We start from the raw sequence: 57,534 nt of genomic DNA, 5'->3' as shown, positions 1-57,534 counted from the left end.
ACGGCCTGATCCAATGTACCGGAGATTTCGTAAGGAATTCGTTTACCAAGAGTCGCCGCGAAAGCGGGCGCGGCCTCACCGATCAGATAGGCCTTGGCAATACGGTCGAAGAGCGGCTGCAGCGGTTCGATGCCGCCTGCCTTCGGCAGGCCGCCGGCGATCCAGTGGATCCTGTCGAAGCTTGCCAGCCCCGGTGCTGCCGCATCCGCATTGGTCGCCTTGGAATCGTTGATGAACAGGACCTCGCCCATATGGCCCACCTGTTCCATGCGGTGCGCCAGGCCCGGAAAGCTTTCGAGGCCGGACTGGATGTCATCGTCCGACATGCCGGCTGCCGACAGGGCGGCGATGGCGGCCGCCGCATTCTGGCCGTTGTGCCGGCCGCGCAGCGAGCCGATCCCGGCAATGCGGAACCGGCCGGACAGAAGGCCGCCCTCCCGCCGCAGAACATCCGTGCCGTCGAAGCAGAAATCGGCGCCCGGCTGCACCGTATGGGATATGCGCAGGACATGACGCCCCGCCGCCTTAAGCCGGTCGGCGATGGCCGCGCTGGCCGGATCGTCCATGCCGATCACGGCGGTCTCCGCCCCGGCGACCAGACGCTCCTTGACGGCCGCGTAGTGCTCCATCGTCCCGTGCCGGTCCAGATGATCGGGCGACAGGTTCAGGAGAAGACCCACCGAGGGGGCGAGTCCGGGTGCCAGATCGATCTGGTAGGAGGAGCATTCCACCACGTGGAAGCGGTCGTCATGCGGGGGCTCCAGCGACAGGACCGGAACACCGATATTGCCACCGAGCTGCGTATCGCGCCCGCTCGCCGCCAGGCAATGTGCGATCAGCGCCGTCGTCGTCGACTTGCCGTTGGTGCCGGTGATGGCGATGAAGGGTGCGTGTGGCGCGCGGCGCGCCCGCTCGCGGCAGAAGATCTCGATATCGCCGATCACCGGCACATTGTCTGCCTGTGCCCGTTCCACCGTCCAGTGCGGATGCGGATGGGTCAGCGGAACGCCGGGCGCCAGGACCAGGGCCGAAAGGCCGGACCAGTCGAGCGCTTTCAGATCGCCCGTGGCGATCCCCTCGCCCGCCGCAGCCTCGACGGCGGAGGGGTTGTCGTCATAGGCGGTCAGGACGGCGCCGCCGGCCTGCAGCGCGCGTGCAGTGGCAAGGCCGGATCCGCCCAGACCGAACAGGGCCACCCGCAGACCGTGAAAGGAGGACGCCGCGATCATGGGCTTACCGCAGCTTCAGGGTGGACAGGCCGATAAAGGCCAGAAGGAAGGCGATGATCCAGAAGCGCACGACGACCTGGCTTTCGGTCCAGCCCAGCTTCTCGAAATGATGGTGGATCGGCGCCATCAGGAAGACGCGCTTGCCCGTCAGCTTGAAGCTCGCGACCTGAATGATGACCGACAAGGCCTCGATCACGAAGAGCCCGCCGATGATCGCCAGCACCAGTTCGTGCTTGGTGGCCACGGCGACCGCGCCCGTCAGGCCGCCGAGGGCGAGCGAGCCGGTATCCCCCATGAAGATGGCGGCCGGTGGCGCGTTGAACCACAGGAAGCCGAGCCCGGCCCCGATGACCGCCCCGCACAGGACGGCGAGTTCGCCCGTTCCGAGGACGAAGTGGATCTGCAGATAATTCGCGAAATTGGCGTTGCCGGCCAGATAGGCGATGAGGCCTAAGGCCGCCGCTGCGATCATGATCGGCACGATGGCGAGCCCGTCGAGCCCGTCCGTCAGGTTGACTGCATTGCCGGCACCGACCATCACGAAGGCCGCGAAACCGACGTAGAAAATACCGATATCGAGCAGAAACTGCTTGAAGAAGGGCACGGGGATGGATGTCGCCAGCGGGTCCGTCCCGGCATAGACGATGATCCCGGAGGCAATGCCCGCAATCACGAACTCGAGCGTCAGCCGCGCCTTGCCCGAAAATCCCTTATGGCTCTGTTTGGTGACCTTCAGGTAGTCGTCGTAGAAGCCGATGGCGCCGAAGCCGACTGTCACCAGAAGCACGGCCCAGACATAAAGGTTGGACAGGTCCGCCCAGAGCAGCGTGGCCGCGATCACCCCCGACAGGATCATCAGCCCGCCCATGGTGGGCGTTCCGGCCTTCTTGAAATGCGTCTGCGGTCCGTCCGCTCGGATCGGCTGGCCGCGCCCCTGGCGTATGCGCAGATTGGCGATGATGTAGGGGCCGAACAGGAAGACGAAGATGAACGAGGTGATCATCGCCGAGCCGGTGCGGAAAGTAATGTAACGGAAGACGTTGAAGACCTGCGCCTCCGGCGTCAGGGCGGCAAGATAGGTCAGCACGGTTAGGCGTCTCCGCTGACGGTGGCGCCATGGGGCGCCGCCGGTCCATGGTTCGGGGATTGCTGCGGACCGACGAGTTCGTCCACCAGCCGCGACAGGCCGATGCCGTTCGAGGCCTTGAACATGACCACGTCGCCGGGGCGCACGGCATCGAGGATGGCCTTGCGCAAGGTGGCAAGGTCGGGCAGCCATTGCACCTCTGCCCGCCCGGCCAAGGCATCGAGCAGCGGGCGTGACTGAGGCCCGGTCAGGAAGACCGCCTCGACGCCGGCGGCGAGAAGCGGTTCGGCAAGCGCGGCGTGCAAAGCGGCGCTGTCTTCGCCCAGTTCCAGCATATCGCCCAGCACGGCGATGCGCCGGCCGCCGCGTGGCTCGGTTCCGCCCAGGACGGCGATGGCCGCGCGCATGGATGCCGGGTTGGCGTTGTAGCTTTCGTCGATGACGCGCAAGGTGCCGCCCTGCGGCAGGGATACATCGTGACGCGCGCCACGCCCCTTGCCGACGCGCCAGTCGGACAGGGCGTCGGCCGCCGTGGCAAGATCGGCCCCGACCAGATCGACCGCACCCAGTACCGCCAGAAGGTTCTGTGCCAGATGCCGGCCGGCGTTGAACAGGCGAATATCGACATTGGTCCCGTCGATGCGCGCTTCCATATTGGCGCTGTCGTCGAGCTTCTGGAAGCGGATCAGCCGGTAGTCGGCCATCCCCGCTTCGCCGAAATGAGCAATGCGCGTCACCCCGGCCTCCCGGGCGCGGTCGGCCAGATGCGGGGCGTAGGGATCGTCCGCGTTGAGGACCGCCGTACCGCCGGCGACGACCCCCTCGAAGATCTCGGCCTTGGCATCGGCGATCTCCTCGAGGTCGCGGAAATGGCCCAGATGCGCCGGTGCGATCAGGGTGACGATGGCGACATGCGGCTGCACCAGCCGCGTCAAGGGCCGGATCTCGCCCGGATGGTTCATGCCGATTTCGAAGACGGCGTAATCGGCCGTCTCCGGCAGGCGGGCGAGCGACAGCGGCACACCCCAGTGATTGTTGAAGGAAGCGGCCGATGCATGAACTTCGCCACAGGCCGAAAGTGCATGGCGCAGCGCTTCCTTGGTCGTGGTCTTGCCGACACTTCCGGTAACGGCCACGACCTTGGCGCGGCTGCGCATGCGCGCCACGGCGGCAAGGCGCTCCAGCGCCTTCAGGACATCGTCCACCACCAGGAGCGGCCGGGTCAGGCGTTGCAGCGCCGGCAGCTTGCGCTCCGATACGACCAGCAGGCCGGCGCCCGCCGCCGCCGCCGCGGTCAGGAAGTCATGCCCGTCGAAGCGGTCGCCCTTGATGGCGAAGAAGGCTTCGCCCGGCGCCACGCTGCGCGAATCGATCGACAGTCCGTTCACCGAAGGGGGCAGCGTTCCCACCGGCCGCCCGCCGGTCGCCGCCAGCAATGCCTCGCCGGTCCAGAGCGGTTCCGTCATCCATTCACCTCCGCAACGGCCTTGGCCACTTCCTCGTGGTCGCTGAAATGATGCGTCGTATCGCCCACGGTCTGGCCGATCTCGTGCCCCTTGCCGGCCACCACGACCGTATCCCCACGCTCCGCCATACCAACCGCCGTGCGGATCGCCTCGCGGCGGTCACCGATTTCGGTGGCGCCGGGCGCCGCCGCCATGATCTCGGCCCGGATGGAGGCAGGTACTTCGGAGCGCGGATTGTCATCGGTGACGATCACGACATCCGCAAGGCGGGTCGCGATCTCTCCCATGATGGGGCGCTTGAGGCGGTCCCTGTCGCCGCCGCAGCCGAAGACAACGATGACCCGCCCCGTCGTGAAGGGACGCACGGCCGCAAGGACGTTTTCCAAAGCCTCCGGCTTGTGAGCATAGTCCACGAAGACGGGCACGCCGTCGGCGCGCGTGCCGGCAAGGTCGAGGCGGCCCGATGCGCCCCGCAGATGTTCCAGCGCGCCGAGCGCGGCCTCCACCGGCGTTCCGGTGGCGATGGCGAGCCCCGCGGCAACCAGCGCGTTGGCCATCTGGAATTCGCCGGCGAGCGGCAGGACGATCCGGTAGAGCCGGCCATCCGCCTCGATCTCGGCATTCTGGCGGGCGCGCTCGTGCTCGAGGCGCTTGAGCCGCAGCATATCCCCGCTCCGCCCGACGCGTCGCACGTCGAGCCCCGCAGCGGTCGCGGCCGCCACCGCCTGGGCGGACCAGGCATCGTCGGAAAAGATCACGGCCGGGCGGCCGGGCGAAAGAAGCGTATCGAAGAGCCGCATCTTGGATGCGAAGTAATGTTCGACCGTCGGGTGGTAGTCCATGTGGTCGCGGCCGAGATTGCTGAAGCCGGCCGCCGCAAGGCGGACCCCGTCCAGCCGGCGCTGCGACAAGCCATGGCTGGAAGCCTCCATCGATGCATGGGTAACGCCTTCATCGGCGAGCTCGGCCATCAGACGCGCCAGGGCGACCGGATCGGGCGTTGTCAGGGTGCCGTAATCGTCCCGCGTCGGGCTGACCACGCCCGTCGTGCCGATGGACGCGGCCGGCAGGCCCGCCCGCGTCCAGATCTGCCGGGTAAAGGTGGCGATCGAGGTCTTGCCGCTGGTTCCCGTGACGGCCACCACCGTTTCGGGCTGGCGGCCATAAAAGCGTGCGGCCATCACGGCCAGCGCATGGCGGGGATCGTCCGCCCGCAGCACCGGAAGGGCGCCGTCGGCCGGTGCGTCCGCGCCCGCCAGCACGGCCACGGCCCCGCGCGCCCTGGCATCCTCGACGAAGCTTGCGCCGTCACGCCGGCTGCCCGACAGGGCGGCGAAGAGGAAGCCCGGCTGGACCACTCGCGAATCGGCCGTCAGGCCATCGACATCGAGGTCTTTCGCATGCGCGGGCATTTCGGCCAGCCCGCTGGCAAGATCTGCGAGTTTCATGTCTTAGTCCGTGTCGGCATCGCTGGTTGCTTTTTCACGGGGCCGACCCATCCTGCAAGGTCGGCGCCGCGTATTTCGCCAGGACCATACACTCAGTAACTCACCAGAAGCTGTTTTTTGTCCTTCGGCGTTTCCGGCTCGACGCCCAGGAAGCCGGCTGTCCGCGCGATGATGGCGCCGGCCGTCGGGGCCGCGTTCCAGGCCGCCGTGGCATGCGCCTCTCCGGCTGCGGGCTTGGGCGCGTCCAGCATGACGAGCACCACGTAGCGCGGATCGTGCATGGGGAAGGCCGCCAGATAGGAGGTGCTTTGCGCCTTGCCGGTCGCGGACGCACCGTCGGCCAGCGTTCCCGTCTGACCGCCGACGTCGAGCCCCTCGACCAGCGAAGCCTTGCCCGAGCCATGGGCGGCGTTGGTCGCAAAGAGGTAGCGCATGCGCGCCGAGGTTTCCGCGCTGACCACGCGGCGCTTCAGCACCTCTGCCGTGCGTTCGGAGCGCGGCAGGAAAGTCGGCGTTACCAGGTAGCCGCCATTCAACAGGGCGGCAGCGGCGGCGGCCGTCTGCAACGGTGTGGTCGCAATGCCCCGCCCGATCGAGGCCGTGAGCGAGGACAGTTCCGTCCACTGCGACGGCGCCCGCGGCGCGGCGAGTTCGGGCAGTTCGGTGCGCAGCTGCGTCGTCAGGCCGAGCTTGGCCAGGAAGGCGCCATGCCCGGCCGGCCCAACGGCCTTGGCCTCCTGCGCCGCACCGGCCGCGGAAGAATAGACGAAGATTTCGGGCACCGTCATGGCCCGGCTGCGGACCGCACTTGCGCCATGGCTTGCGGTGAGCATCATGTTGCCGAGGCTGACCGGCCCCTGCGCATCGAAGGCGTCGGACAGGTCCACCTTGCCGCTGTCGAGCGCCATGGCCGTGGTGAAGGTGGTGGCCGTGGTGCCCAGCTCCGTGGCCTCTGCCGTCATGCGATTGTACCGATCGGGCTGCCGCGCCTGGACCGGATGGTTGGGATCGTAGTCCGGCAGCGACGCCATGGCGACGACTTCGCCCGTCGTCGCATCGAGCACGATGCCGCCGGCTGCCGCCGCCTCGTAGCGCCGCATGGCACCGGCGAGTTCGTCCCGCAGCGCGTGCTGGACCCGAAGGTCCAGCGACAGGCGGATATCCTGCGGCGCGCTGCGGCCAACGGCCTGCGCATGGCCGATGGCGGCATCGACATATTGCTCCATGCCCGCCATGCCGCGATTGGTATCGTCCACATGGCCGACCACATGCGCCGCGGTGCTGCCGCCCGGATAGTAGCGGCTGCGGTCGGTATCCACCCCGACACCCTCGACGTTCAGTGCCAGGATGGCCTGCATCTGCGCCGGCGCCACGTTGCGCTTCAGCCAGATGAGGTCCCCGCCCTTCGACAATTGCGCCGCAAGCCTCGCCGGATCGACTTCCGGCAGGACGCTGGCGATGAGCTCCGCCGCGCGGGCCGGATCGCCGATCCGGGCCGGCTGCGCATAGAGCGATGCGGTGCGGATGTCGGTGGCCAGAAGCCGCCCGTTCCGATCCAGAAGCGTCGGCCGCGGCGCGGCCGCTTCCTGCGCCGGGCGCGCCGCAGAAGGCTCTGCCCCCTCCACCGCACCCCAGGTGACGAGGCGGCCGCCGATCACGGCATAGACGCCGCAAAAGGCCAGCATGGCGATGGCGAAGCGCGGCTTGTTGCTTGGCGGCGCCTCGCCCGCCGGATGGCGGCGGAGTCTTGCGACGCGCCGGGCGCCGCGGCGCAGGCGGGAGCCTTCCTTCTCTGGCAGGGGATGGTGCGGGGTGCCGCTCATCTCAACACGCCCGCCGCATTGGCGGCAAGGTTGCCGGTGGCGAGCGGCTCTTCCGGCACAACCGGGACCGGCTCGGACGGCAGATCCGCGGGCGTGACGATCTGGCGGGGAACGATCGGCTTGAGCTGCAGCTCTTCAGCGAAAGTGTCGGCCAGACGCTGCAGACGATAGGGCTGGTTCAACAGGCTCCAGTCGGCTTCCAGCAGCGAGATCGTATCCCGCTCCATGGCGATATCGCGCTCGACGACGCGCAGGCGCTCCTCGATCGATTCCGCCTCGTGCTTGACGCCGAAGGTCCATGTCGCGGCCGCGAGCATGATGACGACGAGAATGATGTCCAGTGTCTTGTGCATCAGCGTCGGGCTCCGGATTGCGGCAGTTCCGCCAGGGCGGGAAGATCGAAGAAGCGAAAGGCCTGCGGACCGGTCGGCGCGGGGGCCGTCGTACGCACTGCCGCGCGCAGCTTGGCCGAACGCGCCCGTGGATTGGCTGCGATTTCCTCTGCCGAGCCGCCCTCGGCCTTGTTGCGCGTGGCGAATGTCGCCTCTTCATGGCTAAGATCCGGTAAATGCCGGGATTGCGACGCTGCCTGGGACCGATCACGCAGGAAGCGCTTCACGATCCGATCCTCGAGCGAGTGGAAGGTGACGACCACGAGCCGGCCACCGGGCTTCAAAATGGCCTCTGCCGCCACCAGCGCACGCATGAGCTCCCCCAGCTCGTCGTTCACGTAGATGCGCAGCGCCTGGAAGGTCCGGGTGGCGGGGTCGATCCGGTCCTGTGGCCGGCGGCCCAGCACGCGGCCGACCAGTTCCGCCAGGTCGGACGTGGTTTCGAACGGGTGCGTCGCCCGCCGCGCATCGATGGCCCGCGCGATGCGCCCGGCCTGCCGCTCCTCGCCCAGAAAGGACAGGACCCGTGCGAGATCGCCGACCTTCAACCGGTTGACGACGTCGGCGGCCGTCGGCCCGTCGGACCCCATCCGCATGTCCAGGGGGCCGTTCTTCTGGAAGGAAAAGCCGCGCTCGGGCGTGTCGATCTGCATGGAGGACACGCCGATATCGAGGACGACCCCGTCGATCCTGCCGTCCACATGGTCGGCCATGGTGGAAAAGCGGTCGCCCACAAGGCGCAGCGCCCCCGCAGAATCGCGGACCATGGCCTCTGCTGCGGCAATGGCGGTCGGATCGCGGTCCATGCCGATCACCCGGGCACCCGCACCCAACAGGGCGCGGCTGTAGCCGCCGGCACCGAACGTCCCGTCCAGGATCACCTCTCCGGGCGCGGGGGCCATGGCCGCCATCACCTCGGACAACAGAACCGGAAGATGCCGTTCGTCACTCATCGCGCCGCACCCCGCATGGACTGAAGGCGCTGACGCGCTTCGGCACGGTGCGCCTCGAACCGGGAGGGTTCCCAAAGCTGGAAGAAATCGTTGCGCCCCACGAAGACGACCTTGTCGTCGATCCCCGTATGCGACCGGATGAAGTCCGTCACGGCTATGCGCCCCTCGGCGTCGAATTTCAGGAAGGCGCCATCGCCATAGGTGAAGAGCGACATGTCGGCGAAGGTTTCCCCGAAGGGATCCTCCTGCGCCATCCGCGCCTCGTAGCGCTCGAGGAGGTCCATTCCGCCCACGTCGATCGCCGGATGGTTGATCGACTGCAGCGCATAGAGTTCGGAAAAGCCTTTTGCAGCCAGGACCTGGCGGAAGTTCGCCGGAACGGACACGCGCCCCTTCGAGTCGATGCGGTTGACGGCGTTGGACAGGAACCGGTCCATCAAGCGTCACACTTGCCCTTTCGACCGGTCGCATACCATTCGGCCCCACCCCGATGGCGCCAGGCAAGCCGCAGCCGTCACCCGCCCGTAGGAACGAGCCGATCCCACCGCGCGAAGCGCGGCTGCAAACCTGACAAGCAATTGAATTTCCGCCCGTCTGAACGGGCACCCCGAATTGTCATTTGGTTTACCATGGGATCACGTGGGCGTCAATGGGAAATGCCCCCACCGATGCCCTCCATCGGCCGCCGACCCCTCTGTCAAAACCTGATATAATAGAACGATTACAATCGAGTATTGGAAATACTGCGCGTTGCGCAGCAGCGCACTGCCCGGTCGTGGCCAGACCAATCGCAAATGTTAAAAGTCGAAACAATCCAAGGGGCTGGACCGTGGGCCGGACCATTTGCCCAACCATTCCCATGGCGGCTCCAGTGGCGCTGAAGGCGGGAAATTTGGGTCGAGATGCCAGCCGGCCTGTAAGCCGGGTTCTGTGCGACGGACAAGCCGTGCGGCGACCATTCATCTGGGACGTGGCTTGCGCCACGCCTCGAGCAACCTACCCGAACGACGACCACGGAGATGGCGGGCGGCGAGCCGCCCCTGTCGTTCCTATTCGGTCTTGCTTCCGGTGGGGTTTACCATGCCGCCCCTGTTGCCAGCGGCGCGGTGGGCTCTTACCCCACCCTTTCACCCTTACCGGCGCCCCGAAGGGTTGAGCCGGCGGTTTCCTTTCTGTGGCACTGTCCCTGGGGTTACCCCCGCCGGGCGTTACCCGGCACCGTTTCTCCGTGAAGCCCGGACTTTCCTCCCCCGCCGCCTTTCGACGATTGCGGGAGCGGCCGCCCGGCCGGCTGGCGGGCGGACCCTTGCGTGGCGCCACGGCGAAAGTCAAGCGCGGCGCCGGCCGCCAATATGGCGAATGCTCAGAAGCTCGCCATGCGCACGCGCACCTTCTGGCAATATTGCCGCGATGTCGGGTTGGAGCGCTTGGCGAAGTGGCCGGCATTGTATTTCAGGATCGTGCCGCACAAGGTGCCGCCGCCCCGCTCCTTGGCACCGGCCAGATATTTCAGCCCGTAGCGCAGGTTCGTCGCCGGATCGTAGAGTTCCTTGCGCGTGCCGGTGAAGCCCATGTCGCGCGCCGTGGCGAGCTTGATCTGCATCAGCCCGATCTCCCCGGCCGAACCGGTCACGTCCGGGCGGTAATTGCTTTCCACGAAGATCACGGCATGCGCCAGTTCCAGCCGAACGCCGGCGCGCTCCGCCTCGCCGGCGATGAGCTCGGCATAGGGCATGTCCTCGTAGGGTGTCTGAAGGGTCGGGGCCGGCGCCGTTTCGGCTAGGCTGGCTGTGGAGGTGGAGGAGGCCGTATCGGCATGCGTCAGGGAAACGAGGCCGAGCGAAAGCATCACGGCCCCGGCCAAAGCGGGCAGTCGCGTCATTTCATTCCTGTCGATGGCACCGGCCGCCGATACGCGCGGAACACCGGCATGTTCATGATGTGAAGATCGACCCGCGGAAGGAACGCTGCGGCGTCGGTGGCCGCTTTGTGCGAAGCAAAAGAAACGTCAATGTGTCGGCAGCTTCACGGATTGTTAACGTTCGTAACAAACCGGCATGCACCGCCTTCGGATCAACGTGTTGCCGCCCGCAGCGAAAGCAGCCGGTGCAGAACGCCGACCGTGCTGGCATCGGCGACCCCGTCGACCCGGGTCTGCCGATGGTGCCGCTGGAGCGCGATGGTCGCCAGACGCGTTGTTTCGTCGAAGGTTCCGGTGGCTTCCAGCTCGAAGCCGTAGCCGGCCAGCATGGTCTGCCAGGCGGTAACGGGCGCGCCGCGATCGCCGATCGTCAGGAACCGTCCGCCCCCCATGGGCGGGGCGTCCACGACGGTGCCGATACCGGCCCGGGAGAGTTGATCCCAGGGGAAGAGTTCGCCGGGATCCTCTTTGCGGGAAGGCGCGACATCGGAGTGGGCCAGCACGTTTTGCGGTGCGATCGCCCAGCGTTCGACACAGTCCCGGCACAATTCGATCAGCCGTTGGATCTGCCGGGGCGGGTAAGGCCGCAAGCCGTGCCGATGGCCGGGATTGACGATTTCGATGCCGATGGAGCGGGAATTGATGTCCCGCTCGCCCTGCCAGTAGCTTTCGCCGGCGTGCCAGGCGCGCGCCCCTTCGGGCACCATCTGTAGGATACGTCCGTCTTCTTCCACCAGGTAATGCGCTGACACGCCGCTGTCCGGATCGGTCAGCCGGGCGAGCGGGCTGTCCCCCTCCCGCATGCCGGTATAATGCAGGATCAGCATGTCCGGCCGGACCGCACCCCGCCGCTCCCCGAAATTGGGCGATGGAACGACGGCATCCACGACGGCACTGTCCGCGTCGAAGGTCACGCCGCCTGCACCCTTGAAATATTGTCCCACGCCACGTTGATGGCCTTCATGCGCTCCACTGCGATGGACATGAACTCCTGGGGAACGCCGCGCGCGGCGAGCCGGTCGGGATGATTCTCCCGCACGAGTTCCAGGTAGCGGCGCCGGATGACCGGGATGGGGTCGGTCGGCGCGACGCCGAGCACCGCGTAATCACCCCCTTGCCCGCCATGGACATGGCGCGCCTTGATGCGCTCGAACTCCGCCTCGCTCAATCCGAAGATCTCGCCGACGCGGTGGAGGAAGGTCAGCTCGCGCTCATGCACGAAGCCGTCCGCTGCAGCGATGAAGAAAAGTCCGTCCAGGACTTCCGTCAGCATGCCGCAATCGCCGTCGCAGGAGTGGCTGCACAGGCCGCGCAGCTTGCTGGCATAGGCTTCGAAACCGGCCGTGTCCTGGCGCGCCAGGTCATAGAGGCGGAATACGTTCCGCTCCTCGTCCGGCGGGAAGGTGAAGACCCTGCGGAAGGCGGTAATCTCGTTCTGGCTGACGACGCCATCGGCCTTGGCCATCTTGGCCGCCAGGGCGATCATGGCAACGGAGAAGGCCACTTTGCGCCGCGTTTCCGCATCGCGGTCATACAGGGCGCGCAGCCGCTCGAAGAGCGTTTCCAGGGCGGACAGACCCTGCGCCGCAATATCGCGCATCAGGGTGCCGAGTGTGGAGATGATCGACATATTACATTCTTCGGGCGGTGCCCGCTCGTCTGTTCGGGTTCGGTCGATGCCGTGGCGCGATCATAGCCTTGCGCAGTGCAAGATGGGAAGGCACCGTGCCGTGCGCTCGCGTAACCCTTGGACAGCGTTCGCCGCCCGCCGATGGTTCCGCAACATCGCGTCGCGAACAGATAGCTGCGCCGCGGTGCGGGCGCGAAAGGATATGCAATGAAGGGCACGGCCCCGCGCCATGTCGTCCTGTCCGGCTGTTCGGGGGGTGGCAAGTCGACTCTTCTGGAGGCTCTGGCCCGGCGCGGCCATGCCACCGTCGAGGAGCCCGGGCGCCGGATCGTTGCGCAGGAACTGGCCGGCGACGGCACTGCTCTGCCCTGGATCGACATGGCCGCCTTTGCACGGCGCGCCCTGGAACTGGCTGCGCAGGACCGGCGGACGGCCGCGCCGGGGCCGGGCTGGACCTTCTTCGACCGGGGGCTGGTCGATGCCGCCGTGGCGCTGGAACACGCCTGCGGGACGCAAGCAGGCCGCATCCTCGGCGCCCATCCACGCTACTGGAACCGTGTCTTCCTGACCCCGCCCTGGCCTGAAATTTACCACGGGGACGATGCGCGCCGGCATGGCTATGCCGATGCCGTGGCGGAGTATGAAAGGCTGCACCAGGCCTATCGGCGCTTCGGCTACCGGGTCACCGTCCTGCCGAGGCTGCCGGTGGAGGCGCGAGCCGATATCGTCCTGGCCGAACTCGGCTGACGGGCCGCGTCAGGCCCGCCCGTTCGGGATCGGCCAGGCCAGGTGATGATCGTCGATCACGAAGGCATGGCGGTGCCGGACCGGCGCATGACGGTGCGGATGGCGGTGGGGCTCCGGGCCTTCCCAGCCTTCGTGCCCGTGATCATGGAAGGCATCGTGGACGTGCAGCGTATCGTGCTCGAAGGCGTGGTGCTCGTGCTCGATCTCGTCCGGATCGACAGCCGGCCACAGCCGCATCGCCAGGCAGGCGGCAAGTCCCGCCAGAACGCCGAGGGTGATGAAGGTGACGCCGAGCCCGGCCTTGGCGCCGAGCCAGCCGGCCAGCGGATACGTGACCAGCCAGCAGGCATGCGACAGGGCGAATTGCGCGGCATAGACCGCCGGACGGCTGTCCGCATCGCAGGAGCGGCGCAGTGGCAGGCCGGCCGGGGCCCCGATCGCGGAAGATGCCATGCCCATGGCGAACCAGAGCGTGGCGCTGCCTGTCCATCCCAGCCCCATGGCGCCGAAGGGCAGGAGCGCGGCCATGGCGAACGCGCCGGCCATCATGAAAGAGCGCGCCGGCACGCGGCCCAGAACCCGCGGCAGGGTCATTGCCACGAGCATCGAGCCCGCCCCATAGCATGCGAACAGAAGGGCGACGTCATCATTGCTGCCGCCAAGGCCGGCGCGAACCTGAACCACCGTGTTGACGATGACCATGGACCCGCCGGCCGCCGCCGCGAAGGACAGGGCCAGCAAGCCCCGCAGGCGCGGCGTTGCCATGTAGATGCGCACGCCGCGCGTCAACCGGTCGACGAAGCGGGTGCCGGCCGCGCTGCGCGCTGCCGGCAGGGCCACCCCGCCGACCAGGATGGCGGAACCAAGGAAGCCGACAGCGGTTCCCGCGAACAGCCAGTGGAACGAGATGACGGCCAGGAGCAATCCGGCGAGGAGCGGGCTGATGAGCGATTCCAGATCGTAGGCGAGCCGCGACAGCGACAGGGCGCTCGTGTAGCTGCGCTCATCCTCCAATATGTCCGGGATCGTCCCCTGGAAGGTCGGAGTGAAGAGCGCCGACATGGACTGAGACGCGAAGACGAGGGCATAGACCTGCCAGACCTGCGTGACGAAAGGCAGGACGAGCACGAAGCCTGCGCGGATCAGATCGAGGCCCACCAGAAAGGGCCGGCGCGGGAAGATGCCGGTCAGGACGCCGGCAAATTGCGAAACGCCCACATAGGCGACCATCTTGATGGCCAGTGCCGTACCGAGCACGGCGCCAGCTTCTGCGCCCGCAAGCTCGAAGGCCAGGAGGCCGAGCGCCACCGTCGTCAGCCCGGTTCCGAGAAGCGACAGGACCTGCGCGGCAAAAAGGCGTCGGTAGGTTGGGTGCTTCAGGACGGCGAGCATGCGGACACCCCCTTTTTCCGAACCCCCGACGGCCGACGCCGGGCGGCTTCGCAACCCCGTCATAACGCCGACCGGCCATGGGCGTACAGATGCAATGCTGCGCGAAAACGCGCGTGAACCCGCGTTTCTGGCCGACGCTAGGCTCGCGAAAGCAAAGGATAGGACTGTCCGGCGTTGAGAGTGAGAGGTGGATGATGGCACGGCGGGCGCGCGCAGCATGGAACAAACGGGCGGGCGCAGCGGTCGCAGCCACCGTCCTGGCGGGGCTCATGGCCCTGAGCGGCTGCCGGACGGCAACGCTCGACCCCGTCTCGCTGGGGTTGACGCGCATCGGCGGTGACGTGCCCGACCACTACCCGGTGCACGGCATCGACATTTCCAAGTATCAAGGCACCGTCGACTGGCAGGCCGCGCGCCGGGCCGGCGTCGAGTTCGTCTATATCAAGGCGACGGAGGGCGGGGACCGGATCGACGACCGCTTCCACGAAAACTGGCGCGGCGCGCGCGATGCCGGCATACCGCACGGCGCCTACCACTTCTTCTACTGGTGCCGGCCCGGAATCGAGCAGGCCCGCTGGTTCATCGCCAATGTGCCGCAGGATGCGCTGTCCCTGCCGCCGGTGCTCGATGTCGAGTGGACGCCCGATTCGCCCACCTGCACCCGGCGGCCCGACCAGGCCGAGATGATGCGCGAAATGTCGGCCTTCATGAACGCGCTGGAGCGCCATTACGGCATGCGCCCCATCATCTATGCGCCGATCGACATTCACCGCGAGCGGCTCGTCGGCACCTTCCCGACGCATGATTTCTGGCTGCGCGCCGTCGCCGATCATCCCCGCAACGTCTATGAGGGGCGCGATTTCCACTTCTGGCAATATACGGCGACGGGCACGGTGGACGGCATCTCCGGCAATGTCGACAGGAACGCCTTTGCCGGCAGCCGCGAGGAATGGCGCCGGTGGCTCGCATCCCACAAACGCCGTTGAAAGTTCAGCGCCGCGACATCCTGTCCTTCAAACCGCCATTTTCCTTGGCGTAACCCCATGCCCCTGGAACACAGCTTTCGATCGGTACGCGACATGATAACGGCAGCACGACGCCTTGGGCTTGGCCTGGCACTCCTTCTCGGCGGCTCGACGGCCGCCATGGCGCAGGCCACGGCCTGCGGGGGCGATTTCAACGCCTTCCTGAACGGCGTTCGGGCCGAAGCCCAGTCCCGCGGCATCAGCCAGCAGGGCATCGACAGGGCGCTTGCCGGCGTGCGGCAGGATCCGAAGGTGCTTCAGCGTGACCGCGCCCAAGGCGTCTTCCAGCAGGCCTGGATGCAGTTCCAGGGGCGCATGGTCAACAAGAACCGGCTCGCCAGCGGCCAGCAGCGGATGCAGAAATACGCATCCATCTTCCGCCAGGTCGAGGCGCAGACCGGTGTTCCGGCCGCCGTCATCACCAGCTTCTGGGGGCTGGAGACCGACTATGGCGCCGTCCTGGGCGATTTCGATACGCTGAACGCACTGGCGACGCTCGCCCATGACTGCCGCCGGCCGGAACTGTTCCGCCCCCATCTGATGGGCGCCATCGAGCTGGTGGATCGCGGCTACCTGACACCGGAAGAAATGCGGGGCGCCTGGGCGGGGGAACTCGGCCAGACGCAGCTCCTGCCGGAAGACTACCTCGCCTATGGGACCGATGCCGACGGCAACGGCCGGATCGATCTGTTGCGGGACGTGCCGGACGTGCTCATGACGACGGGCAAGTTCATCCAGTCCATGGGCTGGCGCCGCGGCGAGCCCTGGCTCGAGGAAATCCGCCTGCCGGACAACTTCCCCTATGATCGTGCCGCGCTCGTCGCCAAGGAGCCGCGCGCCCAGTTCGCTGCGCTCGGCGTGACCAAGGCGGATGGCAGCCCGCTGGAGCGTGACCAGATGCCGGCATCCATCGTCCTGCCGCAAGGTCGCGGCGGACCGGCCTTCCTGGCCTTCCCCAATTTCGACGTCTACCTGTCCTGGAACAACTCCCTCGTCTATGCGCTGACATCCGGCTACTTCGCCACGCGCCTGGCCGGCGCGCCGGCGGTTCATCCGGGCAATCCGCAGCCGGGCCTGGACGGGGAGCAGATGAAGCAGCTGCAGCAGCGGCTGGTCCAGCGCGGATACGATGTCGGCAAGGTGGACGGCATTCTCGGCGCCAACACCCGTGCAGCCGTGCGTTCCGAGCAACTGCGGCTCGGCCTGCCGGCCGACGGCTGGCCAACGGCGCAACTTTTGACCGCGCTCTGACCCCGCGCCCGCGACACATTGTCATAGCCGGGCCGCTTTTGCGGCCCGGGCACCGTCACCAGATCATTGTCGACGCGCGTTTTGCGCGGCGTGGAGGCGATGGCAGATGGCGACGGCGGAATTCACACTCGGCATGACATCCGGCAAGGTCCTCAGCCGCGCGGAAAAGCTGCGCCGCATCCGGCGCCTGGCGCTGGTGGCGCGGATCATGGATACGGCCATCCGCATTCCGGGCACCCGCATCCGCTTCGGCGCCGACTCGGTCATGGGCATGGTCCCCCTGGTCGGGGATGCCGGCGGCGCGCTGATCGGCCTTGTTATCGTGAACGAGGCGCGTCGACTGGGCCTGCCCGCCTCCAAGCTCGGCACCATGCTCTATCATCTCGGCGTCGACACCGTCTTCGGCGCCGTGCCTGTGGTGGGCGATGCCTTCGACATTTACTACAAGGCGCATCGCCGCAATCTGCGCGTGATCCTGGACCACTTCGCCCTGGATCCCGATCTGGCCGATCTGCGCTAGCGCCTGGCGACCGGTCAGTCCGCCATTGTTTCCAGGCTGGCATAGCCGTCCGCTCCGCCGCCCTCGTGGAAGGGCGTCGTCACATGGACGAAAGTGTCCGGGTAGAAGCCGTTGAAGCGCGTGCGGAGCGACAGGGAATAGGCCCCAATATGGCCGATCTCGATCCAGTCGCCCGTATCCACCGTTTCGGGCAGCCAGAAGGGCCGTGACAGGATATCGACGCTGTCGCATGTTGCCCCGCACACCTTGAAAGCGGCGATCTTGTCGGGATCCCCGGTGCGCCGCTTGCGCGCCGGATCGGGGATGAACCGCGCCGGCAGGGTGATCTTGCCCGTCCATGAATCGGACAGGGACGCCCAGATGCCGTCATTGATGTAGAGGCGCCGCCCCTTGCGCAGGAGCACCCGGACGATCAGCGAGAAGGCGCGCGCCACGATGACCCGCCCAGGCTCGGCGACCAGCGGTACGTCCGCAAAGCCCCACTCGGCAAGATCGCCCCGCAGGCGCTCCATGATCTCCGAAAAGCCTGGCATATCCGGCTTGCGGCGCTTGGGATCGTAGCCGTATTCGGCCGGGAAGCCGCCGCCGACATCCAGCCCCGCCAGCGGCACGTCGGCGCGGTTGCGCACCCAGTCGGCGGAGGCGAGCGCCCGCTCATAGGTTTCCGGATCCTCGATCTGCGAGCCGACATGGAAGCAGAGCCCGGTCTTGAACCCAATTCCGTGGCAGCGCTGGAGCAGTTCCACCGCATGCGCCGGAGCCGCGCCGAACTTGCGCGACAATTCGTAGGCCGCATGTCCCTTGGTTTGCAGCCGAACGAAGAGCGTCACCGTGCCGGGGTCGATATCGAGCGCGCGCACGACCCGCAGGATCTTGGCGACCTCGTCCTCATGGTCCAGCGACAGCGTGCGGATGCCGTAAGTTTCCAGCGCCAGGCGGATATCGGACTGCGCCTTGATCGGGTGCATGTAGAGCATGCCGGCCTGCGGCGCGACCGCGCGCACGGCGGCGAACTCCCCGGGGGAGGCGACGTCGAACAGGCTGACCCCCGCCTTCGCCAGAGTTTCCAGAACCATGGGTTCGCCATTGGTCTTCACGGCATAGGCGGTTTCGCCCGGGAAAGCGTCGATGAAGGCCTTGGCGTCGGCCGTCAGCACCTCCGGGCGAAAGCAGTAGACGGGAACGTCCGGGCGCAGGGCATGGGCGGCTTCAATCGCGGTCGAAAAGGTCTGCACGTCCACTCCTGCATTCTCGCTGTCGGGCCCAAAGCTAGGCGCTCCCGCCGTCATGAAAACCCCGCGGCCTCACACGCAAGAGCCTGCCGCAGCGCACCAAAGGCGCCGGATACACCGCAGACCCCGTAAAAAATATGACGGGTTTTATCGTTTGAATTGAGGGTTTTGCGACATTTACGCACAGGCCTCCCGCCCCGCCGCAACGAAATCGCCTTTACGCGCCTTTAAGGATCATTAAGATCGTAACATACCGTGAGAAGGGAGTTACATCCGATGGAAATCACGCGATCGCTGAATGTGCTTATGATTGGCGCCGCCTTCGTTTTTATCGGTGCGTTGGTCACGGGCGTCATCTCCTGACGAACCCGCGGCTGTTGCCGACGCTCTCTTAAAGAATGCATTGAGGGAACCGGAGTTCTGTTCGAACTCCGGTTCTTTTTTACGATCCACTTGTCTACAACCTGAGATGGAAAGTAGGACTAAGCGTCTTAGATCGGCGGTGTGGGTCTTGTCGTGATGCGGTGTGCGGGAGTGGTCGAGGCGGCGTCCTGTTTACGGCGGCATGCCATCACGGGTTCAGACACTTCCGCATGAGCGCCTCCCCTGCCCCCGGCCGATTGTTCATCCTGCCTTCGACCAGAATGCGCGCCCTGCGCAGGATCGCGACCGGCGGGCTCCGTGTCTTGCCCGACGGCGACGACATGACGGCGCCGTTCCATCTGATCGACAATGCCGATGGCGAGATCACCCAGGGCGACCGGCTGCTGCTATGGCGTGACGGGCGCATCGAATGCTTTGACGCGACCGGCATCGTAAGCTGCGCGCCGAACGCTCATACCCCCGATTTTCCGGACGCGTTGGACAGTACTCTGCGCCGGGCGGCGGGGAATGTCTCGTCCCTCAGGCGCCTCCTTCCGATCGGCGGCGGCATGGTCAGCCACCAGACGCTCCGCTTCGTGGATGATGATCGCAAGACCCATGCCCGCCTGTCTGCGTGGTGCCTGACGGCGGATGGCGGCGGCAGGGCGCTCGTCGTACAGCTTCGTCCGCTGCGGGGCTATGACAGGACGGCCCGGCGGATCGAAGAAGGGATCGTGGCGCTGGGAGCCGCGCCGCTCGATGCCGGCGCGCTCGTCGCAAGGCTGTTTCCCAAGGCTCCGATCCTGCCGGCCGATACACCGGTAGAGTTCGCGGCGGACGAACCTGCGCTGTCGGTGGCGCGCCGGCTCATCGCGGCGCAGATCGCCACCCTGCGCCAGAACGAGGCCGGCATCATCGCCGACGTCGATACGGAGTTTCTGCACGACTACCGCGTTGCGCTGCGCCGCATGCGCTCCATTGCCGGGTTGTTCTCCGGTGTCATCGCACCGCAAAGGGCGGCGGCCCTCAAGCTTCGCTTTGCAGCACTGATGCGGCCGACCGGTCCGCTCCGGGATCTGGATGTGCGCCTGATCGATGCGGCCCGCTTTCGGGCCATGGTGCCGCCTGCCCTCCATCGTGGCCTCGATGCCATGGAGGAGTTGATCGCCGCCCGGCGCGCAGATGCCCAGGCCGAACTGGCCGAGCATTTGCGCACAGCCACCTATCGTCGCGAAATGCGCGTCCTGGAACGGCTCTTCGCCCCGCAAGACGGGTTGCGGCCGGGCCCGAACGGGGGCGACCCCATCGGCCTGCTTGCCACCAGGCTGATCGACAAGCGGCGAAAGCGGTTTGCCCGCCTTGCCCGCGCCATCGAGCCGCAGACGCCCGATGTGGCGGTGCATGCCCTGCGGATCGAAGGCAAGAAGCTGCGCTACCTTCTGGAATTCTTCGCACCGCTCTGTGACCGGCAGGAGCTTGCGGGTCTTCTGCGACCGCTCAAGCAGTTGCAGGATATTCTGGGCCGCTTCAACGACGCATCCGTCCAGGCCGAGGACCTGTCCGCCTTCACGCAAGCCATCGATCCTGCGCGCATGGAGGGTGCGGTGGAGATGGCCGCCGCCGCCGGCGCGCTGCATGCCGCGCTTGCCATCCGGCAAGCAACCGAGCGCAGGGCATTGACCGATGCCCTGGCGGCATTCGACCATGCGGACGTCGCCCGACGCATCCGCCGCCTCTTTCCGGAAGGTTCGCCACACCCATGACGATCATCGCCTGCTATTCCAACAAGGGCGGCGTCGGCAAGACGGCCGTATCGGTCAACCTGGCCTATGCCGTTGCCGCGGCGGGCCAGCGTGTCCTCCTGTGCGATCTCGACCCGCAGGGGGCCTCCAGCTTTTATTTTCGCATCAAGCCGTCCGGAAAGCTCACGGAAGAAAGCTTCTTCAAGAAGGAAGAGAAGTTCGCGAAAGCCATCCGGGAAAGCGACTATCCCGGGCTCGACGTCCTGCCGTCCAATACGAGCTTCAAGGATTTCGATACGTTTCTGGCGGGTGTCGGCAACAGCCGCTCGCGGCTGAAGAAGACACTGAAGGCGGCCGGCAGCGATTATGACGTCATCCTGCTCGACTGCCCGCCCAACATCTCGCTCCTGTCACAAAACGTCTTTGCCGCATCGGATGCGGTTCTGGTGCCGATCATCCCGACGACGCTGTCCGAGCGCACCTTCGAGCAGCTGGTCGACCTGTTCAAGGACAGCGATCTGCCGCTCAAGACGCTGCACGGCTTCTTCTCCATGGCACAGAGCGTCAAGAGCCTGCACAACGAGACGATGGAGGCGCTGCGCCGCAGCTATCCCGAGCGCATCCTGGAGACGGTGATCCCCTTCGCCTCGGATGTCGAGCGGATGGGCGTCCATCGGGCCCCGGTTCTGGCGACTGCGCCGAACAGCGCCTCGGCGCGCGCCTATCGCGCGCTGCATGCCGAATTGATGCAGCGCATCGATGCCGGGGGGTAATGCCCGTCAGGCGGCCTTCTCGGCCGCCGCATCGCCCCGCGCCGGGCGCATGCCCAATATATGGCAGATCGAATAGCAGAGATCGGCCCGGTTCATCGTATAGAAGTGGAAGTCCGACAAGCCGCGGCGGGTCAGGTCGAGCACCTGCTCGGCGCAGACGGCCGCCGCCACATGGGAGCGCGTCTGCGGATCGTTCTCCAGCCCGTCGAAGCGCTCGGCCAGCCAGGCCGGAATGGATGCGCCGACCGCCGAACAGAAGCGCTGGATCTTCGTGAAATCGTGGATCGGGACGATGCCGGGCACCACCGGAATATAGATGCCCGCCCGGCGCACCCGCTCCACGTAGCGTTCATAGATATCGTTGTCGAAGAAGAACTGGGTGATGGCCCGTGTGGCCCCGTTGTCCACCTTGCGCTTGAGCATGTCGATATCGGTCGCAAAATCCGGGCTTTCCGGGTGCTTCTCCGGATAGGCGGACACGGAAACCTCGACATCGGGATCGATGGCCTTCAACCCGGCGGTCAGCTCGGCGCCGTTGCGGTAACCATCCTCCCGGGCGACGAACTTATCCCCGACCCCGCCCTGGCTATCGCCGCGTAGCGCCACGAAATGCCGCACGCCGGTCTGGCGGTACTGGCGGATCACCGCGTCGACATCCTCGCGCGAGGCATCGACGCAGGTCAGGTGTGCGGCGGGCGCCAGGGCCGTCTCCGTCAGGATCCGGCGCACCGTGTGGTGCGTGCGCTCACGCGTCGATCCGCCGGCCCCGTAGGTCACCGATACGAAATCCGGCCGCAGCGGCGCGAGCCGCTGGATCGACGACCAGAGCGTCTCTTCCATGGCCGGGGTCTTGGGCGGGAAGAACTCGAAGGAAACCCGCAAGGGCGAGGAATGATGAACGGTCTCGGACATGATCTTCCCTATCATGCAAACTGGACGGTGCGTCCGGGCGTGTCCTGAACGGGAACACCCGGCTTGCGCGCGGCTGTAACGAGAACGGTGAGCTGGTCGTCCCGGGCCGGGCGCAAGGCCCGCACCGTTTCGAAGGCCAGCCCCGCCGCGGTGAAGTAGCGCGTCAGGCTTTCCGCCGAGAAGCCGAGGCGCACATGCGCGTGGTCGGTGCGCAGAAACTCACGATCATGCGCATCGAAATCGACGACGATGATCCGGCCACCGGGCGCCAGCGCGGCGGCGGCTTCTGCAATCGCTGCGGCGGGGTCGTCCAGGAAGTGCAGAATATGGTGCAGGCAGATCAGGTCGCAGCTCGCGCGGTCGACCGGCAGGCGGTAGGCATCGCCCAGGCGAACGGAGACATGCGTCAGCTCGGCGCAATCCAGCTTGGCCCGCGCGATGGCCAGCATTTCCCGCGATGCATCGACCCCGAGCGCCCAATCAGCGCGCGGGCCGAGGAGCTCGAGCATGCGCCCAGTGCCCGTGCCGACATCCAGGAACCGGCGCGGCCGGCCCTCACCCACGATCTCGCTGAGCACGGCCTCCACATCGGCATCGGGCACATGCAGCGAACGGATCTCGTCCCACCGGGCGGCATTGCGGGAAAAATAGGCGGCGGCGCGCTCGGCGCGCCCGGCCCGCACCACATCCAGCTTTTCGAGATCCTCGCGCGGCGCGCCGGTGGCAACGTCCAGCATCGGCAACAGCGTGCGCAGAAAGGCGGATGCGGAAGCGTTCAGCCGGAAATAGGCCCAGGTTCCCTCCTGCACGCGGGACACGACGCCGGCCTCTGCCATCAGCTTCAGGTGGCGCGAGATGCGCGGCTGGGACTGGCCGAGTATGGTGACGAAGTCGCTGACGGTCAGATCGCCGTGCAGAAGCAGAAGCCCGAGCCGCAGCCGCGTCGGCTCGGCCAGCGCCTTCAGAAATTCCACCGTATCGTCGAACGAGCGCGACAGTGCCCTACCCACCCCGTGAACTTATATAAGGATTTCCTTATATGCGTTCCGGGTTCGGTGCAAGCCATGCCATGCGTCTTGCATCACCGGCGCGTTCGCCGATCATGCCCTGGAAGGGATCCGTGATTCTGCAGCGTTGCGGGCACGGCAAGGGCAGAGAGGCGGTGCCATGGCGACGGAGCGGCAACGGGTGATCGACCGGGCTTTGCGCACCACCCTGCCCCGGATACCCTATCTCGACGCCGCCGCCATCCGTGCGGATGCGCGGGCACGGCACCTGCGCTCCGTTCCGGCCGAACAGGCATTCTGGCTGGCCGCCATCGCGCATATCCGCCACCAGCATACCGAATACGACGCCCTGCGTGACGATGGCTATGACAGGGACTCGGCCTTCTTCTTCATCCTGGACGATATCAACGCCGTGCTGGACAGATGGGGCGCCACGCGGCGCCTGACCTCCGCAGCGGAGGCCGAGCCGCCGGAGGCGGAAACGGACGCCTGACGGGACAGGCTACTCGGCCGTCGGCCGATTGGCGCCGGCGCGCAGATGGTCGGGCTTGAATGTGACGACCCGGTAGACATAGAGGATCACGATGCCGATGACGATGATGTTGGACACCGGGCCAACATACTGATCCACCATCTCGTAATTCTGGCCGAGCAGGTAGCCGGCCATGGCCAGGAAGGTGGTCCAGAGCAGGCTGCCAATGGTCGAAAACAGAAGGAAGAGCGGCATCGGCATGGCAGCCAGTCCCGCCGGAATCGAAATGAGCGTGCGCACCGTCGGGACGAGCCGGCCGAACAGCACCGCAAGCGTCCCGTAGCGGCGGAACCAGCGATCGGCCGCCATCACGTCCGAAGGCGACAGGGTCATCCACCGCCCGAAGCGCTCCGCCAGGCGGATGATGCGCTGCTCGCCGACGACGCGGCCAAGATAGTACCAGGGCAGGATTCCGAGCACCGTGCCGATCGTACCGGCCAGGATGACCGTGGCGATCGACATCTGGCCGATCGCCGCCTGGTAGCCGGCGAGCGGCATGATGATCTCGGAGGGGATGGGGGGGAAGATGTTCTCCAGGAACATCAGCAGGCCGATGCCGAAGGCACCGAAATTTTCCATCAAACCCCTGACGAACTCGTCCACGCGCGGCTCCCGATCCTACCCGCCTGACGATCCATCCGCCGCGGTGCGGCGCACCATGGACGAAGCGTGCGGCAATGCCAAGCCGCTTTGCGAAAGGTCGCGCGCCCGGATGATCACCACCAGGTCATCGCCCTGCAAGGGCGGCGAAGTCGGACGACCGACCCGCCTTTGGGCCTGACCCCCAGGGGGCCACCGGATGCCCCCCGGCGCTCAGGCCGTTGCGTAGCCCTCGGCCTTCAAAATGTCGATCAGCGCCTTTTCGAAGTTGCGCGTATGGATGACCGGGTTCCAGGCGTCGCGCGCCAGCAGCCGTTGGCGCAGCTCGCGCCGCAGCGTCACCAGTGCCGCCCGGTCGCGCGCCTTCTCCTGCGCCAGGGCGACATAGGCGTCGTCGTCGGGTGCGATCCAGTCCGCAAGGCCGGCTGCCGTCAGGAAGCTCGTCCCCATGCGCGATACGAACTGCTGCCCCTCCAGCGTGATGACCGGAACGCCCATCCAGAGCGCCTGGAGGGATGTCGTGCCGCCATTATACGGATGCGCGTCCAGGACGATGTCGATATCGCGGTAGGCGCGCATCATTTGGGGAAGTGCCAGCGGCGGCTGCAACGAGACGCGCTCCGTGTCGAAGCCGAGGTCCTGGAGGCGCGCGCGGAAGAAGCCCGTCGCCTGCGGGTCCGAGAAACTCGCCGTACGCAGCGACAGGCGCGAGCCTTCAACGCTGTCGAGGACGCGCTTGTACAGGCCGAGCGTCCGGGTGCTGTATTTCGCGATGTTGTTGACGCTGCCGAATGTCAGCGGGCGTTCGGCCATCTCCTGCGTGATGGGCGGCAGCGGATAGTCTTCCTCCGGCGCAAAGCAGAAGACCGTGCCGGGCAGGCGCGCCACCCGCTCGCTATAGTAGCGCTCGGCGCCATCCGGTGTGACGACCGCGTCACTGATCAGCCAGTCCATGTTCGGAATGCCCGTCGTTCCGGGATAGCCGAGATAGTTGACCTGGACGGGCGCGGCACGACGGCCCAGCATCATGCCGCGCGAATGGGCGGTGTGGCCGAGAAGATCGACGAGTATGTCGATCTTGTCCTGCTCGATCCGGGCAGCCAGTTGCGCATCGGTCCAGGTCTCGACCTCGACCCAATGTTCCGAACGCTGGCGCGCCAGTTGCGTCTGGTCGTCGTTCAGGCCACCCGCGGCATAGACGAAACATTCGAAGCGGGATCGGTCCAGTTCCCGAAGGATGGGCTGCATGAAGATGTTGACCGGGTGCTGATAGTGCATATCCGCCGAGATGAAGCCAAGGCGGATACGCCGGCCGGCCAGGGGTTCCCGCCGGAAGGACGCCCGCTCCCGCGCTTTGACGCCGAGCGGCTCGAAAAGCCATGTGTGCAGATCCAGGATCTGGGCGGCGGAGTAGCTGTCGCTGTAGAGGGAGGTCATGGCCACGCGCGAGCAGGCCCGCCCGCCATCGTGGTTCGCCTTGGCCTCGTCGATCAGAAGGCGCAATCCTTCTTCGGCATCGCCCCCGCGGATACGGGCATTGGCACGAATGCCGGGAACCTCAGGATGCGAGCCGAGCGCCTCGACCTGCTGCAGCAGCCGCTCCGCTTCCGCCACGTCCCAGCAATGCGAGCAATGGCGCGCCAGCGCCATCAGGGAGGATACGCTCGTCGGGTGCAAGGCCACGCAGCGGCGCAGCACCTCGCCCGCCTCTTCCCAGAGATTGTTCATGTAGCTGACCTCGGCCAGCCGCAGAAGCGTCCCCTCCCGGGTGGAGACGGAGGCCGCGCCGAAGGCCTTGTGAGCGCGTGCATGCTCGCCCATCAGCATCAACGCGTAGCCGCGCTCCACCTGCCAGTCGCACAGCTCTTCCAGCGTAGCGGCGCTCTCGGCCGCCACGCGGATGCCGGCCTCCAGCGATGCGAGCGCGCGGTCCGGCAGCTTCTGCTCCAGCCGGTAGCGCGCCATCATGCGATGCACCGTGGCGACCGTCTGGGCCGACGTGCGGGCAGCCGCGGCCACGGCCTTGTCCACGGCGTCGTCCGCGTCCTGGAAGCGCCCGAACTCCTCCAGGATCCGGGCCAGCGCGACGAAGGTTTCGTGGCGTTCCGGCGCAAGGCCTGCGGCGCGTCGGTAGGCCTGATCGGCATCCTCGAACAGGCCGAGCCTGCGGCATGCATGGCCGCTTTCCAGCCAAGCGGTGTAGCTGGCGGGATTGATCATCAGCACCCGCGCAAACCCATCGCGCGCGGCCTGCCATTGGCCGCGATTGGCGTGGCAGCGGGCGGCCTGGATCGCAGCGGGCTCCATCGTTTCGTCGAGCGCCAGGGCAGCTTCGAAGCCCGACAAGGCGGCCTCCCAGCGACCATCCCGGAAGTCTGCATTCGCGCTATTGAAATGTGCCGCGGCGGCTTGGCGGATGTCACCGCCCTGTTGCGGCGAATCCTGCACGGTGTGCTGCATGTGGCCCGCGGCCTCCGATGATCCCGAAAGCCTGATTATGACGCCGCCAACCCCGCACGTCTTGGCATGCGAGGTTGCATTCTAAAGATCATATCAACTGTAAGTTTTAGCCGTTCGACGTGTCGGCGGGACCGGATGCGGCCCGGTCGAGGACCGTTTGCAAGGCCTCGACGAGCTGTTTCTGCGTGTAGGGTTTCTGCAGCACCTCGTGAGCCTTCCAGCCGTCCACAAGTCCGTCACGCCCGTAGCCGGTGGCGAAGAGGAGGGGCACGCCCCGATCGTGCAGCGATTGCGCCAAGGGAAAGACCTTCTCTCCGTTGACGTTCACATCCAGAATGGCGAGGTCGAGCGTGTCGACGCGGTCCAGAAGCGCCGCCGCGCGGTCGAGCCGCATGGCCATGCCGACGACCTGGCAGCCGATATCGGCCAGCATGTCTTCAAGCTGCATGGCGACGAGCGCCTCGTCCTCGACCATGAATATGCGCAGGCCCTCGAGCCCGCGGGTTGAATGTCCGTCCTGTTCCTGCCGCACGTCCAGCCGTTCCACGCCTGCCACTCTCCACATCACTCGGGCAAATGCCGCGTCACAGCGAAAAGACAACCATCATGATAGCGTCATCCGTCATATGCTGCGGCAACCATGGCGAAGAGTGCCGTTTCGAACGAGCGGGTCTGGCGGACAGGATCCCAGCCAGGCCGCTCCAGAAGCGCCGCGCGTAGCCGCGACTTGCGCGCGACAAGCGCATGGCGGTCCGCCACCAGGGCCGCCGCAGCGCGGACATAGCCCGCCTCGTCGGCGGCGATGCAGTCGTCGAGCCCGGCCGCCGTCAGCAAGCTGGCTCCCATGCGGGCCGCAAACCCCTCCCCGGCCAGCGTAACAACGGGAACGCCCATCCACAGCGCTTCATGCGTGGTCGTGCCGCCATTATAGGGAACGCTGTCCAGCATCACGTCGATCTGGCGGAGCGATGCCATCATCTCCGGCAGGGCCACAGGCGGCTCGAAGACGAGCCGGGCCGGCTCGACGCCGCGCGCAGCGAGCGCGTCGCGGAACCAGGCCACCGCGGCCGGGTCGGCAAAACTCGGCGCGCGCAGCACCATGCGGGCCTGGCGGACCTGTCGCAGCACCTCGGCGTAGAGCGTCAGCGTCCGATCATTGAGCTTCGGAGCGTTGTTGATCGATCCGAAGGTCACAGGCCGGGCGGATGCCTCCGCCGCGAAATCCGGCAGGGGGAACTCGTCTTCCGGCGCGTAGCAGAAGACGATGTCGGGCAGGCGCCAGAGCCGCTCGGAATAGAAGGCCTCGCTGCCCGGCGGCGCCACGACGGGATCGGCGATCAGCCAGTCCATGTTGGCGATGCCGGTCGTGCCCGGGTAACCGATGTAATGGGCCTGGACGGGGGCGGCGCGCCGGGCGAAGACACCCGGCCGTCCGCCCCCCGTATGGCCGCAGAGGTCCACGAGGATGTCCAGCCCGTCCTGCGCGATGCGCCGGGCCAGGGCGTCGTCGTCCAGAAGGCTCACCTCCGCCCAATGCTCCACCCGGCCGCGGGCAAGATCCGTCTGGGGATCGTGGGCGCTGCGATTGTTGTAGAAGAAGAGTTCGATCCGCGCCGTGTCCAGGTTGCGCAAGATGGGCTGCAGGAAGATGTTCACGGGATGGTAGCGCACCATGTCGGCACCGAGCATGCCAACGCGCAAGCGCCGCCCGGTCCGGGCCGAAATAGCCTTCCGCGCTTCTGGCGGGCCCCCGGCGATGGCGCTCGCGAAGAGGCGCCGATGGAAGGCCAGCACGTCCCTTGCCCGCAAACGCGGATCGTATAGGCTTGTCATGGCCAGGGCGGACGCCTGATCGGCACGCTCCGCATGCAGGGCCTGATAGGCATCCATGGCGGCATCCGCCCGGCCCGCACGCCAGAACATCTCCGCCCGCAAAATGCCGATCCGGCGAACGAGATCCCGCTCCCCGCCCGCACGCAGCACCGCTTCAGCCCTGTCCAGATACACCGAGGCCTCGCTGACCTTCCAGCGCATGGACAGGATCCGTCCCAGATTGAACAGCGCGTGGCCGCTCCCCGGCGCAAGTTCCAATGCCTTCCGGAAGACGGCCTCCGCCTCGTCCAGGAGCCCATGATCCGCGCTGACACGACCGAGTTCCGCCAATACATCCTGTCGTGTGGCGTTGGAGGCAAGGGAGAGTTCGGGCCAGGCCTCGTCCTGCCGGTTCAGGATCAACAGGGCTTCACCGCGGAAGATGCGCCAATAGGCAACCTCGTCCGCAGGCGCCTTACGGGCGAAGGCCGCCCGGAGGGCGCGGTCGGCAAGGGAAAGGGCTTCCTGGCCCTCCTTGCGGGCGATCAACTCGCCCAGGAGGTGCCGTATCCGGGGTGTGTCGTCGATGGATAGTGCCTGGACGGGAACGGACGGCGCGTGGCTCAGATAGAACGGACCTTTATCCTGCATATGTATTGCGCATCAGTTGCGCTGATTTCCAGCGTTCCGTCAAGCTCCCCTTCGACGATCCGCCGCAGCATGCGCATCCCGAAGCCGTCCTCTATCTGACCCTGTCCGCCAATGCCCCCGGTCTCGCGCCAGATCAGCTCGAGGCCTCCATCGGTCGGCCGCCGCCACTCCACCACGAGTTGCCCGTCCGACCGGGACAGGGCTCCGTATTTCCCGGCATTGGACGACAATTCGTGCAGCACCAGCGCCATGGCTATGGCTGGTTTTGAGTCCAGAAGCACGTGGGGCCCCTGACAGACGATCCGCCCGGGGCTGTCGTGCATCGCCAGTTCCTGTTCCAGGATGACCGACAGATCGACCGCCTCCCAGTGCCGCGCGCTCAAGGCATTATGGGCCAGCGACAGGGCGCGGATCCTGTTTTCGAAGGTTTCGCGCGCCAGGTGAAGCGGTTTGCCGCCGAACAGGCTTTGCCGCGCGATGGATTGCACGGCCGACAGGGTGTTCTTCACACGGTGGTTGAGTTCGTCCAGCAGCAGCCGCTGACGTTCGCCCGCCCGCACGGCCTCCGTCCGGTCGGCCGCCTGCACGAAGATGCCCTGCGTGCGCCCGGCCGTATCGCGAATCGGCTGCAACGAGACATCGACATAGGAGGACCGCCCGTTCGGCAGGACCAGGGCTTGCGCTTCGAAGGCGACGGCCTCGCCGCTTTGCCAGACCTCATCCATCGCCGCGAAAAGCCCGCTCTGCTCGGCTTGTGGCAGGATCTGACGGGCCGGCAGGCCGACGAGCTCGCGCCCGTCCATGAACCGCTGCAGCGTATCGTTGGCGAAGGTCACGATATGGGACGCGCCTTGCAACACCGCCACCATGGAGGGCGATTGCTGGAACAGGCGGCGAAAATCGGTCGAGCCGGAGAGCGAAGCGCTGTAGGCCGTCTCCGCCTCCCGCGCGCGTTCGACAAGCGCGACCTCCGCCGCAGAGCCTTGGAAGGGAAGCGCCGCCACCTCGCGCAGGCGGACGAGCTCCGTGATGTCCACCGTATTCTGCAGCACGAAGGCGACCTGTCCGTCCTCGTCCAGGAGCGGCGAATGGACCGCGCTCCAGTACCGATCCTCGAAGCCACCCTGCGTGCCGGCTGCGGGAATGCGGTAATGAATATAGGCCAGCGTGTCCGGCCGCCCGGTCGCGATCACCCGGGCGATGGATTCGCGCAGGCGGCGGCCTTCCGCCCCCTCGTTGGGGAAGAGGTCGAACAGGTTGCGCCCGACGAGATCGGTCTCTGCCCGTCCGACCGCCGCGACATAGGCCGGATTGGCGGCCACATAGTTCAGCTTCAGGTCGAGCACCATGTGGGGGCTCGGCAGGGCCGTCAGGAGCTGCGTGAAGCTAAATCGATTCATGGCCTGAGCACACTCTCTGCCGACACTGCCGCCCCCCGCATCTAGTGCAGGCGCATCAGGCTGCGAGCCCGACGGTTGCGAAGGGAGCGCCGGCCCTGTCGGCCCTCCCCACTCGCGCGCACCGGTCAGCGCGTCAGCCGCTTGTAGGTCGGCCGCTTCGGGTTGACGGATTCCGGTCCGAGGCGCCGGATCTTGTCCTTCTCGTAATCCTCGAAGTTGCCTTCGAACCATTCGACATGGCTGTCGCCCTCGAAGGCGAGGATGTGCGTGGCGAGCCGGTCCAGGAACATGCGGTCGTGGCTGATCACCACCGCGCAGCCGGCATATTCCTCCAGCGCGTCTTCCAGCGCGGCGAGCGTTTCCGTATCCAGATCGTTGGTCGGCTCGTCGAGCAGGATGACGTTGGCGCCCGACTTGAGCATCTTGGCAAGGTGGACGCGGTTGCGCTGCCCGCCCGACAGGGTGCCGACCTTCTGCTGCTGGTCCGGGCCCTTGAAGTTGAAATTGCCGACATAGGCACGCGAGTTCATCTCGTACTTGCCGAGCTTCATGATATCGACGGCGCCGGTGATCTCTTCCCAGACGTTCTTGGACGCGTCGAGCGCGTCGCGGCTCTGGTCGACATAGCCGATATCCACCGTGTCACCGATGGAGATGCTGCCCGAATCCGGCCGCTCCTTGCCGGTCAGCATCTTGAACAGCGTGGTCTTGCCAGCGCCGTTCGGGCCGATGATGCCGACGATGCCGCCGGGGGGCAGCTTGAAGGTCAGGTTCTCAATCAGCACCCGGTCGCCGTAGCTCTTGGTCAGGTTCTCGACCTCGATCACCTTGTTGCCGAGCCGCTCGCCGGTCGGGATGACGATCCGGCCATCGGCGGGCTTGCGGTTTTCCGCCAGCTCGACGAGTTCGTGATAGGCGCGGATGCGGGCCTTGGACTTGGCCTGCCGGGCTTTCGCGCCCTGCTGCATCCATTCGCGCTCGCGCTGCAGGGCCCGGGCACGGCTGTCGGTCTCCCGACCGTCCTGCTCCATGCGCTTGGCCTTCTTCTCCAGATAGGTGGAGTAGTTGCCCTCATAGGGGATGCCGCGGCCACGATCGAGCTCCAGGATCCAGCCCGTCACATTGTCCAGGAAGTAGCGATCGTGGGTGATCATCAGGACGGCGCCTTCGTATTCGCGAAGGTGCTTTTCGAGCCAGGCGATCGTTTCGGCGTCCAGATGGTTGGTCGGCTCGTCCAGAAGCAGGATATCGGGCTTGGCGAGCAGCAGCTTGCACAGCGCGACGCGCCGCTTTTCGCCGCCCGACAGGGGCGCCACCGCGGCATCGCCCGGCGGGCAGCGCAGGGCGTCCATCGCCATCTCAACCTGGTTCTCCAGATCCCAGAGGTTCTGGCTGTCGATGACGTCCTGGAGCTTGGCGCCCTCTTCGGCCGTCTCGTCCGAATAGTTCATCATCAGTTCGTTGTAACGGTCGAGAATCGCCTTCTTGTCGGCGACGCCTTCCATCACGTTCTCGAAGACGGTCTTCGTCTCGTCGAGCTTGGGTTCCTGCGCCAGGTAGCCGACCGTCGCACCTTCGGCAGCCCAGGCCTCTCCGGTGAACTCGTTGTCGACACCCGACATGATCTTGAGCAGCGTGGACTTACCCGCGCCGTTGGGTCCGAGGATCCCGATCTTGGCGTTCGGGTAGAAGGAGAGATTGATGTTCTCCAGGACCTTCTTGTTCCCGTAGGCCTTCGTAAGGTCCGACATGTGATAGATGTACTGGCGAGCCATGGGCCGTCCCAAAATCCTCAAAACGCGTGCGGTTGAATTGCGCCCTATATGGAGGAGCCGCAGCCGGATTGCAAAACATCCTCCACGATGGCTAGAAGCGATCCGGCAGACGAGCATTGGAAACCGATCGGACAGGACGCATGATACGCCACATCGTTTTCTTCAGCGCGCGGGACAAGGCCGACCTGCCGGCCATCGTGAAGGGCCTCGGGCAGCTCGGCAAGATCGAGCATGCCCGCCATTTCGAGGTTGCGCTGAACGGCAAGGTCGACCCCATGGGCAACGATGTCGACGTGATCGTCTATGCCGAGTTCGACGATGCCGATGCCCTCGCCGCCTACAAGGCCGATCCCATCTACGCCGAATCGACCCGCACCGTCCGCCCCTTGCGTGAGCTGCGCCTGTCGGCCGATTACGAGGTGCCCAATCCCGGCCGCCAGGCCTAGGGCCTTCAGCCCGGCAAATCGACCTCTCCGGTCCGGCAGCCGCGCGGCTGGCGTTCCCCTTCCGCCACGAGCGCTGCCAAGGAGCGGTCCTCGACCTGGCCGCCAAGCGCAATGCGCAGCTCGCGGATCAGCCGCCGGCCAGAGACCTCCACGCAGTCCACCAGCACCCTGTCGCCCGCACCCGGCCCGAAGGCCGCATCGAATGTGCGGCGGATCGCAGCGCCGCTGAGCTCCTGCCCTGCATGGTCCGCGAACAGCGCCCGGACCGGCGAATCGTTCAGAAGGTCCACCAGTCGGACCGCGGCCGCAAAATACGCATCCGCATCCAGGCCCGAGCAGGTCCCGTGCTTGAGCCACTGGTGGCGATCGAGCGCCGACTGCGTGCCCGGCATCACCCGGGCAAGCGCATTCTCCACACGCCCGGACAAGGTGACGGGCGGCAATCTGCGCCAGCCGCCGGCCGCGTCCGCCGCCCGCGCGCCGCCCGCCACGCCGCAATAGGCGGCACGGTCGGGCGTCTGCGGCCAGAGGCCGTGCAGGGTGAAGGCCAGGGGCGTATCGCCCCGGGCGCATTCCCGCGCCTGGGGCACGTCTTCACAGAAGGCCGAGGGCCAGCTCGCAGCCAGGATCCAGTCCGTGGCCACCTGTGCCGATTGGGATGGTTCGTCGATGCGCCCGCAGCCATAGGCGACCCATCGGCGTTCCGGTTCTGCGCCCGGAACGCGGATCAGATAATGGCTACCCGGCACTGCGTTGCGGCCGAGCAGCGTGTAGCTGCGCCCCGATTGCGTGCGGATGTTGCCGGGATTGTCGTCCGGATTGCGCAAGGACGGCGTGGCGACGCAGGTCGCTTCCGCGTGGAAGATCCCGGTCATGGGCTCCTGCGCACCGGCCGCAGCGGGTGCCAGCAGACAGGCGGCGAGGATGAGGGTGATGTATCGCATGGCTTGACCATAGGGCAGACCTCCGCCCAGTTGAAGCGGGGCCGGAACTGGCCGGGATGGAACGGGACGGGACGAATGGCAATGTTCATGCAGGTGGAACATCTTGCAACTGCCGATGGCGCGCGTCTGGCCTTGCGCCACGAGCCTGCGCGCATACCGGCGCGCGGCATCGTCTTCATCCTGCATGGGCTGGCCGAGCATTCGGCGCGCTACGACAGGTTCGCCCAGTGGCTGGCGCATGAGGGCTTCCACGCGGTGGCGCACGATCATCGCGGCCACGGGCTGACCCGCGTGCCGGGCCTTGCGCCCCGCCGTTTCGCCCATGCCGGCGGTGACCGGCTGTGCGCTTCGGATGCACGGGCGGTGCGGTTGCATATGCGCGAGCGGGTCGAGCGGGCGGATGGACGGCGCCTGCCCGTCATCGTGTTCGGCCATTCGATGGGCGGCCTGATCGCAGCCGACATCGCCGCCCAGGACGGGGCCGAACTGGCGGGCGTTGCCCTTTGGAACTGCGATCCCGCCGCTGGCTGGAAGAACCGGCTCGCCCGGCTTATCCTTCGGGCCGAGCGCGGGTTGAAGGGTTCGGATGTTGCGAGCCTGGCCTTCCGCCGCGCGACATTCGATCTGTGGCGGGCCAGCGTGCCGGGCCGCCAAACGGATTATGACTGGCTCAGCCATGACGCTGCACAGGTGGCGGCCTATGCCGGGGATCCGCTCTGCGGTTGGACGCCGACAAACTCCATGGCCATGGACATCGTGGCGCTTGTCGAGCGCGCCGGCCATGGCACGGCGCTGGCGGCCTGGCCGGCCGATCTGCCGGTGCACCTGTTGGGAGGCGGTGCCGACCCCGTCACGCAGGGCGGCCGCGCGATCGATGTACTCGGGAACCGCCTGCGCGCCGCCGGACTGACGCGGGTCGACAGCCTCGTCATTCCCACCGCTCGCCATGAAACGCTGAACGAGATACCGGCCATACGCGATCCCGCCCTCGCCGCGCTGGACGCATGGCTGAGCAGGGTCGCTCCGCCTCAGAGATTGGCGGCGTAAGACAGCTTGTCGCCCAGATTGCACGCGGCGGTACGGTACTCGAGCGGCGTGCCCTCATAGGAATAGATGGTGCGCGCCAGCAAGAGGATCGGCGTGCCGGCGGTGACCTTCAAACGGCTTGCATCTTCAGCCGAGGCTTTGCCGGACGACACCAACTCCTGCTTGCGCGTGGCAAGGCCGGTGGAAGACCACCCGGCTTCTGCAAGGGCCATCAGCTTGTCGGCCGACGAGGACTTCTTCCCCCCGTCGAAGCGCATGTAAACCGTTTCCGACAGGACAGGCCGCTCCTCGTAACGCCGCAGGCGGCGGAACTTCAGAACCTGGGCGTCTTCGCCCACGGCGAGCGCCTGGGCCACCTCTGCCGTGGCGGAGACGACTTCGGCATCCGACACCTCGGTCGAAAAGAGCACGCGCTCGCCACTGGCATCCACGATGTTGCAGAAGCGCGATTGCATATTGTCGGAGCTGAGATCGGCGACGATGGTCCCCCGGCCCTGCTGACGCTCCAGGACCGCATAGTCGGCAAGGACGTCGAAAGCTTTGCGCACTGTTCCGATGCTGATACCGAGGGACCGGGCGATCTCCGATTCGTTCTCGATGATCTGTCCCGGTACCCACTGGCGCGACACGATCCGGGCGATAAACTCGTCAGCGACCTGCTGATACAGCGGCTTGACGTTGAACTGCTTCAGGGCCGGCATGGTTCAAAACCTCGGGCTTCTCTGGTGAAATTTAACCCTAGGTAAGCATATAGATGTTAGAAAATCAACGTCTAATTGTATGGCTAGATTGGCATCGCGTTGAAACTTGTTGCGTTTTGAGAAACGTTTTACGTAAGCTGCCGGTGGCGCGCGCAAACCGTTGTCGGGGCTGAATTCAGGGATTCAAAGCGCGCTGGGAGACCCCGTCACACGGAGCCATTGGCGGGCGCGTTCCTCGGGCGTCGGCGCCAGCAACACGTCGGTCACCACGGCGGCGCAATCGGCCCCTGCCGCAAAAACATCCGGGGCACGCTCGACGGTCAGTCCGCCTATCGCCACCAGAGGGAGTGTTCCGATCCGCCGCCGCCATGTCGCGAGCCGTGCCGGGGTCTGCGGCGCCCAGGGCATCGCCTTCAGGATGGTCGGCCAGATTGGCCCCAGGGCGACATAGTCCGGCTGCGCGGACAAGGCCGTTTCGAGCTCCGCCTCGTCATGGGTCGAAATACCGAGGCGCAATCCGCTCCGGCGTATTGCGGCCAGGTCCGCCTCGGCCAGATCCTCCTGGCCGAGGTGCAGGACATCGCAGCCTTCCTCGATGGCCATCTGCCAATGATCGTTGATCACGAGCGTGGCACCATGGCGCCGGCACAGGTCCACAGCACGGCGGATTTCATCCCGCAGCGCCGCCGCCTCCAGATCCTTGATGCGAAGCTGGAAGAGGCGAACGCCCACCGGCGCCATGCGGGCGATCCAGTCGGTGCTGTCGACGATGAGGTAGAAGCGGTCGAGACGCAGTGTCATGCAAAGCCCCTTCCAAGGACGGGCGTGGACGGGACGGCGAGTTCCTGCGGCTCCATGGCGCCGGCCTCGAAGGCCCTGCGCCCGGCGGCGACAGCTTCGGCGAAGGCCCGCGCCATCAAAACCGGGTCTCCGGCAAGGGCGATGGCGGTGTTCAGAAGCACACCGTCATAGCCGAGCTCCATGGCAGCCGCAGCGTGTGAGGGCACCCCCAACCCGGCATCCACGATCAGGCAGTGGTCCGGAAAGCGGGCCCGCAGCGCCTTTAGCCCGTAGCGGTTGTTGAGGCCGAGGCCGGAGCCGATCGGGGCGCCCCATGGCATCAGGACGTTGCATCCCGCCTCTGCGAGGCGCTCGCAGACGCTTAAATCCTCCGTCGTGTAAGGCAGGACCTCGAAGCCCTCGTTGCACAGGATCCGGGCCGCTTCGACGAGCGCGAAGACATCGGGCTGCAGCGTATCGGAATCTGCGATCACCTCCAGCTTGATCAGGGGCGTTCCGAAGACCTCGCGCGCCATATGCGCGGTGGTCACCGCTTCCGCGACGCTGTGGCAACCGGCCGTATTGGGCAGGACAGGAAAGCCCGCCTCCCGCACCAGCGCCCAGAAGGCCGAGCCGGCCTTGTCACCCGCTGCTTCCCGGCGCAGGCTCACCGTCACCAGCGCCGGCTGGGCGGCCGCCAGCGCCGCCTGCATGATGGCGGGCGACGGGTAGCGCGCCGTGCCGATCATCATTCGCGAATCGAATGTCCGTCCGTAGATGTTCATGGGGCATCACCCTCCCTGCATGGGGGCCAGAATCTCGACACTATCCCCCGGCTGGAGGCGGCTTGCGGCCCGCGCGGCGCGAGCGACGAAATCGCCGTTGAGCGCGGTGGCGACGAGCTCCGCGTCGTGGCCCAACTCGCTGACGAGCGCGTCGAGCGCCTGTGCCGCCGTCTCGTAGGCCTGTCCGTTCACATTGAGTTTCATGCCGCATTCCTTGCCTGAAGAAGCGCCTCCACCGCCTGCCGCGCAATGTCCGGCGCGAGCAGGAAGCCGTGGCGATAGGCGCCCGCCAGGGCACCGCCCCGGGCCGACGCCACATAGCGGGGGAGATTGTCCGGCAGCGCCGGCCTGAGGCCCGATCGCATCTCGACGATCTGCGCATCGGCGAAGGCGGGGTGAAGCGCATAGGCGACGTTCATCAGCTCCACCGCCGAGCGCAGCGTCACCCCGCGGGCATCCGCGCTTTCGATCATGCTGGCGCCGATCATGAACCGTCCCGCGCCATGCGGCACGACATAGACGGGCCAGCGCGGATGCAGGATCCGCACCGGGCGCGTCAGGGCAATCTCGTCGGATTGCACGATCAGCATTTCGCCGCGCACGGCGCGCAGGCCGGGTACGTCCGCCCGCGCCCCCCGGCAGTCGAGGACCCATGCGCCGCCAAAATCCGCCGGTTCGGCCGGCTGGCCGAAGGCGATCGGCACGCCGCGGGCCGACAGGCTTTCGGCGAGCCTCGCCATGGCAAGGCGGGGGCGCATATGCGCCTCCTGTGCAAAGAAGAGCCCCTGCCGGAAGCGACCGGCAAGTCCCGGCTCCAGGGCATCGATCGCCGCGCCATCCAGCCATTCATGGGTCTCTGCCCGGGCCGCGAACTGGCGAAGCTGCGCGCCGTCACGCCCCGCCTGCACCACCAGCGTGCCGTGCCGCTCCACGCAGCCTGCCGCATGGTCCCACCAGTCGATCCCCGACAGGCCCGGCGCCACGATGGACCGGTCCGTCGTGGCCACCTCGCAGAAGGGGGCCAGCATCCCGCCGGCCAGCCAGGACGCTGCCCCTTCGCCGAGGCTCGCGCCCCGCTCGCAGAGCCGGGGGACGATGCCCGCCTCGACCAGCCGTGTTGCCACGACCAGTCCGAAGACCCCGCCCCCCAGAATGACGACATCCATTACCGCGCCGTCCCCTCGGCCAGAAGCTCGCTTTGCGGCACGTACAAATCACCCCCGTCGCGGTACCGCTCCGCCATCTGCTCCATTCCGGCTGCGCGCGCTTCCGCCCGTATGTCGTGGCTGATCCGCATGGAGCAGAATTTCGGGCCGCACATGGAACAGAAATGCGCAAGCTTGTGCGCTTCCTTGGGCAGCGTCTCGTCATGGTAGGAGCGCGCCGTTTCCGGGTCGAGCGACAGGTTGAACTGGTCTTCCCAACGGAACTCGAAACGGGCGCGGGACAAGGCGTCGTCCCGCAGCCGCGCCGCGGGATGGCCCTTGGCAAGATCGGCCGCATGGGCGGCGATCTTGTAGGTGATGACGCCGACCTTCACGTCGTCGCGGTCCGGCAGGCCGAGATGTTCCTTCGGCGTGACGTAGCAGAGCATCGCCGTACCGAACCAGCCGATCATCGCCGCGCCAATCCCGGAGGTGATGTGGTCGTAGCCGGGGGCAATGTCGGTGACGAGCGGCCCGAGCGTATAGAAGGGCGCCTCCCCGCAAGTGGCCATCTGCTTGTCGACATTCTCCTTGATCTTGTGCATCGGCACATGGCCCGGGCCTTCGATCATCACCTGGCAATCGCGCGCCCAGGCAATGGCCGTCAGTTCGCCCAGCGTATCGAGCTCGGCGAACTGCGCGGCATCGTTGGCATCGGCGATGGAGCCCGGCCGCAGGCCGTCCCCGAGCGAGAAGGACACGTCATAGGTCCGGCAGATATCGCAGATTTCTTCGAAATGCTCATAGAGGAAGCTTTCGCGGTGGTGGTGCAGGCACCACTTGGCCATGATGGACCCCCCGCGTGAGACGATGCCCGTCACCCGGTCGACCGTCAGCGGGATATGCTGCAACCGCACGCCGGCATGGACGGTGAAGTAGTCCACGCCCTGCTCCGCCTGTTCGATGAGTGTGTCGCGGTAGACGTCCCAGGTCAGGTTCTCGGCGATGCCCTCCACCTTCTCCAGCGCCTGATAGAGCGGCACGGTGCCGATCGGCACGGGCGCGTTGCGGATGATCCAGTCCCGGATGTTGTGGATGTTGCGGCCCGTCGACAGGTCCATCACCGTGTCGGCGCCCCAGCGGATGGCCCACACCATCTTCTCGACCTCTTCGGCCATCGAGGACGTGACGGCCGAGTTGCCGATATTGGCATTGATCTTGACCAGGAAGTTACGCCCGATCGCCATCGGCTCCAGTTCCGGATGGTTGATGTTGGCCGGGATGATGGCCCGTCCGGATGCCACTTCCTCACGCACCCATTCCGGCGTGATGAGGTCTGGGATCGTGGCGCTGTACGGGTTGCCGTCCCGCAAGGCCCGGCCCATCGCCTCGCGCCCGAGATTCTCGCGGATCGCGACGAACTCCATCTCCGGTGTGACGATGCCCGCCCGGGCGAGCGCGATCTGCGTCACCGCCTGGCCGGCGCGCGCGCGGCGCGGGCGGTGGTGGACGGGGAAGACGGGCGTCGCCCTGGCTTCTGACACGAAGCCGTTATCCTCCGGCCGAATCGGGCGTCCCTCATAGGTTTCGACGCGGTCGCCCTCTTCCAGCCAGGCCAGGCGGTGGCGCGGCAGGCCGGCCGAAATGTCGGTCAGGACGGAAGGGTCGGTATAGGGGCCGGACGCGTCGTAGACGGTGACGGGCGGCTCGTTGGCCGTCGGATGGACCGCGATCTGCCGCAGGGGCACGCGGATCTGCGGGTGCAACTGCCCCGCACGATAGATCTTGGTGGATGCCGGCAGGGCGCCGTGTGTCACGCTGGGGGTGGGCAAATCCATATGAATCTCCGTTGTTCAAGGAGATCCAGCCGGTGGGCAGTGATCGGCAACGAGCCGGGCCTTGCGATCGATGCGCAGGGCCGTGGCGTGAAGATGCGCGCCTTCGGGCCCTGCGACATGACGATCGGAAGAATGGCTCACTCCATCCCTACGCCAGTGTCAACTGGATCAGGTTCGTAGGGTCGCCGCGCGCTGCATGCAGCCGGTCGGCCTCTCAGTTCCCTGCCGGAACTCCCCTTGGACGCGGGTCAGGCTAGACGTTGGCGCGCCGTTGTCAAGCGGGCGGGCGCAGGCGGCGCGCCAGGCACAGCTCGATGATGACCGCCGTGGCCATGGCGACAGCGAGCAGGAAGAAGGGAATGGCGCCCAGTCCGGCCCGGTCGGCCAGGATGCCCGCAAGGGCCGGCGTCGCCACGCCGCCCAGCATGGCGGCCGACACTTGGAAGCCAATGGCATGCCCTGCCGCGCCATGCAGAACCTGCGGCGTACGGTGCATCAGCAAAGGGAAGATCGGCGCCAGGGAAAAGCCCACGAGAACAAGGCCGAGCGGCCCCGCCCCGACCGGATCGAAGGCGAAGACGGCATAGCCGCAAATCGCCCCCAGGATCGCGGCGCGCAGCATCAAAGGCGTGCCGACCCGCTCGGCCAGCATTCCAAGGAGAATCCGGCCCGCGAACAGGGCCAGCCAGAAGGCGCCGGTCCAGAAGCCCGCGCTTTCCACCGCATAGCCGCGATCCTGCGACAGGATGGCGAAGGCCCATTGCCCGGCGGCGATCTCTGCGCCGGCATAGGTGAAGAAGGCGAGCGCCTGCAGCCAGACGAGCGGGATGCGCAGCGCCTGCGCGGCCGTGACGGGTGTCGGCTCCGGCGCAGCCGCCTCGCCACTGGCCGGGGCCCAGATGCCGCGTGTCACGGTGAAGAGCGTCGCCAGGCACAGCATGATGAGGCCGAGGGCGACATAGCCGAGCCGCCAGGAGGCGAGCCCGACGGCCGCCGTCATGACGAGCGGTCCGAGCCCGGCGCCAAGCCCGAAGGCGGCATGCAGCCAGTTCATCTGGCGGGCGGACAGGCGGCTGGCGGCATAGGCGTTGAGCCCGGAATCGATGGCCCCGCCACCAAAACCCACCAGGAGCGCGAAGCCGAGGAAGACCCACCAGTGGCCGGCAACCGCAAACCCCAGAAGGCCGAGACCGGCCATGGTCGTGGCCACGGCCAGAAGCCGCCCGACGCCCATCGCGGCCAGGAAGCGCCCGGCAAGCGTGCTGGACACGACGAAGCCGATGCCCACGAAAGCGAGCGCAATGCCGAATTGCGCCTGGGGAAGCATTAAGAGGTCGCGCAACGAGGGCCAGGCGACGCCGAAGGCAGCGTCCGGCAGGCCGAGCGAGATGAAGCCGAGATAGAGAAGCGCCACGGCGATGCCGCCGGCCGCCGCGGCCTTTGCCCGGCCCGTTGTGGAATGCATGCCCGACACGCCCCTTTTGCCAACCTTACCGGGCTAGATCGTCTCACGGCCTAGGAATCAAGCCCCGCCCCTTTTCGCGCATGCGAGAAATGATCTAGTTTGCGCCCGACGCGATGACTGGGAGGGCATCTATGAGCGGCGCAATCGTCTGGCAACCCACGGCTGAGCGGGTGGCCGCCACCGGCATGACGGCGTTCCGGCGCGCTGTCGCCGATCGTATCGGCAGGCCGCTGGACGATACGCCGGCCCTTCACCAATGGTCGCTCAGCGAGCCGGAAGCCTTCTGGAGCGCGATCTGGGACCATTTCGACGTGGTCGGCGACAAGGGCGAGCGCGTGCTCGTGGATGCAGAGGCCATGCCCGGCGCCCGCTTCTTCCCCGATGCGACGCTCAACTTCGCGGAGAACCTCTTGGCCCGGCCGGGCGCGCCCGATGCCGACGCCATCGTCTTCCGTGCCGAGGACAAGCTGCAGGACCGCTGGAGCTGGGCCCGGCTGGAAGCGGAAGTGTCGCGCCTGCAGCAGGCCTTCCAGGCCGCCGGCATCGTGCCGGGCGACCGCATCGCCGCCTATCTGCCCAACGTGCCCTTCGCCATCGCGGCCATGCTGGCGGCAACCTCCATCGGCGCCGTCTGGTCCTCGGCCTCGCCCGATTTCGGCCCGCGCGGGGTGCTCGACCGCTTCGGCCAGATCGCTCCGCGCCTGCTTCTGACAGCCGATGGCTACTGGTATGCCGGCAAGGAGAACCCCCTCGCCGAAAAGCTCGCGGCCATCCGGCCGGAGCTGCCGAGCGTCGAAGGGGTCATCGTGCTGGACCTGTGCGGCAGGGCCGCAGCAACGGCCGCGGCGCTGCCCGACGGGGTCACGGCGGACGATTTCCTGGCGGGCTTTGCACCGCGGGCGCTGCATTTCGAGCGCCTGCCCTTCGACCACCCGCTCTACATCCTCTTTTCGTCCGGCACGACGGGTGTGCCCAAATGCATCGTCCACCGGGCGGGCGGCGTGTTGCTGCAGCATTTGAAGGAGCATGCGCTGCATTCGGATGTGCGGGCGGGCGACAGGCTCTTTTACTTCACCACCCTTGGCTGGATGATGTGGAACTGGCTGGCCTCCGGCCTCGGCGTCGGGGCGACGCTCCTGCTCTATGACGGCTCCCCCTTCCATCCGGCCCCGAGCGTCCTGTTCGACTATGCGCAGGATGAGCGGATGACGCATTTCGGAACTTCGGCCAAATATATCGACGCCATCAAGAAGGCCGGGCTTCGCCCGGTCGATACGCACGCCCTGCCCGCGCTGCGCGCCATGATGTCGACCGGTTCGCCGCTGGTCGCTGAAAGTTTCGACTATGTCTACGAGGCGATCGGGGCCGATCTGCACCTCGCCTCCATTTCCGGCGGCACGGACATCGTCTCCTGCTTCGTCCTCGGCGATCCGACCCGCCCCGTCCGGCGCGGGGAGATCCAGGGCCCTGGCCTCGGACTGGCGGTGGAGGTGTGGACCGAAGACGGCGCAGTCGCGCCCGCCGGCGACAAGGGAGAGCTCGTCTGCGCGCGCCCCTTCACGGCCATGCCGCTCGCCTTCTGGGACGATCCGCAGGACAGGCGGTACAAGGCCGCCTATTTCGAGCGCTTCCAGAACGTCTGGTGCCACGGCGACTTTGCCGAAACCACGCAGAGCGGCGGCTTCATCATTCACGGGCGCTCCGACGCCACGCTCAATCCCGGCGGCGTGCGCATCGGAACGGCGGAAATCTACGCCCAGGTCGAGAAGATACCCGACATTCTGGAATGCATCGCCATCGGGCAGGAGTTCGATGGCGACGTGCGCGTGGTGCTCTTCGTGCGGCTGCGTGACGGCGCCGCCTTCACGCCGGAACTGGAACGGCAGATCCGCACGGAGGTGCGCAGCGGCGCCTCGCCCCGCCACGTGCCCGCGCGCATCCTGCCCGTGGCCGACATTCCCCGTACCAAGAGCGGCAAGATCGTCGAGCTTGCCGTGCGCGATGTGGTGCATGGCCGCCCCATCCGCAACATCGAGGCGCTGGCCAATCCACAAGCGCTGGACCTGTTCCGCGACCGGCCGGAACTGAAAGCCTGAAGCTTGCGCAGCGGCGGCGTTCGGACGCCGCCGCAAAATCGCGCCATGTCGCTTTTATACAAGTGACAGGCCGGATTTTTTATCGCCCCCGGGCAGCGTCGGTGCGATGGTTCGGGCGACACGAACGGATGGGCGCGATGCAGAAGTTTTCCGGATTCCAGATCTTCGCCAAGGGGCTGGCCGGCAACAAGGGCTGGGGAGCGCAATGGCGCAATCCGGAGCCCAAGGCCGAGTATGACGCGATCATCGTGGGCGGGGGCGGCCACGGGCTGGCCTGTGCCTATTACCTGGCGCGCGAGCATGGCATCACCAATGTCGCCGTTCTGGAAAAGGGGTGGATCGGCGGCGGCAATACCGGCCGCAACACGACCATCATCCGCTCCAACTACCTCTTCGAGGAATCGGCGGCACTCTACGATCATGCGGTCAAGCTCTGGGAAGGCCTGTCGCAGGAGCTGAACTACAACGTCATGTACTCGGCGCGCGGCGTGCTCATGCTGGCGCACAACATCCACGACGTGCAGGTGTTCAAGCGCCATGTCCATGCCAACCGGCTGGCCGGCGTCGACAATGAGTGGCTGACGCCGCAGGAGTGCAAGGAATACTGCCCGCCGCTCAACATCGACGCGTCGACCATGCGCTACCCCGTGCTGGGCGGCGCCCTGCAGCGGCGTGGCGGCACGGCGCGCCACGATGCGGTGGCCTGGGGCTATGCCCGCGCCGCATCGGCGCTCGGCGTGGACATCATCCAGAATTGCGAGGTCACCGCCATCACCCGGGGGCCGGAGGGCGCTGTGACGGGGGTGCAAACGACGCGCGGGCCGATCCGCGCCCGGCGCATCGGCGTATCGGCTGCGGGCAACTCCTCCGTGGTCATGGACATGGCGGGCGTGCGCATGCCGCTGGAAAGCTTCCCCCTGCAGGCTTTGGTATCCGAGCCGGTCAAGCCGGACTTTCCCTGCGTGGTCATGTCGAACACGATTCACGCCTATATCAGCCAGTCCGACAAGGGCGAGATGGTGATCGGCGCCGGCACGGATGCCTACACCTCCTATACGCAGCGCGGCGGCCTGCACATCGCCAATCATACGCTCGACGCCATCTGCGAGCTGTTGCCGCAATATCGGCGGCTGCGGATGCTGCGCAACTGGGGCGGCATCGTCGACGTGACGCCGGACCGCTCGCCGATCCTCGGCAAGACGCCCGTGCGGGGGCTCTACGTCAATTGCGGGTGGGGCACCGGCGGCTTCAAGGCCACGCCGGGCGCGGGGCATTTGTTGGCCTACACCATGGCGCGGGACGAACCCCACCCGATCAACGCGCCCTTCACCATCGAACGTTTCCGCGACGGTTACCTCATCGACGAGGCCGCCGCCGCCGCCGTGGCGCACTGAACCCCGGACCCAAGGCCGAACGACCATGCTTCTGATCCACTGCCCCTATTGCGGCCCCCGGCCCGAACTCGAATTCCGGCATGCCGGGCAGGCGCATATCGCCCGCCCGGAAACGCCGGCCGACACCACGATCGAGGATTGGGGAAGCTACCTTTACGAGCGTAGCAACGCCCGCGGCCTGCACGCCGAACGCTGGCGGCACATTCATGGCTGCGGACGCTTCTTCAACGCGCTGCGCGACACGCGGACCGACATGTTCACCGCCACCTACAAGGTCGGCGAAGAGCGGCCGGACGCAGCACCGGCGGAGGGTGGCCGATGAACGCGTTCCGCACGGCCGAAGGCGGACGGATCGACCGCACCCGGCCGCTCTCCTTCAGTTTCGACGGCAAGAGCTTCACCGGTTATGCGGGCGACACGCTCGCATCCGCGCTGATCGCCAATGGCGTGCACCTGGTCGGGCGCAGCTTCAAGTATCATCGCCCCCGCGGCATCCTGACCGCCGGCAGCGAAGAGCCGAACGCCCTGGTCGGCGTCGGCCGCGACGAGGCACATTACACGCCCAACCTGCGGGCCACCCAGGTCGAGCTCTATGACGGGTTGAAGGCCGAAAGCCAGAACCGCTGGCCCTCGCTGGAATGGGATGTGGGCGAGGTCAATGACGGGCTCGGCCGCTTTTTCGGCGCAGGCTTCTACTACAAGACCTTCATGTGGCCGCGCGCGGCCTGGAAGAAGCTGTATGAGCCTGTCATCCGCCGCGCCGCCGGCCTTGGTCGCGTTCCGACTGCCCCCGACGCGGACCGCTATACCCAGCGCTTCGCCCATTGCGAGGTGCTGGTGGTGGGCGCCGGCCCGGCCGGCCTGGCCGCTGCATTGGCTGCGGCACAGTCCGGCCAGCGGGTGATCCTGTGCGACGAGCAGTCGGAAATGGGCGGCTCGCTCCTGCACGAGGCGGCCGCCCGGATCGAGGGCATGCCGGCCGCGCAATGGGCGGCGGCGGTGCTCGATGAGCTGCGCAGCCGCGACAATGTCACGCTCCTTTCGCGGACGACGGCCTTCGGCTTCTATCCGCACAACTTCCTCGGCCTCGTGGAGCGCGTGACGGAGCATCTGGCCGTGGCGGCGCCGGGCCTGCCGCGCGAGCGCATGTGGCAGGTGCGCGCCGGCCGCGTCGTCTTTGCCACCGGCAGCATCGAACGCCCCCTCGCCTTCCCGGAGAACGATCGCCCCGGCATCCTGATGGCGGAGGCGGCGCGCCAGTACCTGAACCGCTACGGCGCCAAGCCGGGCGAGACGGCCACCGTCTTCGCCGCCAATGATTCGGCCTATCGTGCGGCGCTGGAGCTGCGCGCCGCCGGCGTGGAGATCGCCGCGGTGGCCGACCTGCGGCCCAACCCGTCCGGCCCCTATGTGGAGATGCTGCGTGCAGCGGGCGTGCCCATCTATGGTGAGACGGCGGTGATCGGCACGCGCGGCCGGTTGCGGCTCGGCAGTGCCATCCTGGGGCGGCTCGGCTGGCGGAGCGGCGAAACTGTGCCTTGCGACACGCTGATCATGTCGGCCGGCTTCACGCCGACCGTGTCGCTCTTCTCCCAGTCGCGCGGCAAGCTCAAATGGGACGACGGGCTCGGCGCCTACATTCCCGCCCAGTCGGTGGAAAACGAGCGCTCGGCCGGAAGCTGCCGTGGCGTCTTCGACCTGGCCACCGTTCTGGCGGATGGCTGGGCGGCCGGCGGCGGCACCACGCGTGACTTTTCGGTCGACGCGATCCCGGTCGGCAACGACAGCTATCGCGGGGCGACCCCGCACCGCCGCAAGCCGGTCTCGGTCAAGGCCTTCGTCGACTTCCAGAACGATGTGACCACCAAGGATATCAAGCTCGCCACGCAGGAGGGCTTCCAGTCCATCGAGCATGTGAAGCGCTACACGACGACCGGCATGGCGACGGATCAGGGGCGCATCTCCAACATCAACGCGCTCGCCATCGTCGCCGATGCGCTCGGCCGGCCCGAGCCGGCCGTGGGCCTGACGACCTTCCGCCCGCCCTACACGCCGACGAGCTTCGGCAGCTTTGCGGGGCCTTCACGCGGGGCCCTGTTCGACCCCGTGCGCCAGACCCCGATCCACGACTGGGCCGCCGCGCGCGGCGCGGCCTTCGAGGATGTCGGCATCTGGAAGCGGGCCCACTACTTCCCGCAAGGGGGCGAGGACATGCACGCCGCCGTGGCGCGCGAATGCCGCGCCGTGCGCAGCTCGGTGGGCATCTTCGACGCCTCGACCCTCGGCAAGATCGAGGTCGTCGGGCCGGATGCCGCCGAGTTCATGAACCGCATCTACACCAACCCCTTCGCCAAGCTGGCCATCGGCCAGTTGCGCTACGGCGTGATGCTGCGCGAAGACGGTTTCGTGCTGGATGACGGCGTCATCGCGCGGATGGCGGAAGACCGGTTCCACGTGACCACCACGACGGGCGGCGCGCCGCGCGTTCTGAATATGATGGAAGACTACCTCCAGACCGAATGGCCCGATCTCGACGTCTGGCTGACCTCCATCACCGAAGAATGGGCGACCATCGCCGTCCAGGGCCCGAGGGCGCGCGATGTCCTGGCCCCGCTGGTGGAGGGGGTCGACCTGTCGCGCGAGGCCATGGGTCACATGACCTGGCGGGAGGGCAAGGTGGCCGGGGTCGCGGCGCGGATCTGGCGCGTGTCCTTCACGGGCGAGCTCGGCTTCGAGATCAACGTGCCGGCCGGCTACGGCCGCGCGGTCTGGGACGCGGTCTTCGCGGCCGGGCAGCCTTACGGCATCACGCCCTACGGGACGGAGACGATGCACGTCCTGCGGGCCGAGAAGGGTTACATCATCGTCGGCCAGGAGACGGACGGCACCGCCGTCCCGGACGATGTCAATCTTGGCTGGGCCGTCGCCAGGAAGAAGAAGGACTTCGTGGGCATGCGCTCGCTGATGCGCCCCGCCTTGCAGGGCGCGGATCGCAAGCAGCTCATCGGCCTTCTGACCGATGATCCCGGCACGGTGCTGGAAGAAGGCGCCCAGCTGGTCGAGCGGACGGAGGATCGCAACGCCCGCGCCACGATACCCGCCCTCGGCCATGTGACCTCGTCCTATGCCTCCGCCACGCTGGGGCGCTCCATCGCGCTCGCACTGGTGCGCGGCGGGCGGGCGCGGATCGGCGAGCGGCTGGACGTGCCCATGCCCGGCGGACGGATCGGCGTGACGATCGTGGACCCGGTGTTCTACGACAAGGAAAACGAGCGGCTGAATGTCTGACCTCACCCTCAACTCCCCCCTCGACGCCCTGGCCGCCGCTGCGCGGTCCATCCCGGCCGCTGCGCTGGAGCTGGTGCAGGCGCGCGCGCGGTTCAGCTTCCGGGCGCGGGACGCCAGGGCCATTGCCGCGGCCGGCGAGGCCTTCGGCACGCCCCTCCCGCAGGAGGCCTGCCGCTTCACCGAAGGGCCGGACCGCCGCGCCCTCTGGCTCGGGCCGGACGAATGGCTCCTCGTGGCGCCTTTGGCGAGCGGGCCAGACATTCAAGAAGCGCTCGAACGGGCTTTGGCCGGCCTGCCGCATGCGCTGGTCGATGTCAGCCATCGATCGGTCAGCTTCACCATCGGCGGCCCGAGGGCTGCGGACGTGTTGAATGCCGGCTGCCCGCTGGACCTGTCGCTGAACGCCTTCCCGGTCGGCATGTGCACGCGTACGGTCCTTGCCAAGACGGAGATCGTCCTTCTGCGAACGCAGGAGGACAAGTTCCAGGTCGATGTGTGGCGCTCCTTCGCGCCCTATGCCTGGTCCTACCTGGATGATGCGCGCCGCGAACTCGGCTGACGGCGCTGCGCGAAAGAACGGTGATGTGCTGATGGTCTCGCTTTACGATCTGTTCAAGGTGGGAATCGGCCCATCCTCGTCGCATACGGTCGGGCCCATGCGTGCGGCTGCGTCCTTTGCCGAAGGGCTGGTAACCTGCCCGGATGTCGCGCGCGTCACCATCACGCTCTATGGCTCCCTCGCCTGGACGGGCAAGGGCCACGGCACGGCCGAGGCTATCCTGCTCGGCCTTTCCGGCGAGCGCCCGGAGTCGGTCGAGCCGGATGCCGTCGGCGGCATCGTCGCGGCGATCCGCGACACGCGCAGCCTGACGCTCAAGCATGACCGCCGGATCGGTTTCGACGAGGAGCGGGATCTTCTCTTCGACTTCATCTCCGAAGCGCCGGCCCATCCCAACACGCTGAAGTTCACCGCCCATGATGCGAACGACGCTCCGCTTTTCGAGGAGCGGTGGTGCTCCATCGGCGGCGGCTTCGTCGTTCCGGAGGCGGAGGTCGGCAGCCCGGTCGAGGCGCAGGCAACGGTGCCCTTCAGCTTCACCAGTGGCCGCATCCTCCTCGATATCGGCCGGCGGACGGGGCTTTCCATCGCCGAGATCGTCCGCGCCAACGAGCACGCCATGCGCGACCCGGCGGAAGTATCGGCGCATCTGACCCGCATCATCGACGTGATGATGGCCTGCATCGACCGGGGCCTGTGCGCCGAGGGCGAGCTGCCCGGCGGCCTCTCCGTGCGCCGGCGCGCCCGCGCGCTGAAGGGCAAACTCGAGGCGGACCATCTGCGCAACGCCCGCCACCCGCACGAGATCATGGATTGGGTCAGCCTCTACGCCATCGCCGTGAACGAGGAGAACGCCGCCGGCGGCCGCGTCGTGACCGCGCCGACCAACGGGGCGGCCGGCGTCGTGCCGGCCACGCTGCGCTATTTCCGGGACCATTGTCACGGCGCGAGCCGCGCCGGCATGGAAACCTTCCTCCTGACGGCCACCGCCATCGGCGGCCTCTTCAAGCAGAACGCATCCATTTCCGGCGCGGAGGTCGGGTGCCAGGGAGAGGTGGGCGTCGCCTGCTCCATGGCCGCGGCCGGCCTTGCCGCGGCACTCGGCGCGACCAACGAACAGGTGGAGAACGCCGCCGAGATCGGGATGGAGCACCATCTCGGCATGACCTGCGATCCCATCGCCGGCCTTGTCCAGGTTCCGTGCATCGAGCGCAACGCCTTCGGTGCGGTGGCCGCCGTCCAGGCCGCCTCGCTCGCCATGCGGGGCGATGGGCAGCATATCGTGTCGCTCGATAAGGTGATCGTCACCATGCGCGAAACCGGGCGGGACATGGCCACCAAATACAAGGAGACCTCGCAGGGCGGGCTGGCGGTCAATCACCCGGAATGTTGAGTGCCCAGGGATTGAGCATAGCTTAGCCCTCGCGCGGCCGGTCGCTCACCTTTTGCGGCTCGTTATCCCTCAATTCCCGTGCCGCAGACCGGCATTTGCCGCCTGCGGCGACATAGCCGCTAAACCGTTGAGTATGATAGCAGACTAGTTCCCGGCCGCCAGCGCAATGCAGCATTGACGCTGCACTGCGAAGACGCAGTATACGGGAGCAATGCCCGAATTTTGAGCGTGTCGCGAAAGCGCCAGATTTCGTCGTATGGAGTAAAGTATCCGGATAAGAATGGCTCCAGACTGCCATTATCCACCGGGCGCTTTTTCGGAGACGAAGCCCATGCTCGACCGCAGCAACGATACCTCCCTCTCCGCCCTCCTGCAGCGTCGGGTGCCTGGTTACACGCTGGAGGCGGCCTTCTATACGAGCGACGAGATTTTCGCCGCCGACATGGAGGCGATCTTCGAGAAGCACTGGTTGTTCGTCGGCGTCGAGCCGGACGTGCCCGAACCGGGCGACGTCATGACGGTGGAGATCGGCACCAACTCCGTCCTGATCCTGCGCGACGACGACATGCAGATCCGCGCCTACCACAATGTCTGCCGCCACCGCGGCGCGCGCCTCGTGCTGGAAGAAAAGGCGACGGTGGGCAACCTCGTCTGCCGCTACCATTCCTGGACCTACAATCTGGATGGCGACCTGATCCATGCCGAGCATATGGGCGAAGGCTTCGACCGCTCCTGCCATGGGCTGAAGCCGGTCCATGTCCGCTCGCTGGAAGGGCTCATCTTCATCTGCCTGGCGGAGGATCCGCCGGAGGATTTCGACGAGATGGCGCGGGTGATGGGCCCCTATATCGCCCCTCACAATCTGCGCGATACGAAGGTTGCCTATCAGCACGACCTTATCGAGCCGGGCAACTGGAAGCTGACGATGGAGAACAACCGCGAGTGCTACCACTGCGGTGCCAACCATCCGGAGCTGACCGTGCCGCTCTTCGCCTATGGCTTCGGCTTCGCGCCGGAGGAACTGGACGAGGTCGAGCGCCAGAACGCCGAGCGCTACGGCTGCATGGTCACCGACAGCCACAGCGCATGGGAAGCACAGGGCATCCCGTCGCGTTGCCAGGAGCATCTGGACGATATGGTGACCGGCTACCGCACCGAGCGGCTGCCGCTGGACGGCGCCGGGGAAAGCCATACGCTGGATACCAAGGCGGCCAGCCGCAAGCGGCTCGGCACCCTGCCGAGCGACAAGATGGGCGCCCTGCACTTCTGGACACAGCCCAATAGCTGGCACCACTTCATGGGGGACCACGCGGTCACCTTCTCGGTCATCCCGATCGACGCCAACCACTCCCTCCTGCGCACCAAGTGGCTCGTCCACAAGGACGCCGTCGAGGGCGTGGACTATGACCTGGAAAATCTCATCGGCGTCTGGATGGCGACCAACCAGCAGGACAGCGATCTGGTCGGCTATTGCCAGAAGGGCGCGAGGTCCAGCGCCTACCAGCCGGGCCCCTATTCCCCCCATACCGAGATGCTCGTGGAGAAGTTCTGCAATTGGTACATCAAGCGCATGCGCGCCCATGTCCAGCCGGGCCGCAGCGCCGACGCCGCCTGAAGCCAACATCAACGCCGAGGGCGATCCCGTGAGCCAGATGGACATTGCCGCCAAGCCCGCGCCGACGGGCTACTACGAGTGGGACCCGAACGAGGACGACGTCCTGATCTGCCGGGCGGTGCGGGCCGAGACGCATGACGTCAAGACCTTCGTCTTCGCGCCGCGCCGCGGGCGGCACTTCACCTACCTTCCCGGCCAGTTCCTGACCTTCGAGTTCGAGATCGGCGGAGAGACGATCTATCGCTGCTACACGATCTCCTCCTCCCCCACGCGGCCGGACACGGTGTCGATCACCGTCAAGCGCGTGCGCAACGGCCCGGTCTCCAACTGGCTGCACGACAATTTCCGCCCCGGCATGATGCTGCGTGCCACGGGCCCGATGGGCGAATTCTCCTGGGCCGTCTCGCCCGCCCAGCCCAAATACCTGCTCCTGTCGGGCGGCAGCGGCGTGACCCCGATGATGTCCATGGCGCGCAGCGCCTACGACCTGGCCGAAATCCGCGATACGCTTTTCGTCCACGCCGCGCGCTCGCCGGCCGACATCGTCTACCGGGACGAGCTGGACTTCATGGCCCGGCGCAACCGCTCCATCCGCGTGGCCCATATCTGCGAGGACGATGCCCCGCACGAATCCTGGACAGGGCTGCGCGGGCGGCTCACGCGGCCCATGCTGGATGCCCTCGCGCCCGATTTCCGCGAGCGGATCGTCTTCGTCTGCGGACCTGCGCCCTTCATGGCTGCGGTCCGCACGATGCTGGCCGAGGCCGGTTTCGACATGAGCCGCCACTTCGAGGAAAGCTTCAACTTCGAGGAACTGCCCGCCGCCGAGCGCGAGGCCGTTGAGGAAGCCTCGGAAGAGCTGGCCAGCGATACGGCCACCTTCCGGATCGAGTTCGCCAAGACCAAGCGGGTCGTCGAGTGCCCCTCCAACCTGACCATTCTGGACGCGGCGCGCCGCGCCGGCATGCGCCTGCCGTCGAGCTGCACCAAGGGGCTGTGCGGAACCTGCAAGTCCAAAAAGCTCTCGGGCGAGGTGGAGATGACCCATCAGGGTGGCATCCGCCAGCGCGAGGTCGACCAGGGCATGGTGCTGATCTGCTGCTCCAAGCCCTTGTCCGACGTCGTGATCGACCGCTGAGAGCCCAGCGGCATGCCGGCGCCCCCCGACCTTTCCGCATTGCGCAGCTTCGCCTTCCTGACGCTGCCCAACTATTCGATGGTCGCCGCCATGTCGGCCATCGAGGCGTGCCGGATTGCCAATTACCTGGCCGGTGAGACGGTCTATGAGTGGCAGGTCGTCAGCCTGTCGGGCGCCCCGGTCGAGGCGTCGAACGGCTTGTCCCTGGCGCGCACCGTGGCGCTGGCCGATGCGGCACGGGCCGATATCCTGTTCGTCTGCGGCGGGCTCGATATCCGCCATGCGATCGACAAGCGCCTGCTCGAGGAACTGCGCCGCCTGGCGCGGCGCGGCCAGACGCTCGGCGCGCTGTGCACCGGCAGTTTCGCCCTGGCGCAGGCCGGACTTCTCGACGGGCGCCGCTGCGCCATCCACTGGGAGAACCTCACCGCCATCGCCGAGGAATTCCCGGACGTCCATTTCGTCGAGGATATCTTCGTCATCGACAGGGACCGGGTCACCTGCACGGGCGGAACGGCGCCGATGGACCTCATGGCCGCGCTGGTGGAAGCCCGGCTCGGCCGGAGCGTCAAGAACAAGCTCGCCCGCCAGTTCATCCTGGAGCGGCTGCGCGGCCAGGGCGAAAGCCAGCAGCAGCCCCTGTCGCGGCAGGGCCAGGGCCACCCGGCGCTGGACCTTGCGGCCGACCTGATGCGCAAGACGGTGGATGCGCCCATGAGCGTCACCGCCATCGCCGCGCGGGCCAGCCTGTCGTCCCGCCAGCTCGAACGCCTGTTCCGCCAGCATACGGGCGTCGGCCCGGCCGAATACTACCTGTCGCTGCGGCTTGCCCATGCGCGCGATCTGCTGCGCCAGTCCGAACTCAGCATCACGGCCGTGGGGATTGCCTGCGGCTTCGTATCCCCCGCCCATTTTTCCGCCGCCTACCGCCGTCGCTACGGGCATACGCCGCGCAGCGAACGGCTGCGCCCGGCCGCGCCCGCCGCCGCAACGCAGGCCATCCTGGAGGATCTGCGCCCATGATCGCCCATGCCGACGCGCTGTTGAAACCCTTGACCATCAAGGGCCTGACCATCCGCAACCGTGTCATGTCGACCAGCCATGCGCCGGGCTACGGCAAGGACGGCAAGCCGCAGGAGCGCTACCAGCTGTATCACGAGGAAAAGGCCAAGGGCGGCATCGGCCTGACCATGTTCGGCGGCTCGTCCTCGGTGGCCATCGACAGCCCGGCCACCCCCTGGGCGCAGATTTCGGTGGCGGACGACAGCGTCATCCCCTTCTTCCAGTCCTTTTCCGAACGCATCCACCGGCACGGGGCGAAGCTGATGATCCAGCTCACCCATATGGGCCGGCGCACGCGCTCCGATACGGACAACTGGATGCCGACCATCGCGCCGTCCGTCCTGCGCGAGCCGGCCTCGCGCTCGGTTCCGAAGGAAATGGAACAGGAGGATATCGACCGTGTCGTCGCATCCTTCGCCGCGGCGGCGCGGCGGGCGCGCGACGGCGGGCTCGACGGCTGCGAGATTTCGGCCGCGCATGGCCATCTGGTCGATCAGTTCTGGTCCCCCTCCAGCAACATGCGGACCGACGCCTATGGCGGCAGCCTCGACAACCGCATGCGCTTCGGCATCGAGGTGCTGGAGGCCATGCGCACCGAGGTGGGCGACGATTTCGTTATCGGCATCCGCATGTCGGGCGATGAGATGCTCGGCAGCGGCCTGTCGCAGGACGATCTCATGACCATCGCCACCACCTATGCCGAGCGCGGCCTGGTGGATTTCCTGAACATCATCGGCGGCCAGGCGCGCGATCATATCGCCCATGCGGTGTCGCTGCCCAATATGAGCTTCCCCGTCGCGCCGTTCCTGTACCTGCCGAGTGCCCTGAAGCGCGAGGTCGACGTGCCGGTGTTCCACGCCCAGCGTGTGACGGACATCGCCAGCGCCGCGCGCGCCGTGGCCGAAGGCCATGTCGACATGGTGGCGATGACGCGGGCCCACATCGCCGATCCGCACCTCGTGCGCAAGCTGCAGGAAGGCCGCGCCGACGATATCCGTCAATGCGTCGGCGCGGGCTACTGCATCGACAGGATCTATGTGGGCGGCGATGCGCTCTGCATCCAGAACGCGGCCACGGGGCGCGAGGCGACCATGCCGCACGAAGTCACCCCCGGCCCCTCACGGCGCAAGGCGGTGGTGATCGGCGGCGGGCCGGCGGGCCTGGAAGCCGCCCGGGTTCTGGCCCTGCGCGGCCATGAGGTCGTCCTGTTCGAACGCCAGCCGGCGACCGGCGGCCAGATCACCCTGGCCGCCAAGGCCACCTGGCGCGAGGCGCTGACCGGCATTTCCCGCTGGCTGGACGCGCAGGTCGTCAAGCTCGGCGTCGACAGGCGCCTGGGAGTGGAGGCGAGCGCCGAGGCGGTCCTGGCCGAGCGGCCGGATGTCGTCATCGTCGCCACGGGCGGGCGGCCGGCCCTGGGCCACGCGCGCGGCGCGCAGGAGCACGCCGTCTCGACGGCCGACATATTGAGCGGCCGGGTCGAGCCCACGGGGACGATCCTCCTCTATGACGAGCAGGGGCAGCACAATGCGGCCTCGACCGCCGAACATCTGGCCAAGCGCGGCTGCCTGGTGGAACTGGCCACGCATGACCGCATGATCGGCGAGGAGATCGGCACGACCAACCAGCCGATCCACCTGCGCGAACTCTACAAGCTCGGCGTCGTCATGACGCCCAATATGGAGCTGATCGAGATCTACCCCGAAGGCAACCGGCTGGTGGCCGCCCTGCGCAACACCTACACGGATGCGGAGGAAGAGCGCGTGGTGGACCGCGTGGTGGTGGATTACGGGACGCTGCCCAATGACGGCATCTATGTCGACCTGAAGGACAAGTCCCGCAATCATGGGCAGATCGATCAGGAAGCCCTGGTCGCGGGCCGCCCGCAACCCGATAACCGCGACGGCTTCGCGCTCTACCGGATCGGCGATGCCGTCGCGGGGCGCAACATCCATGCGGCGATCTACGACGCGCTGCGCCTTTGCAAGGACCTCTAGCCCGGCCACCGGACAGGCACGCCCCATGACCACTGCCATCGGCCTTTTGGTACTCCTGATGCTGTTCGTGGCGCTGGCGCGGCTCGCTCCGCGCCTGCGGCTCTGGCACGCGGGCACCGCCGCGCCGGTGGACTGGCTGGCCGGGATCGCCGCCCTGCCCCGCCGCTATCTCAAGGACGTGCATGGCGTCGTCGCGCGTGATCCCTTCACGGCCCGCATGCACGCCATGGTGGCCGGCGGCCTGATCGCGGCCTCGCTGCTCGCCCTCCTGGCGCTGCTGCCGGGACTGGGCGAATCCGCCATCCTGGCGGCGCTGACCGGGCTGGCCTTTGCCGCCATGCTGGCCGGCGCGCTCATGGTCGGCCTGCGCCGCGCGCCGCCGACCCCGCCGCGCCTGTCGCGCGGGGCTTTCCAGATCCTGCCCCTCCTGCTCCTCTCCTATGCCGCGGGCGGCGCGCTGGCGACGCTGCCCCTCGGCCCGGCGCTCAACCTGGCCGGTTTTGCACTGGCCGTGGCGGGTGGCCTCGGCCTGGCGGTCCAGACCGGCAGCGGCCCGATGCGCCATGCCGTCACCGGAGCGCTGCATCTGATCGCCCATCCGCGCCCCGAACGTTTTGCAGGACGCGCCGATACGGCCCTGGTGCCGCTGGATCTTACGCAGTCGCGGCTCGGCGTCGCTGCGCCGTCCGACTTTGCCTGGAACCGGCTCCTGTCCTTCGATGCCTGCATCCAGTGCGGCCGCTGCGAAATGGCCTGCCCGGCCTTTGCCGCCGGCCAGCCGCTCAACCCCAAGCGGCTGATCCAGGACCTGTCCGCCGCCATGACGCCCGGCGGCAACCCGGCCTATCGCGGGCGCGGCTATCCGAATGCTCCGGCCGTCGCCGGGGTCAGCGGCATGGAGACTGCCATTATCGGGCAGGATGCGCTGATCCATCCCGATACGCTCTGGTCGTGCACGACCTGCCGCGCCTGCGTGGAAGAGTGCCCGATGATGATCGAGCATGTCGACGCCATCGTCGATCTGCGGCGATTCCAGGTCCTGGAGCGCGGCGCGGTACCGGACAAGGCGGAGGATCTCCTGGCGCGCACCCGCACGCAGGACGAACCCGGCGGACGCCGGCTTGCCGCGCGGCCGGACTTCGCCGCCGGCCTGCCTCTACCCCTGATGTCAGAGCGTGGACAGGCCGATATCCTGCTGTGGCTCGGCGAAGGCGCCTATGATCTGCGCTATGGCCGCTCGCTGCGCGCGCTCCTGCGGCTTCTCGACCTGGCCGGCGTGGACTACGCCATCCTCGGCGCAGAGGAACGCGATTGCGGGGATACGGCGCGCCGGCTGGGTGACGAGGCGACGTTCCAGCAACTGGCAGTCGACAACATCGCCACCCTGTCGCGCTACGCCTTCAACCGCATCCTGACGGCCGATCCGCATGCGCTGCATGTCCTGCGCAACGAGTATCCCGCATTGGGCGGGCACTACGAGGTCATCCACCACTCCGCCTTCCTGGACGAGCTGGCGGCAGATGGGCGGTTGTCCTTCGCAAGCCTGGCCGGGCAGGACGTGACCTATCACGACCCGTGTTACCTCGGCCGCTACAATGGGGAGGTGGAGGCCCCGCGCCGCCTGCTCGACCGGATGGGGCTGCACGTCCTGGAAATGGAGCGGCACGGCAAGCGGTCCATGTGCTGTGGCGGTGGCGG

The 57,534-nt window shown here is 67.1% G+C and carries 49 protein-coding genes, 1 other RNA gene and 1 riboswitch (1 of these 51 only partly in view); of the genes, 20 read left to right on the top strand and 30 right to left on the bottom strand.

Annotation, left to right across the window (positions count from 1 at the left end; translation table 11 throughout):
* The 12 genes from murD to AUL30_RS10200 all read right to left on the bottom strand — a co-directional run.
* On the bottom strand, nt 1-1,229 hold the 5' portion of the coding sequence (gene murD / locus AUL30_RS10255) for a UDP-N-acetylmuramoyl-L-alanine--D-glutamate ligase (RefSeq protein WP_062227794.1). Its footprint begins 166 nt before the window's first position; 1,229 of the gene's 1,395 nt are visible here — the first part of the coding sequence; the start codon lies at nt 1,227-1,229; its stop codon lies beyond the left edge, outside the window.
* A gap of 4 nt (nt 1,230-1,233) precedes the next feature.
* Nucleotides 1,234-2,316: a phospho-N-acetylmuramoyl-pentapeptide-transferase gene (mraY, locus tag AUL30_RS10250; RefSeq protein WP_062227793.1), complete on the bottom strand. Its 1,083-nt coding sequence runs from the start codon at nt 2,314-2,316 to the stop codon at nt 1,234-1,236.
* A 2-nt stretch (nt 2,317-2,318) separates the two neighbouring features.
* On the bottom strand, nt 2,319-3,782 hold the full coding sequence (locus AUL30_RS10245) for a UDP-N-acetylmuramoylalanyl-D-glutamyl-2,6-diaminopimelate--D-alanyl-D-alanine ligase (protein WP_062227792.1): 1,464 nt from the start codon (nt 3,780-3,782) through the stop codon (nt 2,319-2,321).
* Nucleotides 3,779-5,230, bottom strand: coding sequence for a UDP-N-acetylmuramoyl-L-alanyl-D-glutamate--2,6-diaminopimelate ligase (locus tag AUL30_RS10240; RefSeq protein WP_062227791.1), 1,452 nt, complete (start codon nt 5,228-5,230; stop codon nt 3,779-3,781). Before AUL30_RS10240 ends, AUL30_RS10245 begins: the two co-directional genes overlap by 4 nt.
* Before the next feature lie 92 nt (nt 5,231-5,322).
* Nucleotides 5,323-7,053, bottom strand: coding sequence for a peptidoglycan D,D-transpeptidase FtsI family protein (locus AUL30_RS10235; protein WP_062227790.1), 1,731 nt, complete (start codon nt 7,051-7,053; stop codon nt 5,323-5,325).
* On the bottom strand, nt 7,050-7,406 hold the full coding sequence (ftsL, locus tag AUL30_RS10230; RefSeq protein WP_062227789.1) for a cell division protein FtsL: 357 nt from the start codon (nt 7,404-7,406) through the stop codon (nt 7,050-7,052). Before ftsL ends, AUL30_RS10235 begins: the two co-directional genes overlap by 4 nt.
* A complete protein-coding gene (rsmH, locus tag AUL30_RS10225) occupies nt 7,406-8,398 on the bottom strand; it encodes a 16S rRNA (cytosine(1402)-N(4))-methyltransferase RsmH (protein ID WP_062227788.1) in 993 nt (330 codons plus the stop codon). Before rsmH ends, ftsL begins: the two co-directional genes overlap by 1 nt.
* Complete coding sequence (gene mraZ / locus AUL30_RS10220; protein ID WP_062227787.1) at nt 8,395-8,835, bottom strand: division/cell wall cluster transcriptional repressor MraZ; 441 nt, start codon at nt 8,833-8,835, stop codon at nt 8,395-8,397. Before mraZ ends, rsmH begins: the two co-directional genes overlap by 4 nt.
* Before the next feature lie 464 nt (nt 8,836-9,299).
* Nucleotides 9,300-9,693, bottom strand: an RNA gene (gene rnpB / locus AUL30_RS10215) — RNase P RNA component class A.
* A 68-nt stretch (nt 9,694-9,761) separates the two neighbouring features.
* Nucleotides 9,762-10,280 (bottom strand): lytic transglycosylase domain-containing protein, encoded by a 519-nt coding sequence (locus AUL30_RS10210; RefSeq protein WP_062227786.1) that lies wholly within the window; start codon nt 10,278-10,280, stop codon nt 9,762-9,764.
* A 191-nt stretch (nt 10,281-10,471) separates the two neighbouring features.
* Nucleotides 10,472-11,263: an N-acetylmuramoyl-L-alanine amidase gene (locus tag AUL30_RS10205; protein ID WP_244490788.1), complete on the bottom strand. Its 792-nt coding sequence runs from the start codon at nt 11,261-11,263 to the stop codon at nt 10,472-10,474.
* Nucleotides 11,230-11,940: a TerB family tellurite resistance protein gene (locus tag AUL30_RS10200; RefSeq protein WP_407638277.1), complete on the bottom strand. Its 711-nt coding sequence runs from the start codon at nt 11,938-11,940 to the stop codon at nt 11,230-11,232. Before AUL30_RS10200 ends, AUL30_RS10205 begins: the two co-directional genes overlap by 34 nt.
* Before the next feature lie 216 nt (nt 11,941-12,156).
* Here AUL30_RS10200 and AUL30_RS10195 point away from each other — a divergent pair, with 216 nt between their 5' ends.
* Nucleotides 12,157-12,696: an AAA family ATPase gene (locus AUL30_RS10195; RefSeq protein WP_062227784.1), complete on the top strand. Its 540-nt coding sequence runs from the start codon at nt 12,157-12,159 to the stop codon at nt 12,694-12,696.
* Nucleotides 12,697-12,705: 9 nt separating this feature from the next.
* On the opposite strand, the gene AUL30_RS10190 is transcribed toward AUL30_RS10195, so the two are convergent.
* Nucleotides 12,706-14,088, bottom strand: a complete 1,383-nt coding sequence (locus AUL30_RS10190; protein ID WP_062227783.1) for an MFS transporter — start codon at nt 14,086-14,088, stop codon at nt 12,706-12,708.
* A 269-nt stretch (nt 14,089-14,357) separates the two neighbouring features.
* On the opposite strand from AUL30_RS10190, the gene AUL30_RS10185 reads away from it, so the two are divergent.
* From AUL30_RS10185 to AUL30_RS10175, 3 genes are all read left to right on the top strand, one after another.
* On the top strand, nt 14,358-15,074 hold the full coding sequence (locus AUL30_RS10185) for a glycoside hydrolase family 25 protein (RefSeq protein WP_407638276.1): 717 nt from the start codon (nt 14,358-14,360) through the stop codon (nt 15,072-15,074).
* Between the two features lie 93 nt (nt 15,075-15,167).
* The gene (locus AUL30_RS10180) at nt 15,168-16,364 is read left to right on the top strand and encodes a lytic murein transglycosylase (RefSeq protein WP_062227781.1); all 1,197 of its coding nucleotides are present in this window, start codon (nt 15,168-15,170) and stop codon (nt 16,362-16,364) included.
* Between the two features lie 106 nt (nt 16,365-16,470).
* Nucleotides 16,471-16,884 (top strand): DUF4112 domain-containing protein, encoded by a 414-nt coding sequence (locus AUL30_RS10175; protein WP_244490787.1) that lies wholly within the window; start codon nt 16,471-16,473, stop codon nt 16,882-16,884.
* 14 nt (nt 16,885-16,898) lie between these two features.
* Here the strand turns inward: AUL30_RS10175 and AUL30_RS10170 are convergent, their stop codons facing one another.
* The gene (locus tag AUL30_RS10170) at nt 16,899-18,119 is read right to left on the bottom strand and encodes a type III PLP-dependent enzyme domain-containing protein (RefSeq protein WP_062227881.1); all 1,221 of its coding nucleotides are present in this window, start codon (nt 18,117-18,119) and stop codon (nt 16,899-16,901) included.
* 701 nt (nt 18,120-18,820) lie between these two features.
* Here AUL30_RS10170 and AUL30_RS10165 point away from each other — a divergent pair.
* Both AUL30_RS10165 and AUL30_RS10160 read left to right on the top strand, forming a co-directional pair.
* Nucleotides 18,821-20,242 carry a CHAD domain-containing protein gene (locus AUL30_RS10165; protein WP_192843049.1) on the top strand — a complete coding sequence of 474 codons (1,422 nt, stop codon included), beginning with the start codon at nt 18,821-18,823 and terminating at the stop codon, nt 20,240-20,242.
* Complete coding sequence (locus AUL30_RS10160; protein WP_062227779.1) at nt 20,239-20,994, top strand: ParA family protein; 756 nt, start codon at nt 20,239-20,241, stop codon at nt 20,992-20,994. The genes AUL30_RS10165 and AUL30_RS10160 overlap by 4 nt, the downstream gene beginning before the upstream one ends.
* A 6-nt stretch (nt 20,995-21,000) precedes the next feature.
* Here AUL30_RS10160 and metF read toward each other — a convergent pair whose 3' ends face one another.
* Nucleotides 21,001-21,921, bottom strand: coding sequence for a methylenetetrahydrofolate reductase [NAD(P)H] (gene metF / locus AUL30_RS10155; protein ID WP_062227778.1), 921 nt, complete (start codon nt 21,919-21,921; stop codon nt 21,001-21,003).
* Complete coding sequence (locus AUL30_RS10150) at nt 21,918-22,916, bottom strand: ArsR/SmtB family transcription factor (RefSeq protein WP_244490786.1); 999 nt, start codon at nt 22,914-22,916, stop codon at nt 21,918-21,920. The genes metF and AUL30_RS10150 overlap by 4 nt, the downstream gene beginning before the upstream one ends.
* 157 nt (nt 22,917-23,073) lie before the next feature.
* Between AUL30_RS10150 and AUL30_RS10145 the strand changes: the two genes are divergently transcribed.
* On the top strand, nt 23,074-23,406 hold the full coding sequence (locus tag AUL30_RS10145; protein ID WP_062227777.1) for a DUF2293 domain-containing protein: 333 nt from the start codon (nt 23,074-23,076) through the stop codon (nt 23,404-23,406).
* A 9-nt stretch (nt 23,407-23,415) separates the two neighbouring features.
* On the opposite strand, the gene AUL30_RS10140 is transcribed toward AUL30_RS10145, so the two are convergent.
* The 6 genes from AUL30_RS10140 to ettA form a co-directional block, all read right to left on the bottom strand.
* Nucleotides 23,416-24,048 (bottom strand): DedA family protein, encoded by a 633-nt coding sequence (locus tag AUL30_RS10140; RefSeq protein ID WP_062227776.1) that lies wholly within the window; start codon nt 24,046-24,048, stop codon nt 23,416-23,418.
* A gap of 210 nt (nt 24,049-24,258) precedes the next feature.
* Nucleotides 24,259-26,505, bottom strand: coding sequence for an O-linked N-acetylglucosamine transferase, SPINDLY family protein (locus tag AUL30_RS10135; RefSeq protein ID WP_062227775.1), 2,247 nt, complete (start codon nt 26,503-26,505; stop codon nt 24,259-24,261).
* A gap of 106 nt (nt 26,506-26,611) precedes the next feature.
* Nucleotides 26,612-27,061, bottom strand: a complete 450-nt coding sequence (locus AUL30_RS10130; protein WP_244490785.1) for a response regulator — start codon at nt 27,059-27,061, stop codon at nt 26,612-26,614.
* Between the two features lie 59 nt (nt 27,062-27,120).
* Nucleotides 27,121-28,968, bottom strand: a complete 1,848-nt coding sequence (locus AUL30_RS10125) for an O-linked N-acetylglucosamine transferase, SPINDLY family protein (protein WP_083507838.1) — start codon at nt 28,966-28,968, stop codon at nt 27,121-27,123.
* Nucleotides 28,941-30,368: a sensor histidine kinase gene (locus tag AUL30_RS19730; RefSeq protein ID WP_192843048.1), complete on the bottom strand. Its 1,428-nt coding sequence runs from the start codon at nt 30,366-30,368 to the stop codon at nt 28,941-28,943. Before AUL30_RS19730 ends, AUL30_RS10125 begins: the two co-directional genes overlap by 28 nt.
* A 125-nt stretch (nt 30,369-30,493) precedes the next feature.
* A complete protein-coding gene (ettA, locus tag AUL30_RS10115) occupies nt 30,494-32,143 on the bottom strand; it encodes an energy-dependent translational throttle protein EttA (RefSeq protein WP_062227772.1) in 1,650 nt (549 codons plus the stop codon).
* Between the two features lie 140 nt (nt 32,144-32,283).
* Between ettA and AUL30_RS10110 the strand changes: the two genes are divergently transcribed.
* Entirely contained in the window at nt 32,284-32,589 is a 306-nt protein-coding gene (locus AUL30_RS10110; protein WP_062227771.1) for a Dabb family protein, read from the top strand.
* A gap of 5 nt (nt 32,590-32,594) precedes the next feature.
* On the opposite strand, the gene AUL30_RS19935 is transcribed toward AUL30_RS10110, so the two are convergent.
* Entirely contained in the window at nt 32,595-33,533 is a 939-nt protein-coding gene (locus AUL30_RS19935) for a ribonuclease T2 family protein (RefSeq protein WP_062227770.1), read from the bottom strand.
* A 75-nt stretch (nt 33,534-33,608) separates the two neighbouring features.
* Here AUL30_RS19935 and AUL30_RS19930 point away from each other — a divergent pair, with 75 nt between their 5' ends.
* A complete protein-coding gene (locus AUL30_RS19930; protein ID WP_192843047.1) occupies nt 33,609-34,580 on the top strand; it encodes an alpha/beta fold hydrolase in 972 nt (323 codons plus the stop codon).
* Here the strand turns inward: AUL30_RS19930 and AUL30_RS10095 are convergent.
* The 7 genes from AUL30_RS10095 to AUL30_RS10065 form a co-directional block, all read right to left on the bottom strand.
* On the bottom strand, nt 34,562-35,281 hold the full coding sequence (locus tag AUL30_RS10095; RefSeq protein WP_062227768.1) for a GntR family transcriptional regulator: 720 nt from the start codon (nt 35,279-35,281) through the stop codon (nt 34,562-34,564). The genes AUL30_RS19930 and AUL30_RS10095 overlap by 19 nt on opposite strands.
* A 183-nt stretch (nt 35,282-35,464) precedes the next feature.
* Nucleotides 35,465-36,076, bottom strand: a complete 612-nt coding sequence (locus AUL30_RS10090; RefSeq protein WP_062227878.1) for a thiamine phosphate synthase — start codon at nt 36,074-36,076, stop codon at nt 35,465-35,467.
* Nucleotides 36,077-36,078: 2 nt separating this feature from the next.
* A complete protein-coding gene (locus tag AUL30_RS10085; protein WP_062227767.1) occupies nt 36,079-36,846 on the bottom strand; it encodes a thiazole synthase in 768 nt (255 codons plus the stop codon).
* 6 nt (nt 36,847-36,852) lie between these two features.
* Nucleotides 36,853-37,050 (bottom strand): sulfur carrier protein ThiS, encoded by a 198-nt coding sequence (gene thiS / locus AUL30_RS10080; RefSeq protein WP_062227766.1) that lies wholly within the window; start codon nt 37,048-37,050, stop codon nt 36,853-36,855.
* Nucleotides 37,047-38,012 carry an FAD-dependent oxidoreductase gene (locus tag AUL30_RS10075; protein WP_062227765.1) on the bottom strand — a complete coding sequence of 322 codons (966 nt, stop codon included), beginning with the start codon at nt 38,010-38,012 and terminating at the stop codon, nt 37,047-37,049. Before AUL30_RS10075 ends, thiS begins: the two co-directional genes overlap by 4 nt.
* Nucleotides 38,012-39,829: a phosphomethylpyrimidine synthase ThiC gene (thiC, locus tag AUL30_RS10070; protein WP_062227764.1), complete on the bottom strand. Its 1,818-nt coding sequence runs from the start codon at nt 39,827-39,829 to the stop codon at nt 38,012-38,014. Before thiC ends, AUL30_RS10075 begins: the two co-directional genes overlap by 1 nt.
* A 128-nt stretch (nt 39,830-39,957) precedes the next feature.
* Nucleotides 39,958-40,077, bottom strand: a riboswitch (TPP riboswitch).
* Between the two features lie 26 nt (nt 40,078-40,103).
* On the bottom strand, nt 40,104-41,294 hold the full coding sequence (locus tag AUL30_RS10065) for an MFS transporter (protein ID WP_062227763.1): 1,191 nt from the start codon (nt 41,292-41,294) through the stop codon (nt 40,104-40,106).
* Between the two features lie 131 nt (nt 41,295-41,425).
* On the opposite strand from AUL30_RS10065, the gene AUL30_RS10060 reads away from it, so the two are divergent.
* The 11 genes from AUL30_RS10060 to AUL30_RS10010 form a co-directional block, all read left to right on the top strand.
* Nucleotides 41,426-43,390, top strand: coding sequence for an acetoacetate--CoA ligase (locus AUL30_RS10060; RefSeq protein WP_244490784.1), 1,965 nt, complete (start codon nt 41,426-41,428; stop codon nt 43,388-43,390).
* Nucleotides 43,391-43,527: 137 nt separating this feature from the next.
* Nucleotides 43,528-44,784, top strand: a complete 1,257-nt coding sequence (locus AUL30_RS10055) for a sarcosine oxidase subunit beta family protein (RefSeq protein ID WP_062227877.1) — start codon at nt 43,528-43,530, stop codon at nt 44,782-44,784.
* 25 nt (nt 44,785-44,809) lie between these two features.
* Nucleotides 44,810-45,106 (top strand): sarcosine oxidase subunit delta, encoded by a 297-nt coding sequence (locus AUL30_RS10050; RefSeq protein WP_062227761.1) that lies wholly within the window; start codon nt 44,810-44,812, stop codon nt 45,104-45,106.
* A complete protein-coding gene (locus AUL30_RS10045) occupies nt 45,103-48,072 on the top strand; it encodes a sarcosine oxidase subunit alpha family protein (RefSeq protein ID WP_062227760.1) in 2,970 nt (989 codons plus the stop codon). The genes AUL30_RS10050 and AUL30_RS10045 overlap by 4 nt, the downstream gene beginning before the upstream one ends.
* Nucleotides 48,065-48,631 (top strand): sarcosine oxidase subunit gamma, encoded by a 567-nt coding sequence (locus AUL30_RS10040; RefSeq protein WP_062227759.1) that lies wholly within the window; start codon nt 48,065-48,067, stop codon nt 48,629-48,631. Before AUL30_RS10045 ends, AUL30_RS10040 begins: the two co-directional genes overlap by 8 nt.
* 31 nt (nt 48,632-48,662) lie before the next feature.
* Entirely contained in the window at nt 48,663-50,024 is a 1,362-nt protein-coding gene (locus AUL30_RS10035; protein ID WP_062227876.1) for an L-serine ammonia-lyase, read from the top strand.
* Nucleotides 50,025-50,355: 331 nt separating this feature from the next.
* Nucleotides 50,356-51,639 carry an aromatic ring-hydroxylating oxygenase subunit alpha gene (locus tag AUL30_RS10030; RefSeq protein ID WP_062227758.1) on the top strand — a complete coding sequence of 428 codons (1,284 nt, stop codon included), beginning with the start codon at nt 50,356-50,358 and terminating at the stop codon, nt 51,637-51,639.
* Nucleotides 51,640-51,676: 37 nt separating this feature from the next.
* A complete protein-coding gene (locus tag AUL30_RS10025; RefSeq protein WP_062227875.1) occupies nt 51,677-52,777 on the top strand; it encodes a hybrid-cluster NAD(P)-dependent oxidoreductase in 1,101 nt (366 codons plus the stop codon).
* A 12-nt stretch (nt 52,778-52,789) separates the two neighbouring features.
* On the top strand, nt 52,790-53,800 hold the full coding sequence (locus AUL30_RS10020; protein ID WP_062227757.1) for a GlxA family transcriptional regulator: 1,011 nt from the start codon (nt 52,790-52,792) through the stop codon (nt 53,798-53,800).
* Nucleotides 53,797-55,836 carry an FAD-dependent oxidoreductase gene (locus tag AUL30_RS10015; RefSeq protein ID WP_062227756.1) on the top strand — a complete coding sequence of 680 codons (2,040 nt, stop codon included), beginning with the start codon at nt 53,797-53,799 and terminating at the stop codon, nt 55,834-55,836. Before AUL30_RS10020 ends, AUL30_RS10015 begins: the two co-directional genes overlap by 4 nt.
* A gap of 25 nt (nt 55,837-55,861) precedes the next feature.
* A partial coding sequence (locus AUL30_RS10010) for a DUF3483 domain-containing protein (protein ID WP_062227755.1) occupies nt 55,862-57,534 on the top strand: 1,673 nt, incomplete at its 3' end.

It is taken from the genome of Aureimonas frigidaquae (genome assembly GCF_001463905.1).
Lineage (GTDB): Bacteria > Pseudomonadota > Alphaproteobacteria > Rhizobiales > Rhizobiaceae > Aureimonas > Aureimonas frigidaquae.
This window is presented reverse-complemented; position numbering and strand designations above follow the sequence as displayed.

What these genes read in the sequence shown, in the direction of transcription:
- AUL30_RS10195 (WP_062227784.1), top strand. Translation starts at nt 12,157, where the DNA reads ATGAAGGGCACGGCCCCGCGCCATGTCGTCCTGTCCGGCTGTTCGGGG.
- AUL30_RS10055 (WP_062227877.1), top strand. Translation starts at nt 43,528, where the DNA reads ATGCAGAAGTTTTCCGGATTCCAGATCTTCGCCAAGGGGCTGGCCGGC.
- AUL30_RS10030 (WP_062227758.1), top strand. Translation starts at nt 50,356, where the DNA reads ATGCTCGACCGCAGCAACGATACCTCCCTCTCCGCCCTCCTGCAGCGT.
- ettA (WP_062227772.1), bottom strand. Translation starts at nt 32,143, where the DNA reads ATGGCTCGCCAGTACATCTATCACATGTCGGACCTTACGAAGGCCTAC.
- AUL30_RS10180 (WP_062227781.1), top strand. Translation starts at nt 15,168, where the DNA reads ATGATAACGGCAGCACGACGCCTTGGGCTTGGCCTGGCACTCCTTCTC.
- AUL30_RS10095 (WP_062227768.1), bottom strand. Translation starts at nt 35,281, where the DNA reads ATGCCGGCCCTGAAGCAGTTCAACGTCAAGCCGCTGTATCAGCAGGTC.
- AUL30_RS10125 (WP_083507838.1), bottom strand. Translation starts at nt 28,968, where the DNA reads ATGCAGGATAAAGGTCCGTTCTATCTGAGCCACGCGCCGTCCGTTCCC.
- AUL30_RS10135 (WP_062227775.1), bottom strand. Translation starts at nt 26,505, where the DNA reads ATGCAGCACACCGTGCAGGATTCGCCGCAACAGGGCGGTGACATCCGC.
- AUL30_RS10190 (WP_062227783.1), bottom strand. Translation starts at nt 14,088, where the DNA reads ATGCTCGCCGTCCTGAAGCACCCAACCTACCGACGCCTTTTTGCCGCG.
- AUL30_RS10165 (WP_192843049.1), top strand. Translation starts at nt 18,821, where the DNA reads ATGACGGCGCCGTTCCATCTGATCGACAATGCCGATGGCGAGATCACC.
- AUL30_RS10160 (WP_062227779.1), top strand. Translation starts at nt 20,239, where the DNA reads ATGACGATCATCGCCTGCTATTCCAACAAGGGCGGCGTCGGCAAGACG.
- AUL30_RS10245 (WP_062227792.1), bottom strand. Translation starts at nt 3,782, where the DNA reads ATGACGGAACCGCTCTGGACCGGCGAGGCATTGCTGGCGGCGACCGGC.
- ftsL (WP_062227789.1), bottom strand. Translation starts at nt 7,406, where the DNA reads ATGCACAAGACACTGGACATCATTCTCGTCGTCATCATGCTCGCGGCC.
- AUL30_RS10075 (WP_062227765.1), bottom strand. Translation starts at nt 38,012, where the DNA reads ATGGATGTCGTCATTCTGGGGGGCGGGGTCTTCGGACTGGTCGTGGCA.
- AUL30_RS10020 (WP_062227757.1), top strand. Translation starts at nt 52,790, where the DNA reads ATGCCGGCGCCCCCCGACCTTTCCGCATTGCGCAGCTTCGCCTTCCTG.
- AUL30_RS10110 (WP_062227771.1), top strand. Translation starts at nt 32,284, where the DNA reads ATGATACGCCACATCGTTTTCTTCAGCGCGCGGGACAAGGCCGACCTG.
- AUL30_RS10185 (WP_407638276.1), top strand. Translation starts at nt 14,358, where the DNA reads ATGGCCCTGAGCGGCTGCCGGACGGCAACGCTCGACCCCGTCTCGCTG.
- AUL30_RS10175 (WP_244490787.1), top strand. Translation starts at nt 16,471, where the DNA reads ATGGCGACGGCGGAATTCACACTCGGCATGACATCCGGCAAGGTCCTC.
- AUL30_RS10045 (WP_062227760.1), top strand. Translation starts at nt 45,103, where the DNA reads ATGAACGCGTTCCGCACGGCCGAAGGCGGACGGATCGACCGCACCCGG.
- metF (WP_062227778.1), bottom strand. Translation starts at nt 21,921, where the DNA reads ATGATAGGGAAGATCATGTCCGAGACCGTTCATCATTCCTCGCCCTTG.
- AUL30_RS10145 (WP_062227777.1), top strand. Translation starts at nt 23,074, where the DNA reads ATGGCGACGGAGCGGCAACGGGTGATCGACCGGGCTTTGCGCACCACC.
- AUL30_RS10060 (WP_244490784.1), top strand. Translation starts at nt 41,426, where the DNA reads ATGAGCGGCGCAATCGTCTGGCAACCCACGGCTGAGCGGGTGGCCGCC.
- AUL30_RS10025 (WP_062227875.1), top strand. Translation starts at nt 51,677, where the DNA reads ATGGACATTGCCGCCAAGCCCGCGCCGACGGGCTACTACGAGTGGGAC.
- AUL30_RS10240 (WP_062227791.1), bottom strand. Translation starts at nt 5,230, where the DNA reads ATGAAACTCGCAGATCTTGCCAGCGGGCTGGCCGAAATGCCCGCGCAT.
- AUL30_RS10050 (WP_062227761.1), top strand. Translation starts at nt 44,810, where the DNA reads ATGCTTCTGATCCACTGCCCCTATTGCGGCCCCCGGCCCGAACTCGAA.
- mraZ (WP_062227787.1), bottom strand. Translation starts at nt 8,835, where the DNA reads ATGGACCGGTTCCTGTCCAACGCCGTCAACCGCATCGACTCGAAGGGG.
- thiS (WP_062227766.1), bottom strand. Translation starts at nt 37,050, where the DNA reads ATGAAACTCAATGTGAACGGACAGGCCTACGAGACGGCGGCACAGGCG.
- AUL30_RS19935 (WP_062227770.1), bottom strand. Translation starts at nt 33,533, where the DNA reads ATGCGATACATCACCCTCATCCTCGCCGCCTGTCTGCTGGCACCCGCT.
- AUL30_RS10040 (WP_062227759.1), top strand. Translation starts at nt 48,065, where the DNA reads ATGTCTGACCTCACCCTCAACTCCCCCCTCGACGCCCTGGCCGCCGCT.
- AUL30_RS10210 (WP_062227786.1), bottom strand. Translation starts at nt 10,280, where the DNA reads ATGACGCGACTGCCCGCTTTGGCCGGGGCCGTGATGCTTTCGCTCGGC.
- AUL30_RS10065 (WP_062227763.1), bottom strand. Translation starts at nt 41,294, where the DNA reads ATGCATTCCACAACGGGCCGGGCAAAGGCCGCGGCGGCCGGCGGCATC.
- AUL30_RS10035 (WP_062227876.1), top strand. Translation starts at nt 48,663, where the DNA reads ATGGTCTCGCTTTACGATCTGTTCAAGGTGGGAATCGGCCCATCCTCG.
- thiC (WP_062227764.1), bottom strand. Translation starts at nt 39,829, where the DNA reads ATGGATTTGCCCACCCCCAGCGTGACACACGGCGCCCTGCCGGCATCC.
- rsmH (WP_062227788.1), bottom strand. Translation starts at nt 8,398, where the DNA reads ATGAGTGACGAACGGCATCTTCCGGTTCTGTTGTCCGAGGTGATGGCG.
- AUL30_RS10235 (WP_062227790.1), bottom strand. Translation starts at nt 7,053, where the DNA reads ATGAGCGGCACCCCGCACCATCCCCTGCCAGAGAAGGAAGGCTCCCGC.
- AUL30_RS19930 (WP_192843047.1), top strand. Translation starts at nt 33,609, where the DNA reads ATGGCAATGTTCATGCAGGTGGAACATCTTGCAACTGCCGATGGCGCG.
- AUL30_RS10085 (WP_062227767.1), bottom strand. Translation starts at nt 36,846, where the DNA reads ATGAACATCTACGGACGGACATTCGATTCGCGAATGATGATCGGCACG.
- AUL30_RS19730 (WP_192843048.1), bottom strand. Translation starts at nt 30,368, where the DNA reads ATGAATCGATTTAGCTTCACGCAGCTCCTGACGGCCCTGCCGAGCCCC.
- AUL30_RS10015 (WP_062227756.1), top strand. Translation starts at nt 53,797, where the DNA reads ATGATCGCCCATGCCGACGCGCTGTTGAAACCCTTGACCATCAAGGGC.